Below are 57,671 nucleotides of genomic sequence, written 5' to 3' on the forward strand. Positions count from 1 at the left end.
GGCGTGAATCGATTCGACTGCGCACGCGGCAATTTCGAGTGCCGGGTGCTCGGTGCGGCCGGCTATGGCGCGATAGCTGGCAAATAGTAATAGCGGGCGAATGCGTTTGCCGCCCCCGGCTAAACTGTAGCGCATGGCCTGGGCCAGCTGGCTGGCGGGCGTGTCGGGGATGACTTGATTGAGCGCGGCATCAATTCGCACGCGCAGGGCACTGGCATACTCGTTAAAATCAGTCATTAACTCGCGCCATCGTCCTGAGTGCTGGTGTCAAACCCGGTCAGGGTGGGTTCGCCGTTTTGTTCGATCAGCATCTGTACTTGCTGCTCGGCCTGTTGCAGGCGGGTTTGGCAGTCGCGGGTGAGTTTTATACCTTGCTCAAAAGCCGCCAGAGACTGCTCAAGCGTTAATTCCCCGGTTTCCATTTGCGCGACAATTGCTTCCAGCTCAGACAGTGAGGCTTCCAGATCGAGGCTTTTTTTCTTGGCGGGCATAGGGCAACCTGTTTTTGCAGTATAGAATTTGGGGTTATGTTCCAGCGTTGGTGGCCGATAAGCAGTGATATAACGGACGCTGTGGGTTCTTGTTGGCGGGCATTATACCGTTTGCGGGTGACGAGGTGCACTAGTGTCCGCGCCTAATCGGGTTACTATGGTGATTGGCGTCAGATTGTGTGAGCGAATACGGCGAGCGTGACGGCTGTTTAGAGCCCTAAGTGCAGTAAAAGTGAGGAGTGGCGAGTGGATTTAGCAACGCTGATCGGGCTGATTGGGGCCGTGGGCCTGATTATTGTCTCGATGTTTATGTCGGGTGAGATCGGCATGTTTCTTAACGCGCCGTCACTGGTGATCGTGGTAGGCGGCAGTGTGTTTGCGGTGATGGCAAAGTTTGGTCTCGGGCACTTTTTAAGCGCGTTTAAAGTGGCGGGTAAAAGTTTTGTCAACAAAATCGACGATCCGTTGGACCTGATCGACGAGATTGTTGCCCTGGCCGATGCCGCACGTAAGGGCGGGTTGCTATCGCTTGAAGGGCGTGAAGTGGGTAATAATTTTTTGCAAAAGGGCATCCAACTGTTGGTGGATGGTCACGACCCGGATGTGGTGCGGGTTATGTTGTCCAAAGATCGCTCGCTGGCCGAGCGGCGGCACAACAACGGCTCCGCGATATTTGCCTCGCTGGGCGACGTGGCGCCGGCCATGGGCATGATCGGTACCTTGATTGGGCTGGTGGCTATGCTCGCCAATATGGATGACCCCAAGGCCATTGGCCCGGCCATGGCGGTGGCGCTGTTAACCACACTTTACGGCGCCATGCTGGCCAATGCCGTCTTTTTGCCTATCGCCGATAAACTAAGGTTGCGCGCCAGCGAAGAGCACATGATTAAAAGCATGATCATCGATGGCCTGTTGGCCATTCAGGCGGGGCAAAATCCGCGGGTGATCGACAGCATGCTGCGCACCTATCTGCCCGAGCGCAAGCGTGACGTCGTCGATGCGGCGGATGGTTGATAAGCCATGAATGTTGACGACGAAGATATCGGCGACGGCTGCGATTGCAAACCGGGGCTGCCCCCCTGGATGGCAACCTTTGCCGACTTAATGGCACTGCTGATGTGCTTTTTTGTGCTGTTGCTGTCGTTCTCTGAGATGGACGCCATGAAGTTCAAGCGCCTGGCGGGCTCATTGGCTCAGGCGTTTGGCGTGCAGGCCGAAATATCCGTTAATGAAGTGCCTAAGGGCACCAGTATTATTGCGCAGGAGTTTAGCCCCGGTAAGCCCGAGCCAACGCCCATCAATGAGATTTATCAAAGTACCGAAGATATCACCCAAATGAGCTTAGAGGTGCGCGACTCGCAAGAGTATGACATTGAGCGCGGCGAGCCCGACATGGATGACAGCGCCCGCGAGCGGCTAGAGCAAGTTATGCAAGAGCTGGTGGCGCAAACCCGCAGCGATGCGGCCGAGCTTGCCGATAAACTCAAAGAGCGTATTGCCAATGGCGAGCTCGAAATTGAAACCCGTGGCCGGCACATTATTATCCGCATTCGCGAGAAGGGCTCATTTGAATCGGGCACCGCAACGCTGGCGCCCGACTATTACGATGTAATCGATGAGATTCGCGCCGTGCTGATGCTTAAACCCGGGCGCATCGAAGTGCAGGGCCACACCGACAATGTGCCCATTAACTCGGCGCGCTTTCGCAATAACTGGGATCTATCGGCTATGCGCGCCGCCTCGGTGGCCTCGCAGCTATTGCGGGGCAACTACCTTGAGCCGCGCCGCTTTGAAGTATCGGGCTTTGCCGACACCCGCCCGCTGGTTAGCAATGAAACAGGCGCCAATCGGGCGCGCAATCGCCGGGTTGAGATCGTGATTCGTCAGGGCTTGGGCGAGGATTTAAACCCGGACGACTTACAACTGCTTAAAGAGCAGGGCGACGATATAAGCCGCAAGCTGGATGTGGCGCCTCAGTACTTGTTTGACCTGGAGCCGGAAGAGGTTTTTTAAGTTTTGTACGAGATGTCGTACACAAAACTGTGACAAAGGCGACTATGTTGGCTGCCTGTAGGGGCGCATAATAGCTAACTGGACACGAGCATACGGAGCATGGCTGTTCAGAACGGATTTCGACGGACTGTCACAGGGACTTTGACGTAACATGGATTACCCACACGGAGTGTGAGGCAAGGAACAGACGGATCTCGCCGACTTTGAGCCCAGGGCTGGTCTCCATCCTGTAAAACCCGCAGCAGGCCCCCTTGCTGCGGGTTTTCTTCGTTTTACGTTAGCACTTTTCACTTCTCTTTATTTTGTTTCTCGCCGTCACTGAGCCGCTCCGCTGCCCCGGCGTATAAAGACGGGTAAAGCCGGCCTGGTTTGCACTGGCACTATGTTTTAATAGAACGAGTTTTAATAGGGCGAGCGATTAATGGCTTGCCGGTTTACTGTGCCAACCGCCCCGCTTTTTGCCAAAGGTCTCCGATTGAACAACGACGCACGTCTCCCGCCACAAAATGCCTCACCCTGGTTGGTGTTGCTGACAGTTTGTCTGGGCGCTTTTGTCGCGCCCCTGGGTATGGCCTCGGTGAATGTTGCGATTCCCGCGCTGGCGGAAGATCTGGGGGCCAACGCGGTATTGGTGAGCTGGATACCCACCGTGGTGTTAATCAGCAATATTATGTTTATGTTGCCGGCGGGTAAGTGCGCCGATTTATGGGGCCGTAAGCGGCTGTTTTTTTTAGGTGTGTGCATTAACGCCGGCGCCAGCGCGGTGGCGTTTTTGGCGCAATCGATCGAGATGGTACTGGTGTTGCGTTTTATTCAGGGCATTGGCTCGGCGATGATGTTTGCCACCAGTATGGCACTGTTGATATCGGTATTCCCCACCGATAAGCGCGGTTTGCCGCTGGGGTTAAATGCCGCCTGTGTCTATTTGGGGTTAACCCTTGCGCCGGCATTGGGCGGCTGGGTAACTGAGGCGTTTGGCTGGCGTTTTGTGTTTCTGTTGCCGCTACCTATTGCGGCGGTGGTGCTGAGTATTTTACTGCGGGTTAAAGGTGAGTGGCACGGCAACCAGTCGGGCCGTTTTGACTGGCGCGGCGCGGTGCTATTTGCCGCCGTGGCGGTTTGTTTGGCGCTGGGGTTGGCAGGGCTGCCAGGTGCCGGGCACATTGCTTTGGTGGTGCTTGCTTTTATTTTACTGGTGCTGTTTATTCGCATGCAGGCGCGTGCGACGACTCCGTTAATCCGGGTGCAGATGTTTCGCGAGTCAAAGCTGTTTTCGATGTCGCTGGCCAGCGCTTCACTGATGTACGCCAGTAGTTACCCACTGGGTTTTATGCTGAGCTTATACCTGCAGTATGTGCGCGGCTACAGCGCGGGCGAGGCGGGCCAAATTTTGTTGGTGCAGGCGTTAACCATGGCGTTTGTCGCCCCGGTTGCCGGGCGCTTATCCGACTTTGTCCCGGCGCGCTGGTTAGCCAGTGCCGGCTGTGCCTGCACGCTGGTGGGCTTTGCCTTGCTCAGTACGCTGGATGCCGGCACCGAGCGCGCCGACATTGTCTTAGCGCTATTGTTGATAGGTTTTGGATTTGGCTTTTTTTCCAGCCCCAATAATCATGTGGTGATGCACTCGGCCGCGCCGCACGAAGTGGGGGTGGCGGCTGCCACGCTGAACTTGGCGCGAGTGATGGGCAATTTAGTGGGTATGAGTATGGTGAACCTGTTGGTTCACTGGCATCTGGGGGAGCGGGCGATGAGTCGCGCGATTGCCGAGCCGCTGCTGTTAACGTTTCATCAGGCGATTAACGTAACCTTGTGCTTTTTGTTGGCGGCGTTGGTGTTTTCTTTGCTGCGCGGCGGCACCCGCGCCGCCGCGACCTCTGAGTAAGGTGCGGGCAGGCGGGTTAATCGTGCGCGGTTAAGGTTTAGGCGTTGCCAATTAGCGTGTCGTACAAAATTCGTGTGGCCTGGTCGGCAACGGTTTGCGATACTCCCACATGAAAACAAATTTGCGACGGGCTCTGGTCGATTAAGTCGATGGGAATATAAGCCTCGCCCAAGGCGCTTAAGGCCTCGATGATCGGGTAAGAGTTACGGTTAAGGCCTAACCCCACGGGCGTGATTACCGACAAGTTATACACCACGCGCATATTGTCCGGCTTTAAGCGCTTCTCAATTACCCGGCGCAGATCGTTAATGCTGCCCAATAAATCATCTTTACTTACCAGCACCGCAATGTCGTCCTTGTCGGTGGGGTAGTGGTAAGTGTTAATACCAAAGTCGTGAAAAATCTGCAGCAGTGAGGCGGTAAAGCCTACCTCTTCGCCCAGCATGTCTTTCTCGATATGAATATAAGACATGTTATCCAGTCGGGCGATTCCCACCACGCCTTCCTCGGGTACCCGCTCGTTTAAAATAAGGGTGCCGGGGTTTTCCGGGGCGTTGGTGTTGCGAATATTAATGGGAATCTTCCGGTCGCGGCACTTGAGCATCGCATCCAGGTGAAAAACGTTAAAGCCTTTGCTCGATAGCAGGCGAATCTCTTTAAAGGTTAACCGTGGAATGGCGCGCGCTTCGGTAATAATGCGCGGGTCGGCCTCGTATACGCCATTGACGTCGGTCCAGTTCTCGTAGGTGTCGGCATCTAGTGCGTAGGCGATTTCGCCACCGGTTAAGTCCGAGCCGCCGCGTGAGAATACCGCGATATTGCCGTCTTCGGTCACGCCATAAAAGCCCGGCACTACCGAAATGCCATCGTACTCGGCCAGGCATTGCACGTTGTCGTAGGCTTGATCCAGGGTTTTGGCGGCGAGGTAATTGTCGCTGACCACAAAGCCGATGTTCTCGGGCAGTTGTGCCTGGGCTTTTAAACCGTTTTGATCAAAGTAAGCGGCAATGATGCGGGCGTTGTAATGTTCGCCCCTTGAGGCCAAAAAGGCCACGCGTTTGTCGCCGCCAAGGTCGGTGTCCAAATCTTTGGTCAGCGAGGCCAGAATCTCTTTGTTGTCGATTTTTAAGTCGCGCATGATGGCGGTGAATTTGTCTATCACGGCCTGACGGCTGTCGTCGGCGGTAATTTCCTGGCGCTGGTTGTAAAAATGAATGCCTTTGGTGGCAATGTTGATCAGGTGATCGGTGACCTTCTCTTCATTTTTGTGGCTGCGCCCCGGGCCTGATACCACGATAACGCGGCGCTTTTTATCGCTTTTAACAATGTTTTTGACTTTGCTGATCTGCTTGGCGTCGGCAACTGAGCTGCCGCCAAACTTGCTGATAATAATATCTGACATGGCATCCTTCTGATGGCTAGTGACGGCGGCCGACAATGAATCGGGCGAGTTGTCTGGCGGCCTGCGGTTCAAGGGGTGCGGGGCTTAACGCCCCGCGCTAGCGGAACACTACTGGCCGGTCATCATTTTGTTGCGTCGCTCGGATAATACTTTAAGCGAGTCGCGAATAATCCCAAGCCCTTCGTGCAGGAGGTCTTCATCGATGAGCAGCGAGGGCAAGAACTTTAATACCTGATCGTCCGCCCCGGCGGTTTCGATGACCAGGCCGCGCTCAAACGCTTCGGCCGAGGTCTCGCTGGCCACTCCGTTGGGCAACTCCAGGGCGTAAATCATCCCAAGGCCGCGCACTTTGGGTTCAAATTCCGGGAACTCGGCGGCGATTTTCTCCAGCTCAGTTTTCAGTAGCTCACCCTTGTACTCGACGGCTTTGGCTAAATCGTCGTTATCCCAAAAACTGAGTGCCTGGGTGGCTGCAATAAAGGCCAGGTTATTACCGCGGAAGGTGCCGGTGTGCTCGCCGGGTTGCCACTGGTCGAGCTCTGGGCGCATCAGCAGCAGCGCCATCGGCAGACCGCCGCCGATGGATTTAGACAGAGTCACCATATCCGGGTGAATCCCCGCGCGCTCAAAACTAAAGAAGGTGCCGGTGCGGCCATTGCCCACCTGAATGTCATCGATAATAAGCAGAATATCAAACTCGCGGCACACATCCTGGAGCCCTTTAAGCCACTCGATGCTGGCCACATTAACGCCGCCTTCGCCCTGCACGGTCTCGACGATAATCGCGGCGGGTAAATCGATACCGCTACTGTTGTCTGAGAGAAATTTACGCAGGTAATCGATGGTGTTAACGTCTTCGCCTAAAAAGCCGTCAAACGGCATAAAGGCGGTATTGGCGCGCGAACCGTAGGATTCGTCTTTGTAAAAGTAGTTGCCGGTGGCCGCCAGTGCGCCCATGGTGAGGCCGTGGTAGCCGTTGGTAAAGGCAATAATATTGGAGCGCTGTTTCACCATACGCGCCAGTTTTAACGCTGTTTCAACCGCGTTGGTGCCTGTGGGGCCGGTAAACTGAACTTTGTACTGTAAGTTGCGCGGCGCCAAAATGGTGTCGCGAAACTTTTGTAAGAAGGCGCGCTTGGCGATGGTGGCTTTATCCAGCCCGTGAACAATACCGTTGCGCTGCAGGTATTCGATGATCGCCTCGGTAATCATCGGGTGGTTGTGGCCGTAATTAAGCACCCCGGCGCCGGCAAAAAAGTCGATAAAGCGTGCGCCACTTTCATCAAACAGCTCAGAGCCCTGCGCTACATCAAAGATTGTGGGAAACGAGCGCACATAACCACGTACTTCTGATTCCATCTCTTCAAAAATTCTCATAGATTGCTCCTGCAGCTGTTGTTAAATATTGAGTCGAGCGATTCAGCGTGCGCGTGCGCGTTACTGAATCTTAATTCCGGGCCGGCCAATGGCTCCGGCGCCATACTGTAACTGCCGTATTTGATGCTTTGGCAGCGTTACTGTGTTGAGGGCTCAACGGCCAGAGCCGGTGAATGTTGCGGTGTAACCTGAATACCGTTGGGCGTTCTATTACATAAAAATCGATCAGCTGAATGCTTGTGTCGTCAGCTGTAGCGCAGCAAATGGCCGCCCGGATCAACGCACCTTTTACGCGCAAGCACCGGATTTGGTTCAAATGTGCGGGAGGCGCCAAGCCCCGCTTAATAATAGATGATAACAAGCGAGGCGGAGAAAAACTAATCGCCTATGGTGCGGCTTTGCCTGTGGCGGCGATAACGTACAATAGCGCGCAGAATGTGTGACAGATATCGCCGGTGCGAGCGGCAGGAGCAATATGAGTCAAAGTTATCAGGTGTTGGCGGCACCTTGTGAATACCTCTACGAGGAAAAGCGCAGCACCTTTACGGCGGTTTTGCAGCCCGCACAAGAGCGAGAGGTGGCTCTGGCGCAACTTGAGGCGATACGCCGCGAGCGCCCCGGTGCCAGCCATTATTGCTGGGCTTATATTTTAGGCTCAGCCAGCCAGCCGCGCAGTATGGCCTTCAGCGACGATGGCGAGCCGGGCGGCACCGCAGGTAAACCCATGCTCAGCGTGTTAGAGCATCGCCTGGCGGGCGATTGCATGGCGGTGGTGGTGCGCACCTTTGGCGGCACTAAATTGGGGGCCGGCGGCTTGGTGCGCGCCTATGGTGCCGCGGTGTCGGGGGCGCTTGATGTGGCCCAGTGGCGTCAGATAACACCGACCGTACCGGTGGCCATTGCGGTGGGCTTTGCCCTGGAGGAGCGCGTGCGGCATAGCTTAACGCTGCGCGATATTGCGATTAGCTCGGTCAGCTACAGCAGCGAGGTGACGCTCGTGGTCGATGTGCCGGAGCAAACGCTGGATACCTTAACCACTGAGCTGGCCGAATTGAGCTCGGGCGCGGCGCGGGTGTGGCCGGCTGAATAAGATACGTGTCGGCCGCAAACAGTGCCGAAAAACCCACAATGTTAGGGGGTTGCTAGGTAAATGAGTAAAAAAGGGGTACATTTGACATATTGTCGTCATATACAAAACACATTGTATAGCTAGGCCTGTGCCGAGGTGAGGTAGCGCTGTAAACCGCGCGAAACAACATAACCAATAACAGCAATGCAGTACCGAATAGATCGTTAACTATGCCGTAAGTAAGGTTTGACTTACTTAGGAGGTATCGATGGAAGCGCGGATTCTGAGGCTTAACATTGCCGGCCAGCCCATTGAGTGGCTGCACTGGCAAGATGCGGTTTGTTTATACGCCCGGGATTTAGTGGTGTGGAGCCTCGGTGGCTCTGTGCGCCGGGTACTGGGGGGTAATGCTCGCGCCAGCGGGTTGCAATCGGAAATCAACCTCCCCGCGATTATCGCCTGCGGCGGCAGTCGCATCGCCCGTTACCGCCAAATTCCTCCGCTTACCAACCGCGCCTTGTTCGCCCGGGACGACTACCTCTGTTTGTACTGTGGCAAAGAGTTTCCGGTGGCGCTGTTGTCCCGCGATCATGTGCATCCGGTCAGTCGCGGTGGGCGCGACATCTGGCGCAATGTGGTCACCGCCTGTAAGCGCTGCAATCAGCACAAAGGCAACCACTTGCTGGCTGATATCGATATGGAGCTACTGGCGCTGCCGTTTTGCCCCAACAATGCTGAATACCTCGCACTGATTAACTCCGACCGTATCCGCGGCGATCAAATGGAGTTTCTTCGCCCGCAGTTTTCCTCCCGCCGCAATTGGCACTGACGCGCGCACGCGCTAGAATCTCAGAACGATTAATGTTTACCGTTGCGTTACTAGCGTGATGGTTGTTGTGAGGTTGGTATGGCTGGTTTATCTCGTCGGCAGTGTTTGCAGTGGGCTGGTGCAGTTTTGGGTGGCTCGGCGCTGGGGGTACGGGCCGGTGAGTTAACCGCTGCGGCGCCGTTTCATTTTGATATATCGCTCGCTCAGTGGTCGCTGAATAAAGCCTTTTTTGACAAATCGTTAAGCACGTTGGATTTTCCGGCGGTGGCTCGCACCAGCTTTGATATAGGTGCGGTAGAGTACGTTAATCAGTTTTTTATGGATAAAGCACAAGACACCGCTTTTATTCGCGATTTAAAACAGCGCGCGGCCGATCACAACGTTAAAAGTTTACTGATTATGGTCGACGGCGAGGGCGATTTATCCACTGTCGATGAAAAGCGCCGCAAACAATCCGTAAGCAATCATTACAAGTGGATAGAGATGGCCTCGGAGCTCGGCTGCCACAGTATTCGCGTAAATTTACACGGCAGCAGCGGGGCCGAAGATTGGCACCGGGCGTCGCTGGCAAGCTTGCTTGAGCTGGCCGAGTTCTCCAGCCCCATGGGGGTTAAAATCTTGGTGGAAAACCACGGGGGTTACTCATCCCACGGCGCTAAGCTGGCGGCTGTTTTAAAAGAGGCCGACACGCCCTATTGTGGCTCTATGCCAGACTTTGGTAATTTTTGTTACCAGCGTGAGTCGGGCGATTTGTGGGACTCGGCCTGCATTAAAGAGTACAACCTGTATCAGGGGGTGGCCGACTTAATGCCCTACGCTGGCGCCGTCAGCGCTAAAACCTTCCGCTTTGATGAACAGGGCAACGAGCCCAATATCGATTACTTACGGCTCTTTGAAATCATTAAGGCCGCCGGCTATAACGGCTATGTTGGTATCGAGTACGAAGGGCACGACCTGCCCGCCGCCGAAGGCATTCGCGCCACCAAAGCACTGCTTGAGCGAGTGCGTACACAACTTAGTTAGACGGTCGCTCGGGTGGTTGCGGTTTGGGTGCCTGAAGCAGAGGCCACTGGGCAACCGCCGAATTTAAAAAGCCGGATTCGCGGTAGGCGCGCTGGATGGTTCCCTGCCGTCGCATCTGCGCCAGCCCACGCTCCAGGGCGGCAAGATAGGCCGGCCCGCCAGGGTGTTGCCGGCTGACAATCCAGTGCCGCGAACCTTGCAGCGCCACTTTAATGTTAGGGATGGGCACCAGCGTTACCCCCTCCGACTCCAGCTGCATATGGTCACCCGCCTGAAACGGCGCGAGGGTGATGTCGCCACGCTGGGCGTACAACATACGCACAATAGACACCCAGGTATTGGTTAAATGCACCTGCTTAAAGCCCAGTGCCTGCAGGGTCAGCTGATCGGTTTTCCAATCGAGGCTGGTAACGGCCGTCAGCTCGCGCAGTGTCTTGGGGGTGGCACTTAGGGCGCGCAGATTTTGCGGCGCGGTATACAGCCCGACGATAAACTCGCCATCCTCAATTACGGCGCTGCTAACCAATAGCTCATTGCGTAAATCCGCTGTATCGGCGCGCCACACCAGCGCCCCCGAGCCTATTAGCTCTCCGTTAGCCACCTGGTGTAGGGTACGCCGGTAGGTTTGCTCGCCCACGATGGCGATCGTCTGATTAAATCCGCCCAGCTGTAACGCCTGCTGCAGCAGCACCAGTTCGATTACGTCGCGTCTGGCGCCGGCGCCGCCGTAAAAACGAATGGCAGCGATGTTACGGCTGCCGACAAAACGTTGGTAATCGGCAATGATGTCGGTTGTTACCGCGATTTTTACCGGATCTTCAGTGGGGGAGGCCGGCTGGGCAGCGGCGCACAACAGGGCCGCTAACACCCCAATAAAAAAACGGATCGCAAGAGGTCGTCGCACGGCTTGGGCCTTTTGGGTGATCGCAAGCGGGTAATTTTAGCATAGCCCTTCAGGCGCGCAGCCGCTTAGCTGTAAACTACTTGCCCGCGATAAACCCGCAGTGGCCGCTTGGCTTCCGGCTCTGCAGGGGTTTTGCTGGTGTCGCTGCGCTCTTCCAGGCTAACCTGGCCGCGATACACCTTGGTTTGCGTTTTGGGTGAAGGGGTTGCGGGGTTGTTAAGTTGCTCCGGCCAGGACTCGCCCGCCAGTTGCATTAACTCTTTGATCAAGGCGCGGGTGACGGTATCGCGGGACACCGGATAGTGCCGGGCCAGCTCGGTAAGCAGCTCGGGATTGGCCAGTTTAACGCTGGGTTTTAACTCTGATGGCAGGCGGCGGCGAACCTCCATAACAATATCGATCATGGGTTTACTGTAATGCATAGGTCTGGACCTTCAGTGCCGGTGAGGGAGCAATCTCGGGCGCACAACAACCCGTACCTTGTTTTATCTCAGGTGTTTAGTTGCGGCAGCAAGATATCTGCCAACTGGCTAATAAGCTTGATTTTGCGGCTATACTCACTTTTTCTGCCTGATTTTGGCGCATCGCGGTGGGCACGCTGATCTATATGGTGCGTTTCGGGCTTGATATCACTGAAGATAAGCAAACAATACTTAACTTGAACGCCTGCAACGCTGGCTTATACTCCAAAATCGCCGTAAACCCCAAGACCATAATGATAACCGTGAAGCTTATGTCTAAAACTCAGAAAGTAATCCGTTACGTCACCGCATTTAAATTAACGGCACTCGCCGCTGCCATAGCCTTGGCTGGCTGCTCGCAAGACGATTCTGCCGCAAAGCCCGCCGCCATCGACGCCCAGTTGCCCGCGCAAGAAAGTGCCAGCGAGCCGGTAAAAGCGATTGCTATGACCGACGCTAAGATGGCCGAGCGGGCCAAGGCTATTCGCTCGCAGGTAAGCCTTGATCTGGCCGATGGCCTGGATATGACGCTGTGGGCCTCGGAAGATTTAATGGCCGACCCGGTGGCTTTGAGTATGGATAACCAGGGTCGCGCCTGGGTTGCCATTACCCATCGCAGTAACAACTCTGAGTTTGATATCCGGCCCTACCCGCACTGGCTAACCGACTCCATTGCCATGGAGAGCAACGAAGATCGCCGCGAGTTTTTGCACAAAACCTTTGCCGCCGATAAAAACCTGACCGAAAAAGACGTGCCCGATCGCAATGAAGACGGCGTACACGACTGGCAGGATTTGGCCGTGGTAAAAGAGCAGGTGTTGCAAGTGAGCGACACCACCGGGGACGGTCGCGCCGACCGGGCACAAACGTTTTTAGAAGACTTTAATTCAGAAATCACCGATGTGCTCGGTGGCATCTACTACGATAACCGCAGCAAAGATTTGTTTTTAGGCATCGCCCCTAACGCCTGGCGGGTTTCCGACACCAATAACGATGGCGTTGCCGATGACAAGCAAGCCATATCAGAAGGTTTTGGCGTGCACGTTGGTTTTAGTGGTCACGGTATGTCGGGTGTGGTTAAAGGCCCTGACGGACGCATTTACTATGGCATCGGCGATGTCGGTGCCAACATCACTGATGTCGACGGCAATCAATTTCCCTATCCAAACCAGGGTGTCGTGGTGCGCAGTGACCCGGACGGCAGCAACTTTGAAGTTTTTGCCCACGGGGTGCGCAACACCCATGAATTTACCTTTGATAAATACGGCAACCTGATCAGTGTCGACAACGACGGCGACCACCCAGGTGAGTTTGAGCGAGTGGTTTATTTGGTCGATGGTTCTGACTCTGGCTGGCGTATCAACTGGCAGTTTGGTAAGTACACCGACCCCAAAAACAACACCTATAAAGTGTGGATGGACGAAGATTTTTATAAACCACGCTTTGATGGTCAGGCCGCCCACCTTTTGCCGCCTATTGCCGCGTACCACGCCGGCCCCACCGGTATGGTCTACAACCCCGGCACCGCCCTTAGCGAGCGCTGGAAAGATCACTTCTTTATTGTGCAATACACCGGCTCGGCGCCGCGCTCAGGCATTAATGCCTTTACCCTCGAGCCCGATGGCGCCGGCTTTGAGTTGGCCAGCGACGAATCAGTCATGCGCGGTGTGCAAGCCACAGGTTTGGATGTGGGGCCCGAAGGGGCGCTTTACACCAGCGACTGGATTGAAGGTTGGGGGCGCAATGGTAAAGGCCGTATCTGGCGCTTAGATGCCCCCGGTGATGCAGGATCAGAGGCCCGTGCCGATACGCAACAGTGGTTAACCTCTGATTTTAGTCAGCACGATCTGGAAACCTTAACCGGCCTGTTGTCCCACGCCGATATGCGAGTGCGCTCGGAGGCTCAGTTTGAGTTGGTCGATCGCAACGAGCAGGCCACGCTGGTGGCGGCGCTTAACAACAGCGAGCAGTTAGCGCGCATTCACGCTATCTGGGGCTTGGGGCAAATCGCACGCGATCAAGCCGACGCTGCCGAGCCTTTACTGGCCCTGCTGGAGGATTCCGACCCGGAAATTCGCGCGCAAGCTGCCAAAGTCATTGGCGATGCGGCCTATCAAGCGGCATTGCCGGCGTTGCTTGCTAATTTGCAACACGATAGTGCCCGCGTGCGCTTTTTTGCCACACAGGCACTGGGCCGTTTAGGCAAAGGCGAAGCGACTGCACCGATCATCGCCATGCTTGAGGCAAACAACGACCAAGACGTGTACTTGCGCCAGGGCGGTGCAATTGCGCTGGCGCGCATCGGCGATACCGAGGCGTTGTCCGCGCTCGCCACGCATTCATCCGAGGCGGTTCGAATTGCCGCTTTGGTTGCGCTGCGCCAACTGGCCAGCCCTGCTTTGGCTGAATTTCTCGATGATGACAGCCAGTTTGTGGTGACCAACGCCGCCCGCGCCATTAACGATGATTTATTTGTCGATGACGCCCTGCCAGCGTTGGCCAAACTGCTGGGAGAGACCCCTTTTAGCAACGAGCCGCTGGTGCGTCGGGTAATTAACGCCAATGCGTTTGTCGCCGATGCCGCTGCCGCAAAACGCCTAGCCGATTACGCCGCCGATACAGATGCGCCGGCGGCCATGCGTGCCGAGGCGGTGGACGCCATGGCTAACTGGGCCGAGCCCTCGGTGTTTGACCGTGTGAGCGGCCGCTACCGCGACGAGCGCGAAGGCAATGGCGAAGACGCCAAAGCCGCGCTGGCCGATGTGTACCCTAAACTGCTAAAAGACACCGACGCCAAAGTGCGCGAGGCCAGTGTGAATGCGTTAGGCGCCTTGGTGTACGCCGATGCGGCCGCCCGCCTAAACAGCATCCTCACCGACGATGATTCGGCCGAGGTACGCAACGCCGCGCTCGTTAACTTGCAAAAGCTCGACTACGCCGATATGCAAAAAGCGATTTACAAAGCGCTGGAAGACACATCGGTAAAAGTGCGCATGACGGCCTTGGGTATGGTGCCAAGCCTGGATATACCGGTATCCACCAAAGTGGATATGCACACTATTTTGTTGGCGCAAGGCTCGGTTACCGAGCAGCAGGCCGCCTTAAAATCGCTGGCACAAATCAAAGCCCCCGAGGCCGAAGCTGTGTTGACTGAGCAGCTGCAAAAATTGCTTGCCGGCGAGATTCAGCCGGCGGTTAAGCTCGAGCTGATTAACGCCGCCGACAACTTTGGCAGCGATGCGCTTGCGCAATTGCTTACCGAGTACGAGGCGGGTAAAGATCGCGACGACCCGCTGCAGGTGTACGCCGAATCGCTCGCCGGTGGTGACCCCGACGCCGGGATGGCGTTGTTCCGCTATAACAGCACCGCGCAATGTGTACGCTGCCACGTAGTGGGCACCCGCGGCAGCCGGGTGGGCCCCGAGCTGACTCACATTGGCCAGCAGCTAACCGAAGAGCAACTGCTGGAGGCTATGGTCGATCCGGGCGCGCGTATCGCCCCGGGGTTTGGCCGCATCAGCGTTACCTTAACCGACGGCTCGAGTGTTGAAGGTTTGTTTGCCGCCGAGTCTGATACTGAGCTCACCATCGAAACCAACGATGGCAAGTCAGTAAAAGTGGCGCGCGCGGATATCGCCAAGCAAACCAATTCGCCATCGGGTATGCCGCCCATGGGCTTATTGCTGGATAAAACCCAGCTGCGTGATTTAGTGGCGTACCTTAGTAACCTCGACGGTGCCGAGGCGCCCGAGAGCCACTAATTGATTTAGGTTATACGCTAATGTGTAAAAAAGCCGCCCCTTGCAGGGCGGCTTTTTTGTGTCGGCCAGAGAGTGTGTTGCTAAATCGCTATTTGCCGCAAACTACTCGGCGTACTGGCAGGCATCGCTATCATTTTTAATAAAGTAATCGCGGTAGTTGCTGGCTTTTTTATCCATACAACCTTCTAAATTTAACAGGCGTACACGGCGAAAATCCGTGGGGCTCGACTCGGCCTGCAGGGCGATAAACCCGCCGCTGTGGGCCGTGCCGTCATCCAGTTGCAGGTTGGTGTATCGCATTACCGGCTCGCCGTTAACGCTGTGAATGGCCAACTCGCTGCCGTGAACCTCGAGCTGTACCGTTACCCACTGATCGCCGTGGTAGGTTTTACTGGAAGAGACAATACAGTGATCCTGACGCAATTTGCCGTCGATAAAGATCTGAGTGCCCGGGGTACATAGGTTGGCGGTCGAGCGTTCCTCCTGGCCATTACCGCCCAACAACTGGTACTCGATGCTAAGCGGAAAGTCCTGATCGAGGCCCATCGATTGCGGGCTTTGTGCGTGGTACATAATGCCGTTATTGCGGTACGCCCACTCGGGGCCGTTGGGCACTTGTTCGCCCACAAAGCGGTACTCGACTTCTAAGCGGTAATAAGAAAACGCTTGGTCGGCGTAAAAAATGTGGCCAAAGCCGGCATTTTTTTGCCCAAAGGTGTCGTACTGGTCGTAGCGCACTTTTAGCAGGCCGTCCTCTACGCGAAAGGTGTCCAGAGTGTTTTCACCCAGCTCTGAGCCCTGAATTTTGATGGCCCAGGCATCCAGGTCTTTGCCGTTAAATAAATCGATCCATTGTTCGGTTTTTGCGTCAGTGCCGGCGTAGGCGGCACCGCTAAGCAGGGAGGTAAAGGCAAGGGCCAGGGGGAGCTTGGCGCTGTGCAAAAGCATGGGCATGGTGGCAATCCTTATTGTTGGTGTGTTGTTGGCGTATTAAGGTGCTGTAGCGTTAATATTTTATCTGTAAAAGCAGTGCCAAATATACACCACGCCGGTGCCCCCAAGGGTGAACAATTGCAAAGCCGCGCCGGGCGGTTTAACCGTCCAGCGAGTGGTTCATGGCGCGCGAGGGATGGTCGCAATCGGCGCTGCCCACCACTTTTGCCGGTACCCCGGCCACGGTGCTGCGCGGCGGCACGGGCTTAAGTACCACGCTGCCGGCGCCGACTTTGGCGCAGCGGCCAATCTCGATATTGCCTAAAATTTTGGCGCCGGCACTAATCAGCACACCGCTGCGCACTTTGGGGTGGCGATCGCCCGACTCTTTGCCCGTGCCGCCCAGCGTGACCGATTGCATAATCGAGACGTCGTCTTCCACCACGGCGGTTTCGCCAATCACAATGCCCGTGCCGTGATCGAGCATAATGCCGCGGCCGATAACGGCGGCCGGGTGAATATCCACCGCAAACACCACCGAGATGCGATTTTGTAAAAACAGCGCCAGGGCGTGCCGCTCACGTTGCCACAGCCAGTGGGCCACGCGATACGCCTGCAGGGCGTGAAAGCCTTTAAAAAATAAAAACGGGGTGGTTAGCGAGCAGCAGGCCGAGTCGCGCTCGTTAATGGCCTGGATATCGGCCCGTACCGCGGCGCCAATGGTGGCGTCGTCGGCCAGCGCCTGGTCGATCACCTCGCGCACCGATATTGCCGGCAGTGCCGGGCTGTCGAGCTTGTTGGCCAAATGAAAGCTCAGCGCGTCTTCCAGTGTGTCGTGATTTAAAATAGTGGCGTACAAAAAGCTCGCCAGCATGGGCTCGCGGCTCGCCTGCTCAAAGGCGCGCTGGCGAATCTCATCCCAAACGGGGTCGGCGCTTGAGGTGGCCGTATCGATTGACATGGTAACTCCTTGGTAGGCCGGTCAATGTGCCTATTATGGCGGCATCCAGCGCAAATGCCCAATGGCCCGGCTTAATAAATCTCTAGCGCTGGCTCGTTAATGGCGGCCAGCTGCTCGCGCAACTCTAAAATGTGCTCGGCCCAATAGCGCTCGGTGTTAAACCACGGAAAGCTGTGGGGAAAGGCCGGGTCTTGCCAGCGCTTGGCCAGCCAGCCGCTGTAATGCATGATGCGCAGGGTGCGCAGCGCCTCAATTAGCAGCAGCTCGGCACTGTTAAAGTCGCAAAACTCGCGGTAGCCCTCCAGCACCTCGGATATTTGCGCCGTCTGCTGGGCGCGATCGCCCGATAGCAGCATCCACAAATCCTGAATCGCCGGGCCGTTGCGGGCATCGTCAAAATCCACAAAGTGGGGCACATCGTCGCGCCACAAAATATTGCCGGGGTGGCAGTCGCCGTGCAGGCGAATACTCTTGTACTCCACCTGGGCAAAAATCTCGTGGCAGCGGGCAATTAAATCGCGCCCCAGGGTGGTGTAAGCCTCCAACAACGATCGCGGGATAAACTCGTTATCCAGCAAAAAGTTAAAGCTCGCCTCGGCAAAGGTCGCGGTATTAAGCGTGGGGCGGTGCTCAAACGGCGCCACCTGGCCCAGCGCGTGAATGCGCCCCAGCGCGCGGCCCAGGCTTAGCAGGTGATCAAAGTTATCCAGTGTGGGCGCGTGACCACCCTGGCGCTTATACAGCGAAAACCGAAACCCCTGAAACTCAAACAGGCTCTGGGCGCTATCGTCCACAATCGGTGGCACCACCGACACGCCCAAATCGTGCAAGTTAGCCGAGAAGCTGTGCTCCTCTAAAATTTGCGCATCCGTCCAGCGTGCCGGGCGATAAAACTTGGCAATAATGGGCGAGCTATCTTCAATGCCCACCTGATACACGCGGTTCTCGTAGCTGTTTAGGGCAAACACCCGCGCGTCGCATGGGTAGCCAAGGCTCTCGACGGCATCCATAACCAAATCGGGGGTTAAGGCTTCGTACGGGTGTGAGGTGTGCTCGGGTGATTCGCTCATACGGGCCCCCTGGGGTAGTGGGTGGTTGTGGCGGAGTATTGTACGGGGTTTGCTGGGGGTTCACACGTTTTGTGGTTGGTGGGGGTTGTTGTAAGTTGCAGAGCTGTTGCTGGTATGTGTATTGCGTTCCGGTAAACGAAGTAAGGCTGGTAAGCGCATGAGCCGCCAAGGCGGGCTTTGTTTGTATGCCCGCGTCGCCGGGCGTGGCGAAATACTTTTCGTTTCGCGACGAAAAGTATTCAGCCGTTCCTGCGCATCTCGACAACTGCTCCTGCGTTGCTCTATTCAGCTACACCCCTGTAGCGATTCGGGTCCCCTCATTCCAACCGATTTTTGCGGGCCGCATCGACAGGCCATCCGTGGCCAGACGATGCTTGTGCGCACGCAGCCCAGGCTGCCCTCTCTGTCGCTCCGCGCCATTCACCTTGTCCCTGTGCGCGTACCCCCAAAAATAGGTCTCCATTCGGCTGTATCTACGGGGGATGTGAAGGCGGTACTTCGTAGTTGGCTTAACATCAACCATTCGCTGGCGTTCTTGCCAGCGCCCAAATATGCACTTCGGCGGCGCCGGCGCGGCGCAGTACTTTGCTGATCTCGCGTGCGGTTGTGGTTGTGGTGACTACGTCATCGACTAAGGCAACGCGCTGGCCTTTTAGGTTGCGGGCAACAAACGCGCCGTGCAAATTTTCCAGCCGCTGGCGGCGGGTTAGGCCTTGTTGCGGTTCGGTGGCGCGGGTGCGCTTGAGTAGCTTCCGGCTTAGGGGCAAGCCAATGGCTCGGGCGCCGGCGCGGGCGAGTGCATGGGTTTGATTAAATCCGCGGCTAATGTGTCGCCGCCAGTGCAAGGGTACGGCGACGACTTTGGTGGGCCATTCTCGTTGCGGCAGTACGCGATAGTACTGCTGAATATGGCGCTGCATTAATTCGCTCAGCACCCGTGCGCTGCGTAAACAGTGGTGGTGTTTGGCGCGGCCTATTAAATAATCCAGCGGATGCGCATACAAGCAGGGCGCAATAATACGATCAAACGCCGGCGGCGTTGCCAGGCACTCGCCGCAGTATTCAATATCGGTATCCAGCGGTAAGGCGCATTGGCGGCACTGATGCTCGCCGATGGTTAGCGTCGTTAAATGCGCGGCGCATCCGGCGCAAAGAATTTCATCGGCGCTTTGGTGGCATAAAAGGCATAGGCTAAATCGGGTTAGGCGCAATGAAAGTCCCTTCGTTTTTTGTTTGGCGATCCTTGTCGGTTGCTTGTTAGTAGTTTTAGTTAATGCTTTTGTAAAAGTCTAGGAATGGCATCGTTAATCTTGGCGTGGCGGTCGTGCGGGGCCTTTCTCGCACTCGGCATTTTGGCAGTGTTTCCGTCGTTCCCGCGAATGCGGGAACCTAGTGGCTTTATTAAGTGCTGCCCCGGTTAGTAACTTTGTCTTTACCGCTTAGGGGCAAGTTATTTGGGGTTATCTGTGACGCCTTTTCTCGTCGTGTTGGTGGTAATGTCTCCACGTGTCCCGAGGCCATATCTGCTAAAATCGCCACTCATTCTCTCCTGATGTGTATTGATATGATCCCTTGGCAATTACTCGGCACAGCTGTTATTCCCAACAACGGCGGTGAGCTGCGCCTGATGCAGCGCGACAAAGAATTCTCTATTTCGCTTAAAGGCGTGCGTGGCGAGTTGATGAACAGCCGGGTGCACAGCTCGGAGCTGGCGTTGGCCGATTTAGGCTGCGCGCATATTGCAGGCGTAAAAAACGCCGCCGTGTTGGTGGGCGGTATGGGCATGGGCTTTACCTTGGCGGCTGCGCTTAAGGCGACGAACGAGTCCACCAAGGTTACCGTGGCCGAGCTGGTGCCCGAGGTTATCGAGTGGAACAAAGGCCCGCTCGGCGAGTGTGCCGGTTACCCGCTTAATAACCCAAGGGCGCTTGTGCATCTTGGCGACGTGGCGGAATTATTCCAAGATAAAAAACCGGCCTTTAACGCGATACTGCTGGATGTGGATAACGGCCCAGAGGGGTTTACCCACGCCGATAACACCAGCTTGTATTCTATGGGTAGTTTACAAGCGATTCGCAGTACGCTGCACAAAGGTGGTGTGCTGGCGGTGTGGTCGGCGTGGCACGACCCGGCGTTTACCACGCAGCTGAAAAAAGCCAAGTTTAACGTGACGGTAAAAACCGTGCGGGCCCATAAGGGCAAGGGGAGTAAGCATACGATTTATTTGGGGGTAAAGGGCTAAGGTTCTGGTGTGTCGGGCTGTATCTGGCGCTTGTACCTTGTAAGCTATGCTAATAAAACAACCCGACGCACGCTTGCAAACCATAGGGGCACCCCATGACCGATAAACGCAAACACTCGTCCAAAGTAGTCGACGGTATTGAAAAGACACCCGCCCGCGCCATGCTGCGGGCCGTGGGTTTTACTGACGATGATTTTAAAAAGCCCCAGGTCGGCATTGCCTCTACCTGGAGTATGGTCACGCCCTGCAATATGCACATCGATAAACTGGCCGATGAAGCCTGCGCAGGCGCCGATCAGGCCGGTGGCAAAGGCGTGGTGTTTAACACCATCACCATCTCCGATGGCATATCCAACGGCACCGAGGGCATGAAGTACTCTTTGGTGTCCCGCGAGGTGATTGCCGACTCTATTGAAACCGTAGCGGGCTGCGAGGGCTTTGACGGGCTGGTGGCCATTGGGGGCTGTGACAAAAACATGCCCGGCTGCATGATCGGCCTGGCCCGGCTGAACCGCCCGTCGGTGTTTGTCTACGGGGGCACCATTAAGCCCGGCGCCAACCATACCGATATTGTCTCGGTGTTCGAGGCCGTGGGGCAGCACGCCCGGGGCGATTTATCCACCATTGCCGTAAAACAGATAGAAGAAACCGCCATACCCGGCCCCGGCTCTTGCGGCGGCATGTACACGGCCAACACCATGGCCTCGGCCATTGAGGCGCTGGGCATGAGCCTGCCGGACAGCTCGGCGCAAGAAGCGGTGTCGTCGTCTAAAGCCGAAGACTGCCGCCGCGCGGGCGCCGCCGTGCTCGATCTGCTGGAGCAGGATATTAAACCCACCGACATCATGACCCACAAGGCGTTTGAAAACGCCATTACCATTGTGATTGCCCTGGGCGGCTCTACCAATGCCGTGCTGCACCTGTTGGCTATGGCTCACGCTGTGGATGTGCCGCTATCGCTGGATGACTTTTCGCGCATCGGCAAAAAGGTCCCCGTACTGGCCGACCTGCGCCCCAGCGGGCAGTACATGATGTCCGAGCTGATCGCGGTAGGCGGCATTCAGCCGCTGATGAAAATGCTGCTGGATAAAGGCCTACTGCACGGCGATTGCCTGACCGTGACAGGTAAAACCTTGGCCGAGAACCTGGCCGATATTAAGCCCTACCCGGCCGAGCAGGATATTATTCACGACTTTGACAACGCCATTAAAGCCACCAGCCACCTGGTTATCCTTAAAGGCAATTTGGCGCCCGAGGGCGCGGTGGCCAAACTGACCGGCAAAGAGGGGTTGGTGTTTACCGGTACAGCGCGGGTGTTCCACTCGGAAGAAGAAGCGCTAGAGGCCATACTGGGCGGCACCGTGGTTAAAGGCGACGTGATCGTCATCCGCTACGAAGGCCCGCGCGGCGGCCCCGGCATGCGCGAAATGCTCAGCCCCACCTCGGCGGTAATGGGTAAAGGTCTGGGTAACGATGTCGCGCTTATCACCGATGGCCGTTTCTCCGGCGGCAGCCACGGTTTTGTGGTGGGCCACATCACCCCCGAGGCCATGGACGGCGGCCCCATTGCCATTATCGAAAACGGCGACGAAATCACCATTGATGCCGACAGCGCTCAAATCAGCCTGAATATTCCCGAGGCCGATATTCAGGCCCGGCTGGCCAAATGGCAGGCGCCAGCGCCGCGTTATACTCGCGGGGTGTTGGCTAAGTTTGCCAAGACGGTGTCGTCGGCTTCGGAGGGGGCGGTGACGGATAAAGGGTTGTGACGCGCGCTTGCCTGGCGCCACACTTCTGAAAAAGCCAATGATTAATCTTTGGATACCGCTAACGCGGGCTTTGGTTGATATGCCCGTGTCGTCGGGCGTGGCGAATACTTCACTTGAGCAATCCTCTATCTGGCATGAAACAATACGTCTTTTAAGTGTCGCGGGTATACGATAACTGCAACTTAACCTTCAACTTGCTTGCCCTCTCTCGCCTGGCGGGCGAAGCACTTTTCTGCTTGTCCAGAAAAGTATTCAAAAGAGGACACCCCGGCATCTCAGCTCTCGGCAACTGCTCCTGCGTTGCTCTATTCAGCTACATCCCTGTAGCGATTCGGGTCTCCTCGCTCCGGCCGATTTTAGCGGGCCGCATCGACACGCCGCGGCCCAGGCTGGCTTCTCTGCCTCCGGCATTCACCTTCTCCATGCCCTGACAATCCTCTCGCACACGCAGCCCAGGCTGCCCTCTCTGTCGCTTCGCGCCATTCACTTTGTCCTGTGTGCTCAACCGATAAAATAAGCCTCCATTCGGCTGTATCTACGGGGGAAGTACAAGCGGCGCTTCGTAGTTAGCTGAGTCACCGCGATATCACATTCATTGTTCTACATCGTCATGCCGGCCTTGAGCCGGTATCTAGTGGCTTTTTGGCTACGGAGTGCTTTGGGTTGAATTGGTGGGTTACCGCCTCGCTGGCCGAGGAGCTCCGAAAAACAGTTCAAAGGTTGTAACCGTAACCACAGGTTTGGTTCGTCCATAAGGCCGAATAATAAATGCTAGGGCTCGGGGGGCGTAGTTAGTTTTCGCCGCTTCCTTTGCTAAAGCCATTCAAATAAACATTAATTAGTGAGTCATTGGGCCGTTAGTTGGGCTTTGTGTAACGGCAGGCCCTGATGCCCGACAGGCTGTAGTCGCGCTCGTTCTGTGCTGCCTCGGTGCAAATAATGTACAACCTAAGGCTGGCCAGATATACTAAGAATCTTTGAGAACCTCGGAGAACCGTTTTGCCTCTTAAAGCCACTTCAGTAAGGCTGGATGACGAAACCCTGGCCCGAATCGGACAAATGGCAGAAGCCATGGACAGGCCTCGCGCCTGGCTAATGGCCGAGGCTATTAAACAATATGTCGCGCGGGAAGAGTGGTTTATCCGCGAGGTAGAGCAAGGCCTGGCTGCCGCTGACGATAACCGCGTCATCGACCACGCCGACCTAAAAGCCCGGTGGGAGGCCAAGCGTGCAGCTCAAATGGACTGACCTCGCCGCGCAAGATTTGGAAAAGATAGAAAGCTATATCGCGCAAGAAAGCAGCCTTACCATAGCGATAGATGTTGTACTGTCGATTATTAACACCGCAGAACTGATCTTACCCCGCCACCCACAAGCAGGCCGCCAGGGCCGGGTTAAAAGCACGCGTGAACTCGTCATCGACGGCCTGCCCTTTTTACTCGTCTATCGAGAAGCAGCTAGCAGAATCGACGTGCTTAGAGTTTTGCATAGCTCGCAGCAGTGGCCAACGGCATAGCCAATTCCCGGTTGCCAACACCACCGAACAGTGGCACGATTTACCTCATAGTGCGTAAGGGTTATGGTTGAACATCAGGCTTGCCAGAGGGCAGGTCGCCATAACCTTAGATTTAGCCAGTCAGGAAGGTGAGATAATAAAGGGCACGGCCCAGCGCGGTAAGTATTTTCTCTTCTCCTTTCAACTTGTCAGATCACTCGTGAGAAATTTAATGTAGAGCGGGATGGTTGATGCATTTCATCGTGCGAAATGTAAGCCCTGTAGTCTGTGTTATGCCACATGCATTTCTATAACTTGCTGACGTCAGTGGGTTTTTTGTTGCGTGTTGGGTGCATAAAAGACCTCAGTGGGTCTCGTTAAACACAATGGCTTCTTTTTACAGTGATAGTCTGCGCAAAAAAAGATAATCTAATTGATTGATTTTTATGATATTTTAGGCGAAATAACCGGCAAATAAAGTGGTGGTTTCGTGTTGTTTAAACGAAATTCCGCCTAATATACTGTTAGAGGGCACCCCTAGTTCATTGTGAATCATATAGTTTATTGCAACCATAAAAAAATTAGTGAGTAAAGTTGATTGCTAACAAACCTGAACTTTCAGACTGTTTTAAAGGATACTTAAATTGATAATTGAAAAAGTAAGTCTTGAAGGCTTCAGGAACTTCCGAGAAGCTACTATTCGGTTTACAGACAAGACACTAATGATTGGAGGCAATGATGTTGGTAAAACAAATTTGCTCTATGGCATCCGTTTGCTACTCGATAAGTCGTTGTCAGATAGGGATATTGAGCCGGAAGCTACGGATTTCTTCATAGATAGCGATGGAACTCAGGCAGAATCTTTCTCTATTAAAATCTATTTTTCCGATATCAATGAGGATGCTGTTCTTTCTGCGCTAAAGGGAAGTGTGAGTGATGAAAGTAAGACCGTGATTGCTCTTACAGCAGATAGAAAGACACTTGATTACGAGATATCTATTGGATGTTCGGATGATGAGCTTGAGCTTGTTCCATCAAGATTCTATTTAAAACAGTTAAATTTTCGATATGTAAAATCCCGAAGAGACCTTCAAAAGTTCATTCAAATTGAGAAAAGAAAATTACTTAAACAGTCCCAAGACAGCCTTGAAGACGAAGAACTCGAGCATGACCAAGTTGAAATGGTAGCCATCTCAGCCAAATTAAACGAAGTTAATGAAAAGGTTGCGGAGCTTAACTATGTAAAAGATGCTACTTCAGTAGTTAATGAGGAGTTGAAAAAACTATCATATAAAAATGATAACTATAGTGTTCATTTAGGTACTGGGGCTATAAAAGTAAATCAGTTTATTGAAAATTTAGAATTAGGTGCATCCACATCTGGTTCAAAACTAATGCTTGGTGGTGATGGTCGAAACAATCAAATATTGTTAGCCTTATGGAAGGCAAAAAGTCAAAGAGAGTTTGATCCTGACCACGAGGTTACATTTTATTGTGTTGAAGAACCTGAAGCTCATTTACATCCACATCAACAACGAAAGCTAGCTGATTACTTAATTCATGATCTTCCCGGACAAACTATAATTACAAGTCATTCCCCTCAAATAACAGAACGATATAAACCAGATTCAATAGTTCGAATTCTCTTAGCTGAAAACGGTAGTGTAGCAGCCAACGGTGGCTGTTCTGCATGCATTTCCGATGCTTGGGACGACTTAGGTTATAGGATGAGTATTCTTCCGGCTGAGGCTTTTTTTTCTAGCTGTGTTTTTTTAGTTGAAGGACCATCAGAAAAACTCTTTTACGAAGAGTTGGCAAGACAGATAGGAATAGATTTAGATTTTCATAATATCTCGATCCTTAGTGTTGATGGAATTCAATTTAAAGTTTACAGCAAAATTTTGGATGCTATGGAAATACCTTGGGTGTTGAGAACAGATAATGATGTTTCAGGTATTAAAAATAGTGTTAACAAAAGAGCTGTTGGCATTAATAGATGCTTATCTTTGGCTGGCCTAGCTAATGGCCCGGACTATATTCCAACAACAACTTCGCAAGGCTTAGTTGATTCAGGAGTTTGGAAAACGACTTCAGATCAAATAAATCCACACGGAATATTTCTTTCAAAGATTGATCTAGAAGCTGATCTGGCTTTAGAGCTTCCGGCTGAATTGTTAACTTATTCTGGAAAGACCGATATCAATGATGCAGTAAAATACTTGCAGAGTAAGAAAGCCATTAGAATGCGAGAATTTTTGTCACAAAATCAAAAGGCGATTGCAGGGGTGAGTGGGGGTGAGCTAGCTAGACCATTGCATCATGCTGTTAAGTTGGTAGGCCAATAACATGAGTGATTTCGACTATACGCCGGATCAAAGAGCAGCGATAAGCTCAAATTCAAATATGGTAATTACTGCTTGCCCAGGAAGTGGAAAAACCACTGTTGTTGCAGAAAAGATAAGAAATGAAGTTAAAGATCTTCCGCCTTATCGAGGTGTTATTGGAATTACTTTTACTGTAAAGGCCAGTAAGGAATTAAGAAAACGATGTAAGAAGAATGCTTGCGATACTAAAATGAGCTTTTTTGGCACTATTGATCATTTTTGTTTGAGTGAGATTATACATCCTTTTTTAGCAAGGGTTCTTGATAGGAAAAAGAACCAGTTAGAGTGTATTAAATTCGATGAGATACCTGAATGTGTTATGGGCAAACTGAGTGTAATACCTCATTACAGCGATGAGGTAAACTCAACTTCATTTAAATGCTTAGAAGATGATATTGGCACATTATTCGATCATGGTTTTGTCTTGCTCGAACTGCTTGGTGTGATAGCCAATCATGTCATAACGGAATCTCATGCTTGTCAAAGATATATTGCAGCAAAATACAACTCGGTATACATAGATGAATATCAAGATTCCTCTGAGCCACAGCATGTACTCTTTCTCAAGTTACTAGAACTGGGGCTGGTAGGTGTTGCAGTTGGTGATGTACAACAATCTATCTATGCTTGGCGTGGGAGTGATCCTGAGTTTATTAAAGAATTAACAAACAAACCTGATATCTTCGAACATCATATCGTAAATATCAATCATCGCTGTCACCCATCAATTACAAATTATTCTAACCGACTTTACGACGCTGAGTGTGATTTATTACCAGCTAGTGATATCAGAGTATATAGGCGCAACTACACAGGTACTCAAGTAGATGTAACTGAAAAAATAAATGAGTCAATTGAACTTGCATTTAAGAAAAACCTAGTAGAATCATACTCGCAAATAGGAATACTTGTAAGGAATAACATATCTCTAGAATTTCTTAGTAATGGATTAAATGTACCGTTTCGAATCTTTGACGAAGACCCATTGGCAGTCAGAAACACAAAGGTTTGTAATCTATTTTCCCAGCTTTTAAGGTTTCGATTCGACGAGCATCATCGTTTAAATGATGTTGTTGAGTATATACAGTCATTTACTCCAGTTTCGAAGAATAGTTTATCTGTATTACGTAAAACGATATCAACTATTGGTGATAAAATTCAAGATGAACTATCACGTGCAATTGTGGATATCACTGGTCAAGTCTTAAATATCGATATCAGTGCTTCAGATAAAGAGTTGATCAGTACAATATGCTTGGAGTCTAGGTTACTTCAGCACTATAAGCCGATAAATGAGAATGAAGTTCAAGTTATGACGCTTCATAAATCTAAAGGGCTAGAATTCGAGATTGTCTATCACTTGGATCTATACGATTGGATTCACCCTAAAAGAAAGTTTGTTCGAGGTTGCTTCGATGTAATATATGATAATTGGGAGCAGGAGTTGAATTTACATTTTGTTGGGATAACTAGAGCGAAAAATTACTGTGTTCTAGTTACAAGTAATAGTCGTCTCAATCGAGACTATGAAACCAAAACAGGAAATCCGTCTCAATTCTTTGCGTTGCCTGGATTAGATGGTTTGTATCGGTAGCACAATAAATATGCTCTTTCGTCATAGTGAGAAAGACTGTTGTTAACTCGCAGCATATTACTCTTTGCCCTCTAACAAGTTGCTGCACACGGAAAAATTACTCGCTGTGCTCCTAATTTTCCGGTGAGCAAGGCGTTCTATATTTCCAAGTTGCCCATGGAAGTCATCGGTTTCAGGCCTTACATTTCACGCGCCGCCACTACCGGGAAAACTAGAATGTCGACCTTAGTAAAGCTCTACGGTCAGTAATTCGGCGTCATTGTCCTTGCCGTCGAACCCGACTTTTTACCAAATATACAATCATTCGCTCGCCTAGAGATACCGCTTATAAAACAGCACAGCGGCTCTGCCTCCTCGCCTCACCTTGCTAGCACCAAGACAAGAATGTGATACTAAAGCTCAACGTCTGAACCTCTTAAATGTTTTAGCCCTATGTCTGAATCCGAGCAAGCGCTTGCCGCTATTATCGACAGTTGCCAGCCCAATACGATCGTCGCGCTGGGTGACACGGCGCAGCAGCTGGCGCAGCGGTGGTCTGAACATCACGAGTGTGAGGTTACCCGTGTAACCGCTGATGATACCGAAGGGGCATTGTCGCTCTCTGGGGGTCAGGACCTCGGCTTAGTCTCCGACACCTTGGAGCATGTGAGTTTCCAGCAAGGGCAGATACTGATCGGCCAGTTGCGCAATTACGGCACCCGCCAGATTGCGGTGCTGGTAAGGGATCAAAGTGGTTGGGGTTTAAATGATTTTATCGCTCTGGGCTTTAAAAGAGAGGCGCGGCTAGAGGCAGACGGCGGCGAACCCTCGACGCTCTATACCTACAACATCAGTAGCTATAACCACCAGCGCCCCTGGAACAATCCCAGGTTTTGGGCTAACCCGCACATGTGGGGTAAGGCGCGGTGGTAAGGATGCTAGATCGGACTAGTTGCCCGGCTAATTGTTTTAATAGCGGTACGCAAATTAATGGTAAAGTCGGTTAGATTGGGTCTATCATAATAATTCTAAGATGTCGCTCTGCACGATGGTTTGATTGTTACTAATAAAAAATAAGAGATACACTATGCCATTTTCCCAAGAACAACTTAGTGAACTTAACCTGCTCGCCACGTTCCATTCTTCGTCTTCGCAGGAGGGCATTAAAGTCCATCAACACTCCGCCGAGCCTGCTACCGTGGCCGCCGCGCAGCGTTTACACCAGCGGGGCCTTGTCACCCAGCCCGATGGCGGGTATCTCACTCCCTTGGGTAGTGAAATTACCGAGCAAGTCCACAAAATACTGTCAGTGCTAAGCAGTACCCCTTAATCGCACTCCAAGCCCGGTTCAGGGCGTCTGGCGAAAGGGTTATGTGTTTCTGTCCGGCGCCCAGATTAGCTCATCTCTGCTAAGAGGCTGCTGGGTGCAGCCGGCGGCCTGCCCTGACATTACCCATATTCATTGCCTCCGGTGTCATCTAAACCCCGCGTCTACGCGTATTCTTTTAAAAGGGAGATACCATGAGCAATCCACTGACAGGCCAACTGGCCAAGCAAAACTCAAAAGCGTTAACCGCAGACAGCAATAACGGGAACCTCGACCCGGCATCATGGCGGCTCCCTTGCCGGGGGTGCATGAAAAGCTGTAAAAACTATACCACTTGTGGCGGAAGGCCTTGGCAATTGGCGGCAGATGTTTCTGCCAAATACTAGGCGTTTTGCATCTACGGCGAAGCAGGCTCCGCATGTAAGAAGCAAGGGGGCCGGGCTTTGGCCTTTCAACGGTTTGTTATAAAACGCCTCATTCCTGATATAGATCAAAGCCGCATCTAGATAAAAGCCTAAAATTACCCCTCACTCCAGGGGGTAATATGGCTTATAAAAAATTAGCGGGCACATCGGCGGTGTTTATTGATGAGAACTACCGCAATAGTTCGGCTCAAGAGCGCGATGGCCTGACATGGACGGCGGCAGAACTGCATTTAGGCGACATTCCCACCCAATTAGCCCGCAAAGAGCCAATGGCGAACAGCTTGGCGCTGGAAGGGCTTGAAGACTATGACCCGCCAGAGAGTGGGGATGTGCGGTTGGTGCAATGCCTTAACGCCGACTTTGTGTATGTGGCCTCAGCTAAAGCGTGGGTGCAGTACAACAATTAAGGTTAAGTGGGGTCAGGGCCCCTGACGCTGAAAAGCTTTGTATTTAGCAGCACTGACATCATTGCCCCCGACCTTTATTGTGTGGGCGGAATCCTCGCGATTACCTTAATTTCAAAATCAAACCCCGCTAGCCAATTTACGCCCACAGCTGTCCAGTTTGGATAGGGGCGGGTGTTGAATGCTTGTGCTTTCACGTCCATTATCGTGGCAAACTGATTTTCGGGGTCGGTATGAAAAGAGGTAACGTCGATGATGTCCTCTAAGGTGCAGCCGGCAGCGGCAAGTACCGCTTTTAGGTTCTCAAAGGCTAGCTCTACTTGTTGTTTAAACTCCGGCTCTGGGGTGCCGTCTTCGCGGCTTCCTACTTGGCCGGAAACGAATAGTAAGTCACCAGACTTTATGGCTGCAGAGTAGCCATGGGCCTCGTATAGGGCGTGTTTGTTTGTGGGGAATATAGCTTCTCGTTGCATCATGATTTACCTTTTTGGTTACGTTAAATAGTGCTTCAGCGTCATTGCTGAGCCTGCGTATGCGTCCCGAGGTGGATGCTAGCCAATTCCTGCATACGTATCGTATGTGAAATTACTCCACATACGTGGCGTATGTCAAATGCGTTGTGAGATAAATGAACGATGAATAAGCGTGATAAAAGTGCTCGGGAAAACAGAGTAAGGTTGATTGCGGCGGCCCGCCAAGCTTTTGCTGAGCACGGCTACGCCGCCGCCTCTATGGATGATTTAACCGCGGCGGCGGGCCTTACCCGCGGTGCGCTGTACCACAGCTTTGGTAATAAACGCGGGTTATTCGCCGCCGTGGTCGAGCAAATGGATTCAGAGATGGCCCTGTACGCGCAAACGGTGGGTGATAAATCCCAAAGCGATTGGGAAGGCTTATTGGCCGAGGGGGCGGCATATATCGAAAAAGCCCTCGACCCGGAATTTCAGCGTATTGTTTTGTTAGATGGCCCGGCAGTATTGGGTGATCCATCTCAATGGCCCAGCCAAAGCAGCTGTTTGCAGGCGACTATCGCTATTGTAGAAAAGTTGATTAACGAGAAAGCGCTGAAACCTGTGGATACTGAAGCGGCCGCAAGGTTACTAAATGGCGCTGCCCTGAATGCGGCACTGTGGGTCGCCGCCAGCGAGACCCCGCTAGAGGTTTTGCCAAAAGCCATAGAGGCTTTTAAGGCATTAGCAGCGGGCTTACTGAAGCTTCCCGTAGCGAACGGCGTAGATTTGTAAGTTGCTGTTAGTTAGCGAGCCTGTGGAGGTATCTTGCGAGAACTGTCTGGTGCGAGGGAGATAGTTACCGTGATGCACAGGCTAAAGCCGTTGCCACAGGTTGGGGGCAGCCGCGTACGGCGGACACCACATTTAATGGAGTAGGTTTTATGGGGCGGCATCAGTGCGGTCATCTCAGTTGAGTGAGATCGCTGAGGGTGCTCACCACACGGGCCTCTCATCGTACTCGCACAATGTGGGTGGCAGGCTGGTAATCCCACTTTAACTGACTGAGCGTGGAATTACCGTGGCCTTAGGTGTTGAGAAAACCTTCGTGTACTATTCAGTTGCCATTAATCGCGAGGGCGCGGTCAATCATAGCCCGAAGGTAGGCTTTGTCTGACTCTTTAAAGCCTGCATGAACGAGTGTGGGAACCCCATCGGCATCGAGTAAAAAAGCCGAAGGAAGGCCGACAACATTCAGGTGTTTAAGTAGCTGACTGGAGTTGTCGTGCGCAACCGGGTAGTTAACTGGATGCTTTTGCAAAAAGCTCAGAGCGTCTGCTTTATTCTGATCGACATTGACCGCAAGCACCTCAAAGCCTCTGCTTTTAAACTCGTCGCGCAACGCATTGAGGAACGGCATCGACTTTATACAAGGACGGCACCAAGAAGCCCAAAAGTCGACGTAAACAATCTTCCCTTGGTAGTCTTCAACCCTTAGCTGAGTCGTGTCGTCTCCCTCAGCGAGCAGTGGTAGCTCCCAGTGCATTGGGTGCGGCTCGCTGGCCTGGGCCGACCCGCCGAAAAGCGGGCCAGCCCAAACGATGAGCGATAGAAAAAGCAAAGACTTTAGCTTAATCAACGGGGGTGACCTCAAGCAAAAGGTGGTCTGTAACGTTAATCTCCAGAGTTGCATCGCTACCGTCCACCATGCCTAAGGTGCGGTCGTTTTCATAATCCCTTACTTTATAGCGACCATCTTTTAAGCCTCGCAGCTCAACACGGCCCTGCCACTGGTCGGCGTAGAATGCGTAGTACATCTGCCCATTTTTAGAAATCGCATGGGTTTCTGGCGCATCAAAACCGATGTCGTAAAGGCTGCCTTCGTAGACGCCTTTAGGTAGCATTTTCTCTTTGTAAATATCAATCCAGTGCTGGAATTCACGCTCTTTCTCGGGGGTGAGCAAAAAGCTCTCTTTGTTGCTTCCGTCCTTGGGCCAGGTGAATTTGGTGCCGATCACTGCACCGATGCCCACTGAAGACGCAAAGTCACTGGCATCATCGCTCAGTTCGACATGATCGCCGTAGTACGGAGAGGAGGCGCCCATTAAGGCTTTAAGCGTTTTGCCTTTATGGCGAATTTGCCACGAGCTTTCTGGGTCGGAGCTGACCGATTGGTTCATATAAGGCATGTTATGAAATGCGTAAGAGGTACCGCAGGGGCAGATTTCAACAATCGCATTACTGTTGATTTCCAGAGCCGTATCGTAAATCAGTTTCCAAAACTCCTGCAGCTGCTCTACAGACTCTTCAGGGTGGTCGTGGTTGTGCGCCGGATTGTAACAGGGCGGGACGCCGTTCAAATGCTGGCCGTCAATTTTCAGTCCTGCATAACCCCATTGGCCCATCATCTTCTCGACTAGTTCTTTGCTGTATTGCTGTGTTTTTGCATAGGCTGGGCAAAGGTAGTAGCTATCCCACCAAGTGATATCCACGGGGTTGCCGTCTTTATCCAGCAAAAGCATGTCCTCGTGCTCATTGATTAAGTCGGTGCCTGGGTCGACAGCAAGTGGCGCCCACCATAATTTAGCTTTTAAGCCGGCTTTATTGATGTCTTCAACCAGCTCCCGCATGCTTTTATCGCCTTCGGGAAACTTACTTTTGTCCAGATACCAATCCCCTTCGGAGGTCTGCCAGCCGTCGTCGAGAACCGCCCAGGTTAATCCCATTTCTTTTGCTTTTGGTAGCGTCTGTAAAACCTCTTCAACAGTAAATTTACGGTCGTACCCCCAAGCGCACCAGATTGGCTCGTAACTCTCTTCAGGGTATTCCGGGGCTTCCATCCCTTTGGCTGCCATAATGTCCTTGTAACGCACTAACGTATCGTAATAGTCCCCTTGGTGAACTGTTACAAAGGTCTCAAAAGTTGTCAGGGATTCACCTGGCTTTAGCGTAGTGGGGCGGTCATATTCAACGGCTACGGAGGCAGCTTGAGCGCCTGTAGCATAGTTGATCGGGAGCGATACGAGCTTAGGCGTGAGCTCTACATGGCCGACACCTATTCCTGCGTCGGGCGTCCAGATATCAGACACAGGGGTTCCGCTACCGTAATCCGATGAGTTCATGCCCATGAAGTTTTGTTGGCTATAGCCCGGTTCAACGGGCTGGACCCAATCGCGACGATCGGCGAATGAGGCCCCCTGGAAAGACCAAAACGCAGGCGTTGACTGCTCGCTGGGAGTTAGGCGGTAGTGATTGTTCACCCACTTCAATACCCGCACAGATTCGTCAGTATGATTGGTGTATTGGACTGACATTAAGGCGGTATCTGGGTGGTTATCATACAGGCTAACCGTTACCTGCTTTTCCATCCCGTCGGCTGTGCTGCCGGTAATGACGTACTCCTGTCCTGCCCCAAGATCATTTTGAATTGCATTAACAGCATATGACTCGGCTTGGAACGCGCCGAGAGTTCCGCTTTCCAGCACAATGTATTCGCTAGTTTCGAAACTCTTTTGTAGCGGGGTAGATTGGCCGTTTTGTTTTCTAAAGACTTTGCTTTGCAGCTGCTGGTTAAATTCCAGCTGTAAGTCGCCGTTTTCCAGGGTTAAATCTTGAGTTAAAGGCTTGAGGCTATTCTTTGGTGTTACTTGGCAGCCAAGCAAGGCGACACAGACAAATCCTGTGGTTAGCCAAGACAAGGATATCTTTCTGATGTTATTCACGTCTTGTCCTCTTAATGTTGTTCTATAAGTGTTTTATTGAAAAAGTTTTTTTTAAAAACCCGTTCTGCATTGGTGCGGTAAATTTTGTTGATTACTTTCTTGGGTAGCTGCAGGCCTCGGAACTCACCCTCAACGAAACTGGATGTCAGCATGTTGTCTGTGGCCAGGTAATCCCAGTCGGACTGCCAAACGTCCATTGCTTCTTGCAGAAACTCTGCCCCTGTCTGACCCTTTGAGAGTGTAAGGTCGGTGGCGTAGAGGATACGATCTTGGTACTTGATAAAAAAGTCGCGTACTTTGGCGTAGTTCTCCATTGATTGGTGTTGTATTTGCCCTATGCGGGCGGCCATGTCTACCACGGCCTTCGGGTTGTCCTCCAGAAAACTGGATAGCGCCTCTACGCTCCACTCCAGGCTCGCCATATGAGCGCCAATAAAGGTCAGTGATGGATGTTGGTCTAGCATCCGGTTACGGCTGTTCATCTGCTCTTCGTAGCTGGGCATCTCGGGGTGGAGGTACATGTGGTAATGCGGGTGTTCTTTGAAGTACTTTTTGTCGTTCAGTACGGTCATTTCACTGACAGGTAACCAGCAATTTTTGGGTTCGCCCTGGTGGCCAATCAAAGGCAGCTGTTCTTTTTCTAGGTAGCTGAAAATAGGTGAGAGTTTTTCATCGTTGACCATGACCAGTTCGTCGGTCTCGTTGCGAAATGACATGCCTATGTTTTTCCATACCTTAATGGCGATGGCCCCTTGCTCGCGAGCCTGATTGATTTGCTCAATCTTATTGTCTACCCAATGCTCTGAGCCCCAGCCCTGCATAGTGAAGGTCCCGGCGAAGGCGAAGTCGTCGGGGTGTCGATTTTGGAGTTCCGCGGTAATTTCAAGCTGCCGCTTTACTGGCGGGAAGTCTGGATAGTCGACATTAATGCTGATCAGCTTGAAGTTTGCCTCTTGGGCTAATGTGACTATATCGCTATCTATAGAGTTCGCATGAACGTGGCTGTCAATTTTTCCTAGCCATTTGAAATCGTTGCTCTGATAGAACTGCTGATCGGCGGAGCTACTCAACGGGTTGAGTAAGGCCGCTGCCAGAATACCTAGTTTAAGAGATTGCAGCATGGCTTTGCTGTGCATGAATTGACCTCCGCGTGACTATCAATGGGGCCCAATGTTTCACTCTCGGGCGCAATAAGAAATATAATGAAACTACAAAAGGCCTTCAAAATCAACTTTTACCTTTCGGAAGTTGCAAGTTAGCAGTGGCAATTATGCTGACGCTGCTTAAAGTCAAAGCGAGAGTTATGTAAGTATATGATAATAAACAATAAAATATCAATTCTTGCTGGTCTGGAATTGTGCGCTTAACTTTTTGTTTTTTGTAAATGCCCGGTGCAGGCCGAACATAAAGCAACAAAACGAAACATTTTTGGTTTACATGGTACTAATACTGATTCATAATTTCTCTCATGGAAACATAATCATGCTTTTTTGTTGGTTTTTTATCTTGTTCGAAATATAGTGAAACTGGAGTGTTTATGAGCGTGCTTTTGAAGATGTTGAGTGAGCACAAGGCGGGCCGGGCGGTGGGGATATGCTCGGTTTGCTCCGCGCACCCCCTGGTAATTAAAGCGGCGTTATCTCACGCGCTGCGTATTGGCAGCGATGTGTTGATTGAGTCCACATCCAATCAAGTCAACCAGGACGGCGGGTACACGGGAATGAGGCCGGTTGACTTCCGTCGGTTAGTGCTTGATTTGGCGAATCAGGCTGGGCTTGCGCCTGAGCGAGTAGTGCTTGGCGGGGATCACCTTGGGCCTAACTGTTGGCAGGGGCTTCCCGCCGAGGAGGCAATGATCAAGTCGGAGGAGTTGATTCGCCAATATGTTGAGGCCGGTTTTGCCAAAATACACTTGGATTGTTCGATGTCTTGCGCTGATGATCCAGTGCCGCTCTCTGATGAGGTTGTCGCTGGGCGAGCAGCGCGGTTGTGTCGGGTAGCAGAAGAGGCTTGGCGCCGAGTAGAGGGGGAGCCGCCGGTTTATATTGTGGGAACCGAAGTTCCCGTTCCGGGCGGCGCGACAGAAGATTTAGCCGAGCTGGAAGTTACCTCGCCTGAGGCTGCAGTGGCAACAATTGAGGCGCACCATGAATCTTTTAAAGCGCTTGGTTTAGAAGAGGCCTGGCCGCGGGTGGTGGGGTTGGTCGTGCAGCCTGGCGTGGAGTTTGATCACCATAAGGTGGTCGATTATCAACCTGAGGCGGCATTAGCGTTAAGTCGTCGTATTGAAGATTATCCTTTTATGGTGTTTGAAGCGCACTCTACGGATTATCAATTCGATACGAATCTAAAGCGCTTGGTGCAAGATCACTTTGCCATTCTAAAAGTGGGGCCCGGGGTAACATTTGCAATGCGTGAAGCGCTTTGGGCGCTGGATGCCATAGAGCAAGAGCTGTTCGCGGAAAATGCTTCAGGCTTGCGCAGCATAGTTCTTGAAGAAATGAACATTGAGCCTAAGTATTGGAAAAGCTACTACAGCAGCGAGGGTGGTGCTCTATTGTTAGATAAGCAATATAGTTTGAGCGATAGAGTCCGTTACTACTGGAGCCGACCGAATGTTGTCAAGGCGATGGAGGTGATGCAGCGCAATTTTGAGCAGCGTACCCCTCCTTTGACAATGGTTAGTCAGTATCTGCCGGGCCAATACTCGGCGGTTCGATCTGGTGAAATTACATTCGGTGTGGAGAGTGTTGTGATTCACAAGGTTCAAGAAGTGTTATCTCAATACGCGACTGCGTGCGTGGAATAAGGAATAAGTGATGAATTACCTCGGTTTTACTGAATCAAGTCTCGATGAGCTTTCAGCTATTTGGACGGCGAAGGAAATATCTCAACAGCCTGAGTCGTGGCTGCGCACTTATGACACTTATCACGCGGTTAAGGGCAGCGTTGACTCCTTTTTAGGTAGTTTATTGCGCAAGCCAGAGCTGAGAATCATCCTGACCGGTGCGGGAACCTCCGCTTTTGCTGGTGGGTGCTTAGCCCCCCTGATGACCAACACACTTCAGCGTCGGGTGGAGTCGATCTCCACGACAGATATTGTTTCTAATCCGATGAGCTACTTAGAGGCCGATACGCCAACGCTAATGGTATCGTTTGCTCGCTCAGGAAACAGCCCTGAAAGTGTTGCAGCGGTTAGCTTTGCCAATCAGTTGGTGAAAGATTGTTATCATTTAGTGATCACATGTAATCGCGAAGGCAGCTTATTTCAGTATTGCAGTGACAGCAATCGGGCGTTGGCGGTTTTAACTCCGGAGGAGACCAACGACAAAAGTTTTGCAATGACATCAAGTTTTACCTCGATGATGCTAATGGCGGGGCTTGTTTTTTGTCCTTCTGAAATCCCAGAAAACGATCTCGAAGTGGTTAGCCATGTCACCCGTGATTTAATCGCGAAGCAGGCGGAAGGTTTTAAGGCGTTGGCGCAGGAGCCATTTGATAGAGTGGTTTTTCTCGGTAGCGGCGGATTTGGCTCGCTAGCGCAAGAATCGGCGTTGAAGTTACTTGAGCTGACGGATGGTCAGGTGGTTGCTATGCACGACTCTCCGTTGGGGTTTCGTCACGGCCCCAAGACGATCATCAATGAGCATACTTTGGTGTTTGTATACATTTCCAATAACCGTTATACGCGACAGTACGATCTCGATTTACTTGCAGAGCTGCGTCGCGACGCTGAAGCGGGTAGGGTGATCGCACTTTCTGCCGACGATAGCCCTCTGTCTAACCAGGATATTGGCCTTGGCTGTGGCGCAGCATTAACGGATTTTCTTTTGCATTTTCCTTATATCGCTTGTGCACAAATGTATGCGTTTTACAAAGCGCTCGCGCTAAACAACAAGCCAGATAACCCGTCTTCGGGCGGCACGGTAAACCGTGTGGTTCAGGGAGTCACTATTTATCCGATGTCTGGCAAGAGACGTTCCGCGATCAAAGAGGGGGAGAGATGTATTTAGGCGTCGATGGCGGAGGCACCAAAACTGCCTTTGTCATGCTTGATACAGATGGCGATATTGTTGCTCGTCACACTGAGCCTACCTGCTCTCATCTAGAGGTAGGCTTGGACGGGATGCGGCACATCTTGCGTAATGGTGTGCAGGAGGTTAGCCGGCAAAGCGGTATAGCTTTAAAGGATTTGGACTTTTCTTTTTTCGGTCTGCCGTGTTACGGCGAGGACAGTAGCCTGACTGATGTATTGGATGAGGCTCCGGGTGTAATACTGGAGTCCTCCGCTTACCGTTGTGGTAACGACATGATTTGTGGTTGGGCGGCTGGCGCTGGTTGTGCTGATGGTGTGCATATAGTGGCCGGAACAGGCTCAATTGGCTACGGCGAGCGAGGAGCCCTTAGTGCGAGGGTTGGCGGCTGGAGCGAGATTTTTGGTGATGAGGGGTCGGCTTATTGGATTGCCCGAGCCGGCCTTGAAGCCTTCACTCGTATGTCCGACGGCCGTATGGAGAAAACCTTGTTGCATAAGCTGATGGCGGAGCGCCTGGAGCTTTCTTTTGATTTGGACGTTTGTGCCTTGGTGTTGAGTCGGTGGAATGGATCAAGAACAAAAATTGCGAGCTTGTCCAAGCTGGTGGCCGAAGCTGCCAGCCTGGCCGACCCGGTAGCGCTAGACATTTTCGACCGAGCTGCAGGCGAGCTGGCGCTGATCGCTAAGTCCCTGATCGATAAATTGCAGTTTGCGGAGCGTGACACGGTTGTCGCCACATACTCTGGGGGGGTGTTTCAAGCTGGCGCTTTGATAATAGAGCCGCTAGAGGCTGCTTTGCTTGCCGGGCCTCAGCGGTGTGTTCTTAAGCGCCCTGATTACCAGCCGGATATCGGCGCGGCACTTTATGCGGCGAAATTGTCCGGAAAGGCGTTGTCTGGTGACAGTCTTAACAACTTAAAATTTTCACGTATAAATAATACCGTTCAATAAATTACACGGATTGGGGATTTCAGTCATGTCGATTAAACCAGAACCTACGAGTGCCGGTGTTGAAAAGTCGGGCCTGAAGGCTTGGCTCATGTACGCCTTGCTGACCATAGTGCTCTGGGGCGTGTGGGGTGCGACCATTGTTATTCCGGAGAATAACGGTTTTCCGGCAGAGCTGGGGTACATTATGTGGTCGCTTTCGATGTTGGTCCCCTCGCTGTTTTGCTTGAGGCGGGTGAGGTGGAAGCTCGATATAAGCATTGAAGCTTTGGCCTATGGTGCGGTAATTGGTTTTTTAGGTGGTGTTGGGCAGCTTATTTTGTACTCGGGCGCTATTGCTAATGGTCCCGCTTATCTAATTTTTCCTATTATTGCGTTAGCTCCGGTAGTGACTATTTGTCTCTCATTTGTCTTCTTGAAAGAGCGGGTGGGTAAAGTCGGCGGCTTGGGAATTGTGGTGGCCTTGATCGCCATTCCGTTTCTAAATTATTCTGACGGTGACGGATCAGTGCAAAACTCTGTCTGGTTGTTTTATGCTATTTTGGTTTTTCTTGCTTGGGGCATACAAGGTTTTTACCTAAAGCAGGCAAACAATAAAATTAGCGCTGAAAGTATTTTCTTTTACATGGCAATAACAAGTGTGATGTTGGCACCTGTGGCTTGGTATATGACAGACGAGCCGCTTGAGGCTAACTGGGGGCTTGATGGCGCTGGTTTGGCATTTGGGATTGGGCTTTTTAACGCGTTCGGGGCCCTCTTTTTGGTTTATGCGTTTCGCTACGGTAAAGCCATTTTAGTCAGTCCGATGGTGAATTGTCTGCCACCTATTGTGACTAGCGTGCTTTCGTTGTTGATCTTGCAAACATTGCCAACGGCGTACGCCGCTGTGGGGATGGCGCTAGCCATTTTCTCGGCGTTTCTGTTGGTGGTTGGCGAGGAGTCGGACGACGTAGCTGTTGGTCGGCCAACAAGCTAGAGGTTTCATTTTTCTTTCTTTTGAGGTGATTTGTTTCACTGTTGGTGTTTCAGTGTTATAGTTTCGATGTTTGGTCACCTTAAGAGATTTGTATGCGAGACACTACATCCCGAAGAGAAAAAATTGTTGGGCTGCTACGGGGCAATGGCAGCGTTCAGGTGTATCCGTTAGCTAAGATGTTTGGCGTTTCCGCGGTTACCATAAGAAAGGACCTCAAGTTCCTTGAGCAGCGTGGTGTCGCGTCGCGAGCCTATGGTGGAGCCATTTTGAACGAGGTGGTCCCCACCACCGAAAATGCCGTTAACCTTAAGCAAAAACTAAATTCTGAAAAAAAAGGTTCAATCGCTAAAGCCGCCGCTGCATTTGTTGCAGAGGGGGAGTCGCTGATTTTAGATTCCGGTACTACAACTAATCAGATGGTGCCGTACCTTCGGGACTTTGAGGAGTTGACGGTAGTCACAAACGATTTGCTGGCGGTGACCCAGCTTTCCGATTGTGCCAATGTCGAGCTGATTGTCTTGGGGGGTACTTTACGCCGAAAAAGCATGTTTTTTCATGGTCAGCAAGCGGAGCGAGCCCTGAAGGAGTTGCATGTTGACAAGTTGTTCCTTGGTGTCGATGGCTTTCACATGCAAAAGGGGGTTACGACTCACTTTGAGCCTGAGGCGACATTGAACCGAATGATGTGTAAGGCGTCGACGGAAATTATTGTGGTTACCGACTCAAGTAAGTTTGGCAATATCTGTCTGCATAATATTGTCGAGCCGAACGAGATATCCAAGCTCATTACCGATGATGGCATCCCCCAAGAGTATTATGATGGCCTTGTCAGTATGGGGATTGACGTTATTGTCGTTCCTTCTGCTGATTGACTCCAAAAGTGCATTTTAAAGGCTGACCAGGCCGGGCAGCCTTCCCCAACTCTCCCTTCCGTTTGATCTTAGTAAGCCCGAACCCTTTCAGCTTCAATCTATATATCAATCTAGCTCAGTGGCGCGCCCGCTGGGCGACCTTGTGGTCGCTGACCTTTTGTAGTGCAGCGCCAAAAAAACTGTTTCAGTGTGGTGCTTTTTTATGAAGATCTTGAAGCCTAAAGCCTATTTAAGTTTCACTTCGTTATTTAATTGGTGTTTTTTAAGCATTTCCCTCTGTTTTACTGTTGACATGCGTTCTTTCAGGTTTCATTATATTTCCATTGGTCGTCGGTAAGTATGGCGTGGATTAAGGTGTAGTCACAGTTGGGGAGTGTTATGAAAAATAAAACAGCTTTCAAAAAAACGTTGATAGGCATAATCATTGGTGCGGCCTCTCACGGTGTTAATGCGCAAAATGTAGAGGAATACGCGCCTCTCGAAGAGGTTGTAGTGACCGGTGTTCGAGGCAGTCTTTCCAAGTCTTTAGATTTGAAGCAAGAGGCCACTTCCATTGTGGACTCCATTAATGCTGAAGAGTTGGGGCGTTTTCCTGATGACAATGTTGCTGACTCTCTTTCGCACATCTCTGGTGTCACCGTTAGCCGAACCAGAAATGGTGAGGCGCAGTATGTAAATATTCGCGGGCTAGGGCCCGAGTTCAGTATCGTTACGCTGAACGATAGGATTTTGGCCACAGACGACGGCGGAAGAAACTTTGCTTTTGACGTTATTCCATCGGAAATGATTGGCGGCGCGGATGTTTGGAAGTCTGTGGAGGCGAATCATGAAGAAGGGAGTATTGGTGGTGCAGTTAATTTAAGGTCGGTCCGGCCGCTTAGTGAGGCGGGCACCACGGGCGTTTTTTCTGCGCAGACGAACTACAACGACCTGTCTGAAGAGTTTGGGCAAAAGTATAACGCTATTTTTAGTACCTCTAACTTGGACGAAACACTTGGCTTTATTGTGAGTGGCTCTTACGCGAAAGGCGACGAGCGGGCCGACGATATGTTCGATAACTATTATTTCGGTGTCGGTGATGAGCGCTCCTACGATGTGAACGGCGATGGTGCGATTACAGAAAACGAAACCAATTTAGTTATGCCTGGTTCTTATGCTTTGGGCTCTTATGCCACTGAATTTGAACGAACAGGGGTAACCTCGGCTATTCAATGGCGGCCGAGCGATCGGGTAGAGATTGTGGCGGATATGCTTTTTACACGCCTGGAGGCGGACTCGACCGGTTTTACCCAGTCCTTCTACATGGAGGATTACCCTGGTCGCTGGAGCAACATTGTTATGGATGGCAATGTAATTACAGAGCTGGATGTTGAAGAGATGGCCATGGAAGTCGTGACGATTGACGAGCATCGCACTGTCGATACCTCGCTGTTTGGTCTCAATGGTGACTTCCAGGTTACGGATACATTAACGTTAAATGCCGATCTTTACCGCTCTAAGTCAACTCGTGACTCTGGCGGCAAAAACACCTATGTCGTTGCCGGCGCTCCCGGGCCGAATACGGGCCATTTTAAGCTTAATGAGGGGGGGCTTCCTGATTTTGTTCCGCAGTGGACAGAGGGGCGATCCTCCACAGATTTTGACAATACTGACTTTGCGCCTCACTGGGCTGCAAGAGATGGTAGTGATATTGAAGACACCATTACGGGATTTAAGCTGGATGGCGCCTGGGAGCAAAACTTTGGTCTTTCGGCTGTAAAAGATATTCAATTTGGCCTCGCAGTAACACGTCGCGAAAAGTCCAACCAAGCCATAGATAATGAAATGCTAGGTGCTTGTAATTATTGTGACTACCCCTTTACGTTCGCCGATGTGGGAGTAGATGTCGTACGAGATTTCCCTTATGACAACCTCTTTGATGGAGAGGCGGGGAATTTCCCAAGAGCTTTCCCTATTTTCGATATTCCGTCGTATGCCGAGGCGCTGGCCGCCTCAGACGGAAAAACCTTGGTGTCATATAACGGTACAGAGCGAACCTTTGGCGAGAATGAGTCGGCACTTTGGGAACCAGTTCCCAATCCAGTAAATTCCTATGTGATTACAGAAGATACGCAGGCGGCTTTTGTTCAGGTGAACTTCGAGCAAGATGCTTGGTTTGGTAATTTGGGTGGCCGTTTAGTTCATACGGAAATTGATTCGGCTTATGCCTATAACGCCATAGAGTCTATTACGGTTGTTGACCCTGATGTTCCAAATCCGCAATGGATTGTTGAATATAGTGAAGCAACCCCTGCGGTGGGCACAGGAAGTTACACCAAATTTCTGCCGTCCGCTAACCTTGGTTACTACTTGGCGGACGATTTAATTCTTCGGGGGGCACTGGCAAAATCCATGTCCCGCCCTACGCTCGATCAACTGGCACCCTTGACCACTGATAATGCACAGTCGGGTGTGTTCACTATGTCGATTAGTGGTAATGCTGAGATCGAGCCGGTCTATTCAGACCAGGCGGATCTTTCGTTGGAGTGGTACTTTGCGGCCGATAGCGCTTTAACGGGTGCTGTATTCTGGAAAGATTTAAGTGGGTTTATTACCCAAAGCACAAGACGTGAAGAAATTGCCGGTGAGCGATTTTTGATTACTCAGCCCGTCAATGGTGACACCGCTGAAGTGCTCGGTTTTGAAGTTAGTGCACAGACGTTTTTCGACAACGGCCTGGGATTCACTGCTAGCTACTCGTACACAGATACAGACGCGACTGTTGATGGCGTAAGTGTTGGAGCGTTGCCAGGCGTTGCTGATACCGCATATTCGGTTTCCGCCATTTATGAGAACGATCGTTTAAGCGCCCAGTTAGCTCTGGACTACACCGGAGATTACGTCGTCGACTCTTACAGCCCGCTTGGTGATGGTTATCAAACCTATATGGAAGAGCAATACATGGTTACCGCGTCAGTGCGTTATGACCTATTTGATAATGCTCAGATATTTGTCGAAGGCTTAAATCTGGCAGACGAGTCCAACAGAAGCTTCCAGGGGCGTGATGATCTTCCGTCGTCAATCCAGATATTTGGTCGAACTTTTAATATGGGGGTTCGGGTGAGCTTCTAAGGCTGGTAACCCTAGCGCGCCAACGCGCAAATACGTTTCTAGTAATGCAAAACCATCTCAACAGTGTTGAGGTCTCTCTCTAGGCAGGCGAGCCTGCTTTTTCTGGCCCCAACCCTTATTAGGGCAGGGGCCAGCTTTTTACCGAGCGTGAATTTACATATTAATTGGCGATCGTTGCCATAATAAAAATTAAAATTAGTTGTATTCCAGTAGTTTTTATAGTTGGTGCTAAGAAGGGTCTAAAAGTTTTCTGTGGCCGTTTTTCTCCATAGCTTTCTTTTACTTTCTTCTTTTTCGAGTAGTCATAATTACTTGAGTTTTATGCTGGTGGTTCAAACATAAAGTAGCTATCCAGAAAAACTATTAATAACAAAGGGGTGAAGCTTGATGAAGATAACGGTGCGAATGCAGGCAATTACAGCGGTGATGCTGGCTGCTAGCTACTCTGTCATGGCGCAAGAAAGCGTTAATTCTGATGTTGAGGAGATTTTGGTTACGGCTAAGCAGGAAAGCCTGAAGAAGTCTCTGAGTGGAAAGCGCGATGCCGACTCGGTTATAGACGGTATTTCCTCGGAGGAGCTGGGGTTGTTTCCCGATGATAATGTTGCGGACTCGCTCGCTCATATCACTGGTGTGACGGTGGATCGAACGCGCGGTGGCGAAGCTCAGGGCGTTAGTATCCGTGGGCTGGGGCCTGAGTTTAGTATTGTCACTATGAATGACCGGCTGATGGCAACCGATGCTGAGGGTCGTGAGTTTGCTTTTGATGTGCTTCCTTCGGAAGTTATCTCTGAGGCGTGGGTTCATAAGTCGGTCACTGCAGCCACCCTTGAGGGGAGCATCGGGGGGGCGATTAATTTGGTCACAGCTCGCCCGTTTGATAACCCCGGCTTACAGGGCGCGATGTCTGTTGAAGCCAACTACGGCGACAAAGTCGACGACACAGGTTACAAATTAACCGCGGTGGCCAGCAATACTTTTGCGAATGATACCTTGGGCGTTTTGGTTTCTGCGCTGTACAGCGATACTCCCACCCGTACAGATGAAATGACTGACCTTAATTATGGTGAAAACTGGGACTGGGACCATGATGGTGATAAAGGTTATGTCGATTGGATGGACTCTTCCAATTTGCTTAAAATTCCGAGCACATTTGCGACTACTGCGCACCTGGAAGATCGTAAGCGAACTTCCATATCCACTGCGCTGCAGTTTCAACCGAATGATCGGGTTGATATTGTGCTTGATGGTTTGTATACACGCTTAGATTCGCCCTCTTATGGATACACGCAGTCCTATTACTTGATTGGTCGTTCCGCTACGTGGACAGATGCCACCTTTGAGGGGGCCGCAACACCAGAAAACCCTGACGGGACAATAGTCACAGGCATGACTATGACCGACCTAATTCCCGAGTTGGTTACAATTACCGATCATCGAGTGGTGGACACCTATCAACTTGGCTTGAACGGCTCTTTCGATGTCACTGACAACCTTAGCCTTGTGGGCGACATTTATCTGTCAAAGGCTACTCGTGAGGCGGGGGGGAAGGACAAATTTGTCGTGGCGCACGGCGTAGGTGCTGTGCCCAATACAGCCACTTTTAGTTTGACTGAAAATGGGATCCCCAATATTGAGTTTGATTTTGACGAGAGCACTGGTGTTGGTTCGGTAGGGGATTTGGTGCGAGATGATCAGTTCGGGCCGCATTATTCTCAGTCGAACGGTGTGAATATTGATGACGAGGTAAACGGTGCATCCTTGAGTGGCCGTTGGGATATGGATGCTGGAGCCCTTGCTATTCCATTTGTTGCGACAGAGTTGAGCTCCTTTGACTTCGGTATCATTTACAACAAGCGAACCAAGGAACGTGAGAAGTTTGACAACCAACAAGCACGCGGACTATATGATGGCGCGCCTTTTACTTTTGGGCAAACCGGTGTCGGTGTCGTTCGCCCCTTCCCGGTAGATGATTTTCTGGCTGATATTGATGGAGAGTTTCCTCGACAGTTCGTTGGTTTCGATATAGATGCATACCAAGAAGCATTGCACGCCGCAGATAACAATCCGGACATTATCAACCCTGATACCGGCATGCCTTACCCTGAAGGATATTCGTATCAAGATGTGCCGTTATTCAACCCTAATGAATCATTTTCTGTTACTGAAGAAACGACGTCTGCTTACCTTCAAGCGAACTTTAGTGGTGCTCGATGGAGCGGTAATGTTGGCCTTCGCTACGTGCAAACGGATGTCAGTTCACAGGGATGGCTGTGGGAGATCGAGCGTGTCGATGCGCTTTCGGAGTGGGACTACGTGGTCGTTCATAAAGATCCCGTGCCCATAGAGAAAACCAATGACTATGATAAATTGCTCCCCTCGTTCAATATGTCATATGAGCTAACAGATGATCTTCTGTTGCGTCTTTCGTATGCCGAGGTTATGGCGCGCGCCTCGCTGAATCAACTGTCGACTCAGGTTAACGACGAGTCTGCGTCATGGGGTGAGTGGACCATTAACCATGTCGGTAACCCAGAGCTTTCTCCGGTTGAGGCGGAGCAGGCGGACATTTCTCTGGAGTGGTACTTTAAAGAGGGGTCGGCATTAACTGCCGCTATATTCAAGAAGAACATTAGTGGGTTTATTCAGGACTGGCGTGAGCGCTACCCGGATGATCCGGAGTCGCTCCCGGTATATCCGCGCGAAGACTTTAACACCGGTGAGTACATTGATCAGCCGTTCAATGTGTTTGAGCCAAAAAACTTAGATCGCGCTAAAGTATTGGGCTATGAGTTTGGCCTCCAGCACTTCTTTGATAATGGTTTTGGTGTGACGGCAAACTACACCTATATCGACACCGAGTCTTATATCGATGGAGCCAAAGAGGGAGTGCTTGCGGGCGTTCCGGACACGTCCTATTCCCTGACATTCTTGTACGACTTTGAAAAGTTAAGTTTGCAAGTTTCCGCAGACCATACTGAAGGCTATATCACAAGTCATTGGAGTCCGCTAAATGCCACTGGAGAAACCACTTATAAATCGACGGCGGATGCTATGACTTGGATGTCGGCCTCTGCGAATTACTATTTTAGCGACTCCTTGTCGGCTTACGTTGAGCTTAATAACCTTCTTAATGATAACTGGCATGGATATCAGGGCCGAAAAGATATTCCAGGCTCTTATTCCGAGTGGGGGCGAAAGCTTAACGTAGGCGTGCGTTACCGGTTTTAGAGCAAGTGAATAGCGGAGGGTCTGTTTGAGGTTTACTCCGCTTCATATATTAACGGAATTAATAGAAGTTTAACAAAGGGTGAGTAATTCTGTGCGCGCAGTTACGCAACTTTTTAGCTCCATTACTCGATCTACAGTATTGGTTGTAAGGCGAAAAACCGTTACACAGAGATGGATTGAAAAGATACTTCCCGATGCGTCGGGCGTTCTTTTCAAAGTGCTGACTGCCTCAGTATAACAAGCCAGAATTACTAAGCGTTATTTAGGAGAAAGTATGAAAAATTATGCTTTTTTTACAGGTATATTGGTATTGCTTTTAGGTGTTTCTTCGCAGGTAAAAGCAACCACAGAAAAGACAGAAGCATCGCTTGACTCACGTCTTCGTCCCAGTGGGCAATGGTCCGCATTTGTCGGGGGGAATGCTAGTACCCCGCCGATGGGGTGGAACTCCTGGAATGCATTTAGAACTGATGTCGATGAAGACAAGGTGATGGGAGCAGCAAAAGCTATTGTGGATTCTGGCCTGGCACAGAAAGGCTATAAATACATCAATATCGATGATGGTTGGTGGCTTAAAAGGCGACAGTCTGACGACAAAATCGTCATACGAACTTCTATTTTCCCCAGTGCTGATATGGGGGACGGTAATGATACTAGTTTTCGGACGTTTGTTGATCGCATTCACGGTATGGGGTTAAAAGCCGGAATATATACGGATGTTGGTCGCAATGCATGCTCTCAGGTTTGGGATCTGCACAGTCCAAACCTACCGGAAGGCTCAACGCAAGAGCGCGAGATTGGCCTTTGGGGGCATATGCCGGAAGATATTGCGCTTTTTTTTAGAGAGTGGGGTTTTGACTATGTAAAGGTCGATGCTTGTGGTATTGCCGACTATAGCGCGAGCGAAAAGTTTGTCTCAGAGTATGATTACCAGCCCTTTGAGCCTCTTATTGTTAGGGGCGACTTGCCGAACAACGATATCGCTGCTGTCGAAGAGCTTTATTACGATTTGTCCAAAACGTTGGTACACGTAAACCCTGATAATGATTATATCCTCTCGATATGTACTTGGGGTACGGCTAATGTACGGTCATGGGGGAAAAACTATGGCAACCTCTGGCGTACAAGTGAGGATATCCGCTCTAGTTGGGAGAGCATGCTGCACGTTTTTGATAGTGCAGTGACTCGGGCTTTATTCGCGGGGCCAGGTAACTGGAATGACCCTGATATGTTATACATCGGGCACGGGGATTTCGATGAAAATCACTTGACCGAAGCAAAAAGCCACTTTGCATTGTGGTCTATAATTTCTGCCCCTCTAATGATTGGTTATGACTTGAGAAGTGCTCCTCGACCTTTGCTGGATATTTTAGGGGCAGAAGAAGTCATAGCGATAAACCAAGACCCCGCAGGCAATCAGGGGGTTTTAACATATGATGGTGAGCGCAGCCAAGTTATTGTAAAAAGTTTGCAAAACCCGTCGGAGAAAGCAGTGGTGTTGTTTAATCGTAGCGCCGAGATGGCAAGCGTAACGTTGCGTGCTTCCGACCTGAATATGAATATTGAAACGCCGATACTTCTGAGGAATTTGTGGTTAAAAAAAGATCAGTATAGTTTTACAGGCGAGAAAACCTTCCAGCTGAAACCTCATGAGTCTTTGATTTTCAAAGCCACCGGCAAGCGGCAGCTTAAGGAAGGACTTTACCTGTCGGAGATGCCAGGGCGAGTCAATGTTGCTGTCGATGGCGTGGACGAGCTTACACTGGATCCAGATGCGCATCGCAGGTTAAGTCTGAAGCACAATCCTGACAGATACGGCAGCGGTTACCGGCAGCACTATCCTGGCTTCGGTGGCCCGAGGGTCAATGTCTCTCCTTATGGCGACACTATTACTCTGAATGGGAAAAGGTATCGTAATGGCATTGGTGTGCTGGCAAATTCCCGGCTGGAAGTTAAAGCTCTTGGCGAGTTCAATAGCTTCAGTGTTTTAGTCGGAGTGGATGAAAATACACTGGGAACTAAGGCCAAAGTAGAATTTTTGGTTTACGGCGATGGTAAGAAAATCGCGTCTTCACCTGCTTTGGGTATAAAGGACAAGCCTTGGGCACTGAATGCTGATGTACAGAATATCAATATTATTGAACTTGCGGCACGACAGGTAGATGAAGAGTCGTCTCCTGTTGTTGTCGCTTGGGCAAACGCTAGTTTTGAGTAAATATATCGGTACTTAACAGCCTGTTAAACACTTGTGTAAGCTACAGAGCCGGTGTCGTGCCCAAACGTTGGGTTATGAAGACTGCTGTGACTCTGAGCCTTACATTGATAATCGGAAATTAGTTAACCCTAAGCTACGTCGGGTGTTCACGGAGAGAAATATGACGTGGGCTTCGACACAATTATTGAAAGGAGCTCGACAATGAAGCACATGTTTTTTTCTATTGTATTGCTATTATCGTGTCTTGGTTACGGCGTATCGGTTCAAGCAGAGACGCTATATGTGGATGATATTGTTTTACAGCACGGGCAAGTCAGCAACCAAGGGTATCAGGTGCTAAACGTCGCTGAGCAATCCGGGCAGCAGGATGACTGGCCTACTTATATTGAAGCCGCGCCAGATGCGACACGCTTCAGCGGTACATTCTCCTTTGTCGCCCCTACGCCATCCACAGGTACTTACTGGGAGGATTTAACTGTTCATATCAATACGCTTGGCGAGGCGAAAGCATCCCAGCGGTGGCTGATTCAATTGCGAGACTTTGATGATAGCCAATGGGTAACGATCGGTGATAATTCGGGCGCGCAGGGTTGGGTATGGCATTCGCAGAGTATAACCATGGGGAGCAATCCATCGCGATACATTAATAGTAACGGCGTGATTAAAGTTCGCTACCGCTCTAACAATGCGGCCGATGTAAGTAATATTGATTTGCTCACAGTTGAGCTAGAGCCTTCGGCTGAGGTGCCCGAGGGTGCTTGGTGGCAACCTTCCCCATACGATAATTTAACCTGGCAATGGCAGATCAATGGCAGCCTGGATACAAGTTTGGATGTGGACATGTATGACGTTGATCTATTCGACACGAGTGCTGCTCAAATTCAGTCACTTAAAAATCAAGGCCGCGTAGTAATCTGTTACTTTAGTGCGGGAACTTATGAAGGATGGCGCAGTGACTGGCAAACCCATTTCTCCTTTATAGATGGCGATAGTTACGAAGGAAGTGAGCCGCCGTTTGCTGGCAACATGGCAGAGTGGGATGAGCGCTGGCTCGACATCCGCCGCATCGACCTGCTAACCCCTATTATGACGGGCCGACTTGATCTGGCCGTTAGTAAGGGGTGCGATGGCGTCGAGCCCGATAATATGGACGCTTATACCAATGGCTCTGAGACTCAGCTGTCTCTAAACGGGAGCGACCAAATTGCTTACAATCGTTGGATTGCTCAAGAGGCCCATGCCAGAGGGTTGTCGGTTGGGCTGAAAAATGATGTTGACCAATTGGCAGATCTTGTTGATGACTTTGACTGGGCGTTGAATGAACAGTGCTTCCAGTACAACGAGTGCTCGGGTTATCAGGTGTTTGTGAATGCGGGAAAAGCGGTATTTGGAGTCGAGTACCAAGGCAGTGCTGCGAGCTTTTGCCCTCAGGCTAACAGTCAGGACCTTTACTGGCTCAAGAAAACCTTGGCACTGGATAGTTGGCGCGTTAGCTGCGATACCTATTAGGTCTAACTGCTAGCTGCGCTCTTTGGGCCCGCCAGGCTTTAAGTTGCTCGAATTTGGCCGGCTCGGGATAGGCGTTGCCACAGCGTTTGTCCGTTGGGGTTGAGTTGCTTTTTCAAGCTTGCCTCGCTTTTCTTAATGCGTAGCTTTGGGGCTGGCTCCAGTTTTGCTGGGGCCAGCCCTTTAAGTAGCGTTGCGCCCTTCAAAACTTGTTAACCTGAGCTCTATCCCTGGGTTGACAGATCTCCACCACAGATTACTATAGCCACTAACCAAGATTAGCCGCTGCCGGCCGCCGAGCTGGCAGCAGCACCCACGACTAAAACGACTCAAAAAGTTACCCGGACGCCTTTATGAACGCCTCTATTACCCCTGCTCCTGTACGTCACGACTGGACTCGCGCCGAGATTATGGCGCTGTTTGCTCAGCCGTTTAACGATTTGTTGTTTCAGGCGCAGACGGTGCACCGCGCGCACTTTAACCCTAACGAGGTGCAGGTAAGCACTTTGTGCTCGATCAAAACCGGCGCCTGCCCGGAAGATTGCGCCTACTGCCCGCAAAGTGCCCGTTACGATACCGGCCTCGAGCGCGAGCGCTTGATGGCGGTAGAGAAAGTGGTGGAAGAGGCCCGTGCGGCCAAGGCCTCGGGTGCGACGCGCTTTTGTATGGGGGCCGCGTGGCGCTCGCCCAAGGGCAAAGACATGCCCTACGTGACCAAAATGGTACAAGAGGTTAAATCCCTCGGCTTAGAAACCTGTATGACGCTGGGCATGCTGGATGAGAAGCAAGCAGGCGATTTGGCCGCAGCTGGGCTGGATTACTACAACCACAACCTGGATACCTCGCCCGAGTACTATGGCGAGATTATTACCACGCGCACTTATCAAGACCGTTTAGAAACGTTGGATAACGTGCGTGCCGCGGGCATGAAGGTTTGCTGCGGCGGCATTGTGGGCATGGGTGAAGAGGCGGACGACCGCGCCGGTTTGTTGCAGCAGCTGGCCAATATGCCCGAACACCCCGAGTCGGTGCCTATTAATATGCTGGTTAAAGTAGCCGGTACGCCGCTGGAAACCGAGGCCGACCTGGACCCGCTGGAGTTTGTTCGCACCATCGCGGTGGCGCGTATTTTAATGCCGCACTCTCACGTGCGCCTCTCGGCAGGCCGTGAAGAAATGAGCGATGAGATGCAGGCCATGGCCTTTTTTGCCGGCGCGAACTCGATTTTTTACGGCGAGAAACTGCTGACCACCGCCAACCCGGAATCCAACAAAGATATGCAGCTGTTTAAGCGTTTGGGTATTAAGCCCGAGTCGCGCGAAGTGCATGAAGACGACTCTGAGGCCGAAGCCTCGATCGCCGCCTCGCTTGAAGCGGCGCACAACGACAAGTTCTTTTACGACGCCGCCCAGTAAGGCCGCTACCCCCGCCCATGAACCCCTTTGATCAACACCTGCAGGCGGTGCTCGATGAGCGCCGCTTACAGCACCGCTATCGCCAGAGGCGCGAGCTTGGCTCGGCCCAGGGGCCGGTGTTGACGGTCGATGGCCGCGAGCTGGTTGGCTTTTGCAGCAACGATTATTTAGGCCTGGCCGCTCACCCGGATATGGTTGACGCCATGAACGCCGCTGCCCGCGAGCTGGGTGTGGGCAGTGGTGCCTCGCACTTGGTGTGTGGCCACTCGCGCGAGCATCATGAGCTTGAGCGCGAGCTGGCCGAATACACCGGGCGGGAGCGGGCGCTGTTGTTCTCTACCGGGTATATGGCCAACCTTGGCGCTATTACCGCACTGGTGGGCAAGGGCGATGCGATTTGGCAAGACCGCCTTAACCATGCCTCCATGCTGGATGCCGGCGCGCTATCGGGCGCGCGCTTTGGCCGCTTTTTGCATAACGACCCGCAAAGCCTACACAGCAAAATGGCAGGCTTTGCGGGTAATCGCCAATTGGTGGCGGTGGATGGTGTGTTTAGCATGGATGGCGACTTGGCGCCTTTGCCCGAGTTGGCCGCCAAGGTAAACGACCATAACGGTTGGTTGATGGTGGATGACGCTCACGGCTTTGGCTGTTTGGGCGCCACCGGTGCCGGCAGTTGCGAGCATTTTGGCTTAAGCCAAGCCGATGTGCCGGTCATGATGGGCACCCTGGGCAAAGCCATAGGCAGCTTTGGGGCCTTTATTGCCGGCTCCGAGCGCTTGATCGAGGCGTTAATTCAGTTATCCCGCAGTTATATCTACACCACCGCCATGCCCCCCGCGGTAGCCGCCGCCACACGGGTAGGGCTGCGCTTGGCGCAAACAGACGCCTGGCGCCGCGAGCATTTAGATGAGCTGATCGTGCACTTCAGAAAAGGCGCCAGCGAGCTGGGTTACCAGCTAATGGATTCACCCACCGCCATTCAGCCCATTGTGATTGGCGCCGATGCCGACGCCGTGGCTTTATCCGAGGCGTTGCGCCAGCGCGGCTTTTGGGTGAGCGCTATACGCCCGCCCACCGTGCCCGAGGGCAGCGCCCGGTTGCGGGTGACCCTAACCGCCGGCCACAGTGTGGCTCAGGTGGATGGGTTACTCGCCGCGTTAAAGGACGTACAGCCGTAACATGTCCCTTCATATTCAACGTTTACCGTCGGCGGAGAGTCACCGGGAGCCTATCGTGTTATTGCACGGTTGGGGTTTTGATTTGCACGTTATGGCGCCATTAGCCGAGGCCTTAACCGCCGTAGCCGAGGTGTGGCTGGTGGACTTGCCGGGCTTTGGCGAATCTGCCCCGCTGCCCGAGTGGCGCTGCGAGCAGGTGTTGCAGCAGCTTGCGGCATCGCTGCCGAATCGCAGCCAATTAGTGGGCTGGTCGCTGGGTGGCATGTTGGCTACGCAGTTTGCGCAGTGTTATCCCGCGCGGGTTAGCCGTTTAGTCACCCTCGCCAGCAACGCCTGTTTTGTGGCCCAATCCGACTGGCCAGAGGCTATGGCTCCGGCGGTAAATACGCCATTTAACTCGGGCTTTAGCGCCCAGCCTGTCGCCACCGCGCGACGCTTTGCCGGGCTTGTGGCGAGCGGTAGCCCCGCCGAGCGCGAGCGTTTGAAGCAGTTGCGCCAGTGTTTGGCCGGCGCCGATGTTATCGAGGCTGGCCACAACAATTGGCGTGCCGCGCTCGATTATCTGGCCACAAGTGACAACCGCGCCGCGCTGCGGCAGTTACAGATTCCCGTATTGCATTTGTTGGCCGAGCACGATGCCTTAGTGCCCTTGGCAGTTGCGCCTCAACTGGCGGCACTTAACCCGGCTCACCAGGTAAGTGTGATTGCAAACGCCGGCCACGGCCTGCAATTCGATCAGCCGCAAGCCGTGGCGCAGGCGATTCGCGACTTTTTAACCCCCAGCAATGCGCCGGTTAACCGGCTCGATAAGCAGCAAGTCGCCCGCTCGTTTAGCCGCGCCGCCGCTACCTATGAGTCGGCCGCCCGGTTGCAGCGCGCGGTGGGCGAGCAACTATTAAGCACCATTAGTCAGCCCGCATCGCGAGTGCTCGACTTGGGCTCTGGCACCGGTTTATTTGGCGCCGGGTTGCGTCGGGCCTCGGGCGCCGATTATCACTGGGCGCTGGATTTAGCCGAGGGCATGTTGCGTTACAGCCGCCAACACCACCCAGAGCCGGACGCCTGGTTGTGCGCCGACGCCGAGGCGTTACCGCTGGCCACCGAGAGTGTCGATTTGGTGTTCTCGAGTCTGGCCATTCAGTGGTGCGAAAACCTACCGGCGCTTTTTGCCGAGCTGCACCGGGCGCTGGCGCCCGGTGGGCGGTTGTACATAGCAACCTTGGGCCCTGGCACACTGGCCGAGCTGCAACATGCCTGGCGGGCAGTCGATGAATACGTGCACGTTAATAATTTTGTGCCGGCTCAGCCGCTTGCACAGGCGGCGCAAGCGGCAGGCTTGAGTGAGGTATGCCATCGCGTGCACACCGAAACCTTGTTTAGCGCTAATGTGCGCGAGCTAACCCGCGAGCTAAAAGGCTTAGGGGCGCATAATGTGAATCGTGGCCGGCCCCAGGGGCTTACTGGCCGCAGGCAGTTGCAGCTGCTTGAAGCTGCGTACGAGCAATACCGCGAGCCGCGGGGTTTACCCGCCAGTTATGAGGTGGTGTATTTAACCGCTCACAAGCCGGAGGCAACTGAATGAAGCATTTTTTTGTCACAGGCACCGACACGGATGTGGGCAAAACCCAAATAGCCAGTGCGCTGCTGTATAAAGCGCGGCAGGCGGGTTTTACCACGGCGGCAGTAAAGCCCGTGGCCGCCGGGTGTGAGCACGATGGTGAACGCTTACTTAACGATGACGCCCTGCAGTTGCAGGCCCAGTGTTCTCCGCCGCTGGAGTATCCGGCCGTTAATCCGGTGGCGTTTGCCGCGCCTATCGCTCCGCACATTGCCGCGGCCGAGCAGGGCGTGGTGCTGAGTGTGGTGCAGCTGGCGCCACAGTGTGAGCAGGTGCTGGCGGCGGGCGCTGAGTTTGCATTGGTCGAGGGGGCTGGCGGCTGGTGCGTGCCGTTAAGCGGTGCCGAGACACTGGCCGATTTAGCCCGCGCCCTGCAATTGCCGGTTATTTTGGTGGTGGGGGTGCGCTTGGGTTGTATTAATCACGCGCTGCTGACTGCCGAGGCGATCGCCCGTGACGGCCTGCCCTTGGCCGGCTGGGTGGCGAATATCATTGATCCGCATACCAGCCGGCTGGAGGCCAATATCGCCACGCTAACCGAGCACTTGAGTGCCCCTTGCCTGGGGGTGGTGCCTTTTTTGGCAAGCCCCAACCCCGAGTCGGTAGCCGCGCATTTGAGCTTGGCGCCACTGAGTTAACGACGGGCCTGTTTTAGCCAACCCGTAGTTTAGCTATAACCTTGAGATTTTTAGCCCTAACCAATCTTACCAGTCTCGGGTTTGTGGCTGATTTTGGCTGTTTATTGTACGCCGATGGCGCTAAAATAAGCCTATATAGAAGCTGGCCTAGCTTCTCGCCCGTAAGTAGAAGGTGATAGGGGGTATCGTGGATATCGGATCAGTGGTTAATCAAAGTTTAATCGGCATGCAAAACTCCCGTGCCGAGATAACGCAATCGGCACAGCAGATTGCTCAGGCGGGGGCGGCCGGCGCCAGCCAGCCGGCCGATGTGGTCACGCCGCTGGTTAATATGCAGCAACAGCAGCAGGTGTTTGATAGCTCCGCCCGCGTGTTGGAGGTGGCCGATCAAGTCATTGGCTCGCTGCTGGATGTAAAAGCCTAGGCCAGCTCGCCATGCTAAACCCTCTGCCCTCCAATTTTGCCAGCGCGGTAACCCCGTTCGCCCCCTTGGGCCGGGCCCCCGTTAGCCAAGAGGAGGTCGAGTTAAAGGCATCTAGCTTTAAACCGCTGGAGGAGGGTGCCAAACCCGGCCGCAGTGAGAACCGTCGCTCCCCCGAAGATCAGCCCAATCAAACCGAAGAGCAAGGGCGCACCCGCGCCGATGCACAATTAAACGCTCAGCAAAAAGCCGCCGAGGCGCAGCAGTTGCGCGAGCGCCAGCAGGAGATCACTGAGCTGGCCGCACGCGATCGCGAGGTACGTGCCCACGAGCGCGCCCACGCCGCCGTGGGAGGGCAGTATGCCGGTGCCCCCAGTTATCAGACCGCCCGCGGCCCCGATGGCGTTAGCTACGCGGTGGCGGGCGAGGTGCGTATTGATACCAGCAAAGTCGCCGGCGATCCGCAGGCCACCTTAGATAAAGCTTTGCAGGTAAAAGCCGCCGCGAACGCACCGGCCGAGCCCTCGGCGCAAGATCGGCAGGTAGCGGCTGAGGCCTCCCGTATGGCGGCCGATGCCCAGGCCGAGCTGGCGCTGTTGGTCCGCGCGACCCAGGTGCAGCAACAAGAGCACGCTCGGGCCGAGTCGCCATCCGTTAAATCGGCTTATCCCCGCGAAGGTGAAGAGCCAGTAACGTCAGGTGCTCAGGCCTCTGGACTGCCGCCTTCGCAGGAGTAACGAAGCGGGTGTTTGTACCCAACCTCTGGAGTCACGGCCCGCGCTGACGGTCGGGCCGTGCTCAATCAGCGTTCTTTATTGCTCGCCAGTGGTACCCGTCACTCGATGCGCCTTTGTATAAAATCCCCCTTCTTTAACGTCACCCGGAGCACTGTGTAGTTGGCTCGGTGCAGCCGGCTTGTTATTCTCTGCTCAAGCGCTATATAACAACAGGAGAGTATCGCTATGCCGAGTAAGTTGTCGCCCGAAGATCAGGCGCGGGTCGACCGGGTTATTAACCGTGGCACCTACCGCACCGAGCGCGGGCCGTTTCGGATTAAAACGCTTTTTTTTGGATTAATTTTATTATTAACGGTGATGAGCGTGCTCAGTTACGCCATCGCTTGGTATCACGGGGTGGTCTAGGTGGGGCTCTATGGGCGGTGTATCGTTCGCGCCTTAGTCAAATTGCTCTGTAAGTAAGCTAACTATCGGTTATTTAAAAGTATTTTGTAATCGGGCTTGACCGATGCCTAAGTGCTCCCTATAATGCGCCACCTCGGTTCAGGGAATGCCCAGAAACGAGTTGATGATGCGGGGTGGAGCAGCCTGGTAGCTCGTCGGGCTCATAACCCGAAGGTCGTTGGTTCGAATCCAGCCCCCGCTACCAAATTACAGTTTGGCGTTGTTTTAGGTAGGATGTTTATCCTGTTAAAAAGCCGTTAAACTCGAGTGAGTACTTGTTAAGTATTCAGTCGGCGCACCGTTATGACGTGCGCAGGCAGCTTGCCGGGGCTGCTGGAAATACAGATTGTTGGTTA

Annotated in this window: 47 protein-coding genes and 1 tRNA gene (1 of these 48 running past the window's edge); 34 read left to right on the forward strand and 14 right to left on the reverse strand. The window is 52.3% G+C overall.

The features are described 5' to 3' along the window. Both AAC019_RS00265 and AAC019_RS00270 read right to left on the reverse strand, forming a co-directional pair. Nucleotides 1–237, reverse strand: partial view of a farnesyl diphosphate synthase gene (locus AAC019_RS00265; protein WP_339896537.1) — the beginning only. Its footprint begins 648 nt before the window's first position; the window shows 237 of its 885 coding nt (coding positions 1–237); the start codon lies at nt 235–237; the stop codon falls past the left edge of the window. Then, nucleotides 237–491 (reverse strand): exodeoxyribonuclease VII small subunit, encoded by a 255-nt coding sequence (locus AAC019_RS00270; protein ID WP_339896538.1) that lies wholly within the window; start codon nt 489–491, stop codon nt 237–239. Before AAC019_RS00270 ends, AAC019_RS00265 begins: the two co-directional genes overlap by 1 nt. A 246-nt stretch (nt 492–737) precedes the next feature. On the opposite strand from AAC019_RS00270, the gene pomA reads away from it, so the two are divergent. The 3 genes from pomA (at nt 738) to AAC019_RS00285 (ending at nt 4,386) form a co-directional block, all read left to right on the forward strand. Continuing rightward, nucleotides 738–1,505, forward strand: coding sequence for a flagellar motor protein PomA (pomA, locus tag AAC019_RS00275; RefSeq protein ID WP_339896539.1), 768 nt, complete (start codon nt 738–740; stop codon nt 1,503–1,505). Nucleotides 1,506–1,511: 6 nt separating this feature from the next. Beyond that, nucleotides 1,512–2,504, forward strand: coding sequence for a flagellar motor protein MotB (locus AAC019_RS00280; protein ID WP_339896540.1), 993 nt, complete (start codon nt 1,512–1,514; stop codon nt 2,502–2,504). 475 nt (nt 2,505–2,979) lie between these two features. After that, nucleotides 2,980–4,386 carry an MFS transporter gene (locus AAC019_RS00285; protein WP_339896541.1) on the forward strand — a complete coding sequence of 469 codons (1,407 nt, stop codon included), beginning with the start codon at nt 2,980–2,982 and terminating at the stop codon, nt 4,384–4,386. A gap of 37 nt (nt 4,387–4,423) precedes the next feature. Here the strand turns inward: AAC019_RS00285 and AAC019_RS00290 are convergent, their stop codons facing one another. Both AAC019_RS00290 and ectB read right to left on the reverse strand, forming a co-directional pair. After that, nucleotides 4,424–5,788, reverse strand: a complete 1,365-nt coding sequence (locus tag AAC019_RS00290; protein WP_339896542.1) for an aspartate kinase — start codon at nt 5,786–5,788, stop codon at nt 4,424–4,426. 108 nt (nt 5,789–5,896) lie between these two features. Next, entirely contained in the window at nt 5,897–7,165 is a 1,269-nt protein-coding gene (gene ectB / locus AAC019_RS00295; RefSeq protein ID WP_339896543.1) for a diaminobutyrate--2-oxoglutarate transaminase, read from the reverse strand. Between the two features lie 475 nt (nt 7,166–7,640). Between ectB and AAC019_RS00300 the strand changes: the two genes are divergently transcribed. The 3 genes from AAC019_RS00300 to AAC019_RS00310 all read left to right on the forward strand — a co-directional run bounded on the left by AAC019_RS00300 (nt 7,641) and on the right by AAC019_RS00310 (nt 10,086). Then, a complete protein-coding gene (locus tag AAC019_RS00300; RefSeq protein WP_339896544.1) occupies nt 7,641–8,255 on the forward strand; it encodes a YigZ family protein in 615 nt (204 codons plus the stop codon). Nucleotides 8,256–8,502: 247 nt separating this feature from the next. Then, the gene (locus tag AAC019_RS00305; protein WP_339896545.1) at nt 8,503–9,063 is read left to right on the forward strand and encodes an HNH endonuclease; all 561 of its coding nucleotides are present in this window, start codon (nt 8,503–8,505) and stop codon (nt 9,061–9,063) included. A 78-nt stretch (nt 9,064–9,141) separates the two neighbouring features. Beyond that, nucleotides 9,142–10,086 carry a sugar phosphate isomerase/epimerase family protein gene (locus AAC019_RS00310; RefSeq protein ID WP_339896546.1) on the forward strand — a complete coding sequence of 315 codons (945 nt, stop codon included), beginning with the start codon at nt 9,142–9,144 and terminating at the stop codon, nt 10,084–10,086. Here the strand turns inward: AAC019_RS00310 and AAC019_RS00315 are convergent. Then, nucleotides 10,079–10,990 (reverse strand): hypothetical protein, encoded by a 912-nt coding sequence (locus AAC019_RS00315; protein ID WP_339896547.1) that lies wholly within the window; start codon nt 10,988–10,990, stop codon nt 10,079–10,081. The genes AAC019_RS00310 and AAC019_RS00315 overlap by 8 nt on opposite strands. A gap of 65 nt (nt 10,991–11,055) precedes the next feature. Then, complete coding sequence (locus AAC019_RS00320; protein ID WP_339896548.1) at nt 11,056–11,412, reverse strand: hypothetical protein; 357 nt, start codon at nt 11,410–11,412, stop codon at nt 11,056–11,058. Nucleotides 11,413–11,723: 311 nt separating this feature from the next. On the opposite strand from AAC019_RS00320, the gene AAC019_RS00325 reads away from it, so the two are divergent. Then, nucleotides 11,724–15,212 (forward strand): HEAT repeat domain-containing protein, encoded by a 3,489-nt coding sequence (locus AAC019_RS00325; protein WP_339896549.1) that lies wholly within the window; start codon nt 11,724–11,726, stop codon nt 15,210–15,212. A 102-nt stretch (nt 15,213–15,314) separates the two neighbouring features. Here AAC019_RS00325 and AAC019_RS00330 read toward each other — a convergent pair whose 3' ends face one another. From AAC019_RS00330 to AAC019_RS00345, 4 genes are all read right to left on the reverse strand, one after another. Beyond that, nucleotides 15,315–16,166 carry a DUF1080 domain-containing protein gene (locus AAC019_RS00330; protein WP_339896550.1) on the reverse strand — a complete coding sequence of 284 codons (852 nt, stop codon included), beginning with the start codon at nt 16,164–16,166 and terminating at the stop codon, nt 15,315–15,317. Between the two features lie 139 nt (nt 16,167–16,305). Beyond that, nucleotides 16,306–17,106 (reverse strand): serine O-acetyltransferase, encoded by an 801-nt coding sequence (gene cysE / locus AAC019_RS00335; protein WP_339896551.1) that lies wholly within the window; start codon nt 17,104–17,106, stop codon nt 16,306–16,308. Between the two features lie 71 nt (nt 17,107–17,177). Further along, the gene (locus AAC019_RS00340; RefSeq protein ID WP_339896552.1) at nt 17,178–18,176 is read right to left on the reverse strand and encodes a serine/threonine protein kinase; all 999 of its coding nucleotides are present in this window, start codon (nt 18,174–18,176) and stop codon (nt 17,178–17,180) included. A 515-nt stretch (nt 18,177–18,691) separates the two neighbouring features. Next, nucleotides 18,692–19,387: a phosphoribosyltransferase family protein gene (locus AAC019_RS00345; protein WP_339896553.1), complete on the reverse strand. Its 696-nt coding sequence runs from the start codon at nt 19,385–19,387 to the stop codon at nt 18,692–18,694. 353 nt (nt 19,388–19,740) lie between these two features. Here AAC019_RS00345 and AAC019_RS00350 point away from each other — a divergent pair, with 353 nt between their 5' ends. The 9 genes from AAC019_RS00350 to AAC019_RS00390 all read left to right on the forward strand — a co-directional run bounded on the left by AAC019_RS00350 (nt 19,741) and on the right by AAC019_RS00390 (nt 29,798). Next, entirely contained in the window at nt 19,741–20,418 is a 678-nt protein-coding gene (locus tag AAC019_RS00350) for a hypothetical protein (protein WP_339896554.1), read from the forward strand. Between the two features lie 95 nt (nt 20,419–20,513). Further along, a complete protein-coding gene (gene ilvD / locus AAC019_RS00355; RefSeq protein WP_339896555.1) occupies nt 20,514–22,187 on the forward strand; it encodes a dihydroxy-acid dehydratase in 1,674 nt (557 codons plus the stop codon). Between the two features lie 999 nt (nt 22,188–23,186). Next, nucleotides 23,187–23,435 carry a ribbon-helix-helix protein, CopG family gene (locus AAC019_RS00360; RefSeq protein ID WP_339896556.1) on the forward strand — a complete coding sequence of 83 codons (249 nt, stop codon included), beginning with the start codon at nt 23,187–23,189 and terminating at the stop codon, nt 23,433–23,435. Then, entirely contained in the window at nt 23,416–23,703 is a 288-nt protein-coding gene (locus AAC019_RS00365) for a type II toxin-antitoxin system RelE/ParE family toxin (RefSeq protein WP_339896557.1), read from the forward strand. Before AAC019_RS00360 ends, AAC019_RS00365 begins: the two co-directional genes overlap by 20 nt. Nucleotides 23,704–24,326: 623 nt before the next feature. After that, nucleotides 24,327–26,027: an AAA family ATPase gene (locus AAC019_RS00370; protein ID WP_339896558.1), complete on the forward strand. Its 1,701-nt coding sequence runs from the start codon at nt 24,327–24,329 to the stop codon at nt 26,025–26,027. Between the two features lies 1 nt (nt 26,028). Next, nucleotides 26,029–27,660, forward strand: coding sequence for an ATP-dependent helicase (locus AAC019_RS00375; RefSeq protein ID WP_339896559.1), 1,632 nt, complete (start codon nt 26,029–26,031; stop codon nt 27,658–27,660). A gap of 432 nt (nt 27,661–28,092) precedes the next feature. Next, entirely contained in the window at nt 28,093–28,572 is a 480-nt protein-coding gene (locus AAC019_RS00380) for a DUF6231 family protein (RefSeq protein ID WP_339896560.1), read from the forward strand. A 154-nt stretch (nt 28,573–28,726) separates the two neighbouring features. Further along, nucleotides 28,727–28,969, forward strand: a complete 243-nt coding sequence (locus tag AAC019_RS00385; protein WP_339896561.1) for a TIGR02647 family protein — start codon at nt 28,727–28,729, stop codon at nt 28,967–28,969. A 541-nt stretch (nt 28,970–29,510) separates the two neighbouring features. Beyond that, nucleotides 29,511–29,798 carry a hypothetical protein gene (locus AAC019_RS00390; protein WP_339896562.1) on the forward strand — a complete coding sequence of 96 codons (288 nt, stop codon included), beginning with the start codon at nt 29,511–29,513 and terminating at the stop codon, nt 29,796–29,798. A gap of 74 nt (nt 29,799–29,872) precedes the next feature. Here AAC019_RS00390 and AAC019_RS00395 read toward each other — a convergent pair whose 3' ends face one another. Further along, nucleotides 29,873–30,271: a RidA family protein gene (locus tag AAC019_RS00395; RefSeq protein WP_339896563.1), complete on the reverse strand. Its 399-nt coding sequence runs from the start codon at nt 30,269–30,271 to the stop codon at nt 29,873–29,875. A 159-nt stretch (nt 30,272–30,430) separates the two neighbouring features. Here AAC019_RS00395 and AAC019_RS00400 point away from each other — a divergent pair, with 159 nt between their 5' ends. Next, entirely contained in the window at nt 30,431–31,039 is a 609-nt protein-coding gene (locus tag AAC019_RS00400) for a TetR/AcrR family transcriptional regulator (protein WP_339896564.1), read from the forward strand. A gap of 322 nt (nt 31,040–31,361) precedes the next feature. On the opposite strand, the gene AAC019_RS00405 is transcribed toward AAC019_RS00400, so the two are convergent. The 3 genes from AAC019_RS00405 to AAC019_RS00415 all read right to left on the reverse strand — a co-directional run bounded on the left by AAC019_RS00405 (nt 31,362) and on the right by AAC019_RS00415 (nt 35,102). Continuing rightward, the gene (locus tag AAC019_RS00405) at nt 31,362–31,790 is read right to left on the reverse strand and encodes a TlpA disulfide reductase family protein (protein WP_339896565.1); all 429 of its coding nucleotides are present in this window, start codon (nt 31,788–31,790) and stop codon (nt 31,362–31,364) included. Nucleotides 31,791–31,875: 85 nt separating this feature from the next. After that, on the reverse strand, nt 31,876–33,966 hold the full coding sequence (locus tag AAC019_RS00410; protein ID WP_339896566.1) for a glycoside hydrolase family 36 protein: 2,091 nt from the start codon (nt 33,964–33,966) through the stop codon (nt 31,876–31,878). Between the two features lie 11 nt (nt 33,967–33,977). Further along, a complete protein-coding gene (locus AAC019_RS00415; RefSeq protein WP_339896567.1) occupies nt 33,978–35,102 on the reverse strand; it encodes an amidohydrolase family protein in 1,125 nt (374 codons plus the stop codon). Between the two features lie 419 nt (nt 35,103–35,521). Here AAC019_RS00415 and AAC019_RS00420 point away from each other — a divergent pair, with 419 nt between their 5' ends. The 17 genes from AAC019_RS00420 (at nt 35,522) to AAC019_RS00500 (ending at nt 57,520) form a co-directional block, all read left to right on the forward strand. Further along, the gene (locus AAC019_RS00420; protein ID WP_339896858.1) at nt 35,522–36,775 is read left to right on the forward strand and encodes a D-tagatose-bisphosphate aldolase, class II, non-catalytic subunit; all 1,254 of its coding nucleotides are present in this window, start codon (nt 35,522–35,524) and stop codon (nt 36,773–36,775) included. Nucleotides 36,776–36,785: 10 nt separating this feature from the next. Beyond that, nucleotides 36,786–37,979: an SIS domain-containing protein gene (locus tag AAC019_RS00425; protein WP_339896568.1), complete on the forward strand. Its 1,194-nt coding sequence runs from the start codon at nt 36,786–36,788 to the stop codon at nt 37,977–37,979. Beyond that, the gene (locus AAC019_RS00430) at nt 37,970–38,953 is read left to right on the forward strand and encodes a BadF/BadG/BcrA/BcrD ATPase family protein (protein WP_339896569.1); all 984 of its coding nucleotides are present in this window, start codon (nt 37,970–37,972) and stop codon (nt 38,951–38,953) included. Before AAC019_RS00425 ends, AAC019_RS00430 begins: the two co-directional genes overlap by 10 nt. A 25-nt stretch (nt 38,954–38,978) precedes the next feature. After that, entirely contained in the window at nt 38,979–39,926 is a 948-nt protein-coding gene (locus tag AAC019_RS00435) for a DMT family transporter (RefSeq protein WP_339896570.1), read from the forward strand. Between the two features lie 92 nt (nt 39,927–40,018). Next, entirely contained in the window at nt 40,019–40,798 is a 780-nt protein-coding gene (agaR, locus tag AAC019_RS00440; protein WP_339896571.1) for a transcriptional repressor AgaR, read from the forward strand. A 378-nt stretch (nt 40,799–41,176) separates the two neighbouring features. After that, nucleotides 41,177–43,909, forward strand: a complete 2,733-nt coding sequence (locus AAC019_RS00445) for a TonB-dependent receptor (RefSeq protein WP_339896572.1) — start codon at nt 41,177–41,179, stop codon at nt 43,907–43,909. Between the two features lie 387 nt (nt 43,910–44,296). Then, complete coding sequence (locus AAC019_RS00450) at nt 44,297–47,140, forward strand: TonB-dependent receptor (RefSeq protein ID WP_339896859.1); 2,844 nt, start codon at nt 44,297–44,299, stop codon at nt 47,138–47,140. A gap of 274 nt (nt 47,141–47,414) precedes the next feature. Next, on the forward strand, nt 47,415–49,355 hold the full coding sequence (locus AAC019_RS00455) for an NPCBM/NEW2 domain-containing protein (protein WP_339896573.1): 1,941 nt from the start codon (nt 47,415–47,417) through the stop codon (nt 49,353–49,355). 201 nt (nt 49,356–49,556) lie between these two features. Beyond that, nucleotides 49,557–50,864: an endo alpha-1,4 polygalactosaminidase gene (locus AAC019_RS00460; RefSeq protein ID WP_339896574.1), complete on the forward strand. Its 1,308-nt coding sequence runs from the start codon at nt 49,557–49,559 to the stop codon at nt 50,862–50,864. A gap of 350 nt (nt 50,865–51,214) precedes the next feature. Further along, on the forward strand, nt 51,215–52,276 hold the full coding sequence (gene bioB, locus AAC019_RS00465) for a biotin synthase BioB (protein ID WP_339615606.1): 1,062 nt from the start codon (nt 51,215–51,217) through the stop codon (nt 52,274–52,276). Between the two features lie 17 nt (nt 52,277–52,293). After that, nucleotides 52,294–53,457 carry an 8-amino-7-oxononanoate synthase gene (gene bioF, locus AAC019_RS00470; RefSeq protein ID WP_339896575.1) on the forward strand — a complete coding sequence of 388 codons (1,164 nt, stop codon included), beginning with the start codon at nt 52,294–52,296 and terminating at the stop codon, nt 53,455–53,457. Between the two features lies 1 nt (nt 53,458). Next, on the forward strand, nt 53,459–55,039 hold the full coding sequence (bioC, locus tag AAC019_RS00475) for a malonyl-ACP O-methyltransferase BioC (RefSeq protein WP_339896576.1): 1,581 nt from the start codon (nt 53,459–53,461) through the stop codon (nt 55,037–55,039). Continuing rightward, on the forward strand, nt 55,036–55,713 hold the full coding sequence (gene bioD / locus AAC019_RS00480) for a dethiobiotin synthase (RefSeq protein WP_339896577.1): 678 nt from the start codon (nt 55,036–55,038) through the stop codon (nt 55,711–55,713). Before bioC ends, bioD begins: the two co-directional genes overlap by 4 nt. A gap of 187 nt (nt 55,714–55,900) precedes the next feature. Further along, entirely contained in the window at nt 55,901–56,137 is a 237-nt protein-coding gene (locus AAC019_RS00485; RefSeq protein WP_339896578.1) for a hypothetical protein, read from the forward strand. A gap of 11 nt (nt 56,138–56,148) precedes the next feature. After that, complete coding sequence (locus tag AAC019_RS00490; RefSeq protein WP_339896579.1) at nt 56,149–56,871, forward strand: putative metalloprotease CJM1_0395 family protein; 723 nt, start codon at nt 56,149–56,151, stop codon at nt 56,869–56,871. A 225-nt stretch (nt 56,872–57,096) separates the two neighbouring features. After that, nucleotides 57,097–57,276 carry a DUF3094 family protein gene (locus AAC019_RS00495; protein WP_041521670.1) on the forward strand — a complete coding sequence of 60 codons (180 nt, stop codon included), beginning with the start codon at nt 57,097–57,099 and terminating at the stop codon, nt 57,274–57,276. Nucleotides 57,277–57,443: 167 nt separating this feature from the next. After that, a tRNA-Met gene (locus AAC019_RS00500) sits at nt 57,444–57,520 on the forward strand. The last annotated feature ends 151 nt before the right edge of the window (nt 57,521–57,671 follow it).

It is taken from the genome of uncultured Gilvimarinus sp. (assembly GCF_963975215.1).
Taxonomy (GTDB): domain Bacteria; phylum Pseudomonadota; class Gammaproteobacteria; order Pseudomonadales; family Cellvibrionaceae; genus Gilvimarinus.

Bases quoted from the DNA above. Each gene is read 5' to 3' on its own strand.
- AAC019_RS00380 (WP_339896560.1), top strand. From the start codon at position 28,093: ATGTCTGAATCCGAGCAAGCGCTTGCCGCTATTATCGACAGTTGCCAG.
- AAC019_RS00320 (WP_339896548.1), bottom strand. From the start codon at position 11,412: ATGCATTACAGTAAACCCATGATCGATATTGTTATGGAGGTTCGCCGC.
- bioF (WP_339896575.1), top strand. From the start codon at position 52,294: ATGAACCCCTTTGATCAACACCTGCAGGCGGTGCTCGATGAGCGCCGC.
- agaR (WP_339896571.1), top strand. From the start codon at position 40,019: ATGCGAGACACTACATCCCGAAGAGAAAAAATTGTTGGGCTGCTACGG.
- ilvD (WP_339896555.1), top strand. From the start codon at position 20,514: ATGACCGATAAACGCAAACACTCGTCCAAAGTAGTCGACGGTATTGAA.
- AAC019_RS00350 (WP_339896554.1), top strand. From the start codon at position 19,741: ATGATCCCTTGGCAATTACTCGGCACAGCTGTTATTCCCAACAACGGC.
- bioB (WP_339615606.1), top strand. From the start codon at position 51,215: ATGAACGCCTCTATTACCCCTGCTCCTGTACGTCACGACTGGACTCGC.
- AAC019_RS00270 (WP_339896538.1), bottom strand. From the start codon at position 491: ATGCCCGCCAAGAAAAAAAGCCTCGATCTGGAAGCCTCACTGTCTGAG.
- AAC019_RS00490 (WP_339896579.1), top strand. From the start codon at position 56,149: ATGCTAAACCCTCTGCCCTCCAATTTTGCCAGCGCGGTAACCCCGTTC.
- AAC019_RS00300 (WP_339896544.1), top strand. From the start codon at position 7,641: ATGAGTCAAAGTTATCAGGTGTTGGCGGCACCTTGTGAATACCTCTAC.
- AAC019_RS00395 (WP_339896563.1), bottom strand. From the start codon at position 30,271: ATGATGCAACGAGAAGCTATATTCCCCACAAACAAACACGCCCTATAC.
- cysE (WP_339896551.1), bottom strand. From the start codon at position 17,106: ATGTCAATCGATACGGCCACCTCAAGCGCCGACCCCGTTTGGGATGAG.
- AAC019_RS00400 (WP_339896564.1), top strand. From the start codon at position 30,431: ATGAATAAGCGTGATAAAAGTGCTCGGGAAAACAGAGTAAGGTTGATT.
- AAC019_RS00450 (WP_339896859.1), top strand. From the start codon at position 44,297: ATGAAGATAACGGTGCGAATGCAGGCAATTACAGCGGTGATGCTGGCT.
- AAC019_RS00425 (WP_339896568.1), top strand. From the start codon at position 36,786: ATGAATTACCTCGGTTTTACTGAATCAAGTCTCGATGAGCTTTCAGCT.
- AAC019_RS00460 (WP_339896574.1), top strand. From the start codon at position 49,557: ATGAAGCACATGTTTTTTTCTATTGTATTGCTATTATCGTGTCTTGGT.
- AAC019_RS00495 (WP_041521670.1), top strand. From the start codon at position 57,097: ATGCCGAGTAAGTTGTCGCCCGAAGATCAGGCGCGGGTCGACCGGGTT.
- AAC019_RS00435 (WP_339896570.1), top strand. From the start codon at position 38,979: ATGTCGATTAAACCAGAACCTACGAGTGCCGGTGTTGAAAAGTCGGGC.
- AAC019_RS00455 (WP_339896573.1), top strand. From the start codon at position 47,415: ATGAAAAATTATGCTTTTTTTACAGGTATATTGGTATTGCTTTTAGGT.
- AAC019_RS00340 (WP_339896552.1), bottom strand. From the start codon at position 18,176: ATGAGCGAATCACCCGAGCACACCTCACACCCGTACGAAGCCTTAACC.
- ectB (WP_339896543.1), bottom strand. From the start codon at position 7,165: ATGAGAATTTTTGAAGAGATGGAATCAGAAGTACGTGGTTATGTGCGC.
- bioD (WP_339896577.1), top strand. From the start codon at position 55,036: ATGAAGCATTTTTTTGTCACAGGCACCGACACGGATGTGGGCAAAACC.
- AAC019_RS00310 (WP_339896546.1), top strand. From the start codon at position 9,142: ATGGCTGGTTTATCTCGTCGGCAGTGTTTGCAGTGGGCTGGTGCAGTT.
- AAC019_RS00430 (WP_339896569.1), top strand. From the start codon at position 37,970: ATGTATTTAGGCGTCGATGGCGGAGGCACCAAAACTGCCTTTGTCATG.
- AAC019_RS00325 (WP_339896549.1), top strand. From the start codon at position 11,724: ATGTCTAAAACTCAGAAAGTAATCCGTTACGTCACCGCATTTAAATTA.
- AAC019_RS00415 (WP_339896567.1), bottom strand. From the start codon at position 35,102: ATGCACAGCAAAGCCATGCTGCAATCTCTTAAACTAGGTATTCTGGCA.
- AAC019_RS00330 (WP_339896550.1), bottom strand. From the start codon at position 16,166: ATGCCCATGCTTTTGCACAGCGCCAAGCTCCCCCTGGCCCTTGCCTTT.
- AAC019_RS00290 (WP_339896542.1), bottom strand. From the start codon at position 5,788: ATGTCAGATATTATTATCAGCAAGTTTGGCGGCAGCTCAGTTGCCGAC.
- AAC019_RS00445 (WP_339896572.1), top strand. From the start codon at position 41,177: ATGAAAAATAAAACAGCTTTCAAAAAAACGTTGATAGGCATAATCATT.
- AAC019_RS00280 (WP_339896540.1), top strand. From the start codon at position 1,512: ATGAATGTTGACGACGAAGATATCGGCGACGGCTGCGATTGCAAACCG.
- AAC019_RS00305 (WP_339896545.1), top strand. From the start codon at position 8,503: ATGGAAGCGCGGATTCTGAGGCTTAACATTGCCGGCCAGCCCATTGAG.
- AAC019_RS00390 (WP_339896562.1), top strand. From the start codon at position 29,511: ATGGCTTATAAAAAATTAGCGGGCACATCGGCGGTGTTTATTGATGAG.
- AAC019_RS00375 (WP_339896559.1), top strand. From the start codon at position 26,029: ATGAGTGATTTCGACTATACGCCGGATCAAAGAGCAGCGATAAGCTCA.
- AAC019_RS00420 (WP_339896858.1), top strand. From the start codon at position 35,522: ATGTTGAGTGAGCACAAGGCGGGCCGGGCGGTGGGGATATGCTCGGTT.
- bioC (WP_339896576.1), top strand. From the start codon at position 53,459: ATGTCCCTTCATATTCAACGTTTACCGTCGGCGGAGAGTCACCGGGAG.
- AAC019_RS00405 (WP_339896565.1), bottom strand. From the start codon at position 31,790: ATGCACTGGGAGCTACCACTGCTCGCTGAGGGAGACGACACGACTCAG.
- AAC019_RS00385 (WP_339896561.1), top strand. From the start codon at position 28,727: ATGCCATTTTCCCAAGAACAACTTAGTGAACTTAACCTGCTCGCCACG.